This window comes from Mesorhizobium sp. Root554, assembly GCF_001427025.1.
Classification (GTDB): Bacteria; Pseudomonadota; Alphaproteobacteria; order Rhizobiales; family Rhizobiaceae; genus Mesorhizobium.
Genome location: NZ_LMGA01000001.1, coordinates 3338889 through 3387791 on the forward strand (window position 1 = coordinate 3338889; position 48903 = coordinate 3387791).

The following is a 48903-nucleotide window of genomic DNA, read 5'->3' on the forward strand; positions in this document are numbered from 1 at the left end:
ATGTCCACTCTCGTCCTGATCCCGGCCCGCATGGCCTCCAGCCGCCTGCCGGGCAAGCCGCTGGCAGACATCGCCGGCAAGCCGATGATCGTGCATGTGGCCAGCCGCGCCGTCGAAAGCGGTGTCGGCCGGGTGGTCGTGGCGACCGATACGGAAAGCGTCGCCGAAGCCGTTCGGGCGCATGGTTTCGAGGCGGTCATGACCCGCGCCGACCACGAATCGGGGTCGGATCGCATTCACGAGGCGCTTTCGATGCTGCAGGGCGGCGGCGAGGTGGACGTCGTGGTCAATGTGCAGGGCGATTTGCCGACGATAGAGCCGGGCATCATCGGTGCGGCGCTGCGGCCTCTCGACCAGGCCTCGGTGGATATCGCCACGCTCGGTGTCGAGATTGTCCGCGACGAGGAGAAGACCAACCCCAATGTGGTCAAGATCGTCGGATCACCTCTGTCGGGAACACGCTTGAGGGCGCTCTACTTCACCCGCGCCACCGCGCCCTGGGGCGATGGGCCGCTCTATCACCACATCGGCCTCTACGCCTATCGCCGCGCCGCGCTGGAACGTTTCGTCGGCCTCAAGCCTTCGCCGCTCGAACGCCGCGAGCGGCTGGAGCAGTTGCGCGCGCTCGAGGCCGGTATGCGTATCGATGCCGAAATCGTCCAGTCCGTTCCCCTTGGCGTCGACACGCCCGAGGATCTCGAACGGGCGCGCCAGATCCTTTCACGCTGAACCGAGCTACGAACATGCCCGAAAAGACCAACAGAATATCCTTCCAGGGCGAGCCCGGCGCGAACTCTGACACCGCCAGCCGCAATATGTTCCCGGCGATGGAGCCGTTGCCATGCCCCACCTTCGAGGATGCTTTCAACGCGGTTGAGACCGGCAAGGCCGATCTGGCGATGATCCCGATCGAAAACACTATCGCCGGGCGCGTCGCCGACATCCATCATCTCCTGCCGGAATCGAAGCTCAACATCATCGGCGAGTATTTCCTGCCGATCCATTTCCAGCTTATGGTCCTGCCGGGTGTGAAGCGCAGTGAGATCAAGACCGTCCACAGCCACATCCACGCGCTTGGCCAATGCAGAAAATACGTCCGCAAGAATGGCTGGAAGGCGGTCGTGGCCGGCGACACCGCCGGCGCGGCGAAGTTCGTTTCCGAGGAAAAGGACCGCACCATGGCAGCGCTAGCCCCGGCGCTGGCAGCCAAACTCTACGGCCTCGACATCATCGAGGAGAATGTCGAGGACACCGACAGCAACGTCACCCGCTTCGTCGTGCTGACGAAGAACAAGCAATGGGCCGACCGTCCGTCCGCAGGCACCAAGATGATGACCACCTTCATCTTCCGCGTCCGCAACGTGCCGGCGGCGCTCTACAAGGCCATGGGCGGCTTCGCCACCAACGGCATCAACATGACCAAGCTGGAAAGTTACCAGCTCGGCGCCTTCACCGCGACGCTGTTCTATGCCGACATCGAAGGCCATCCCGACGATGCCAACGTCAAGCTGGCGCTGGATGAACTGCGCTTCTTCTCCAAGGAGGTGCGCATTCTGGGCGTCTACCCGGCCAGCGCCTCGCGCGACGAATGGAATGCGCCCGACTGATCTCTGTGTCGGCGAGTCGGCCGGTTCGGCTACTCGTTGTCCAGCCACGCCAGGATCAGATGGTGCGCGATCGCACCCTTCTGCGGCGTCGACAGATTATCCGGATGCGCCCGCGCCATCATCAGCCGTACCTCATCGCGGCCGAACCAGCGGCAATCTTCCAGTTCGGTCAGGTCGGTCCTGATCTCGTCGTTGATGGGCTCGCCGAAGCAGCCGATCATCAGCGAATAGGGGAAGGGCCAAGGCTGGCTCGCATGATAGACGACGCGGCCAAGCCGGATGCCAGCCTCCTCGAAGGTTTCCCGACGCACCGCATTCTCGATTGTCTCTCCCGGCTCGACGAAGCCGGCAAGTGTTGAATACATGCCCGGCGCGAAGTGGCGGCTGCGGCCGAGCAGGCATTTGTCTTTCGTCGCCGTCAGCATGATCACCACCGGATCGGTGCGCGGAAAGTGGTCGGCGCCGCAGGCCGGGCAGTGCCGCCGATAGCCGCCGGCGCGCATGTCCGAGGCCGCGCCGCAGCGACTGCAGAAGCGATGGGTCGAATTCCAGGCCAGCAGCGCCGCCGCCTGCGCCAGCGCGCCGAGGGCTTCCTGGTCGATCAGGCCCTGCAAGAGAATGGAGCGGTGGTCGATGGCCTTGATGTCCTGCGGCAATTGCTCCGGATCGATGGTCGCGGGCACCGCAAGCACCGGACCTTCTTCCGACATGCCGAGCAGGATCGCGTCGTCCACCACCGGCATCAGTGTGCGGCTTTCCGCCGGCGTTAACCACGGCATGAAGGTCTCTCCGGCCTTCAGGTGCAGCCTGCCGTCGCGCAGGACGAGCAGCCGCGCGCGCGGGTCGGTCAGAGCCTTTTCCACGCAGTCGTCGGTGCGATTTTCGGATTGACGGTCTATCGTGTTGCCGGCAAAGCCGACGAACTGACTCGGCTCGCGCAAGGGCGCGTCAAAAAGGCTGAATGGCATGGACGGGACTCAAGCGATCGTTCGGATACAGTCGCTCTATAACGCCGCGCGGATCGTTTGGGCAAACCGGTGCAGGTCGTTTCCGGTGTAGGGCTCGCGCACCCCGTGGCTCCAGACCGGTCCGGGCCAGCCGGCGTCGCCCTCATTGCGTGCGATGACGTGGATATGCAACTGCCGCACGATATTGCCCAGCGCGCCCGAGTTGATCTTGGTGCAGCCTGTGGCCTTTTTCAGCGCTTCCGCAACCATATTGACCTCGAAGGTCAGCATGGCTTGATCGAGCGGGGTGAGGTCGTGGATTTCCTCGATGCCCGGCCGCTGCGGGATCAGCAGCAGCCACGGCCAGCGGCTGTCGTTCATCAGCCGCAGCTCGCACAGGCCGAGCCACATCACCTGCTCGCTGCTGGCTTCCAGCCGGGCGTCGAGCGTAAATCCGGCCTTGAGGCCCGGCAGCATTGGCGTTTCCCCTGAATCCCGTTGTCGGCGAAGGCTATTGCGCCGTACTGTCCGCTGCAAGCGAATCATGGGCCGCTTTCGTGAATAGCTGCAATCGCCGCGACGCCCTTGCATTTCGCTGACGAATTGCCGATATGGACAGCGGGAGGTTGGTGGTGGACGATCCACTCGCCAACCGGGTCAGGTCCGGAAGGAAGCAGCCCTAACGAGCCCGGAACGGGTCATTGTTCCAGCCTCCCACCTCAAGAACCGCTTGTGCAAGGCGTGCCGCGGATATTCGACGCGGATCGGCATCGCGCCGTTTGCGGGCCGGGATGCCTCCGATCGTGAAATGGCTCCCAAACGGTTCGCGCAAGGTTGACGATGGCCGCCCCGGCGCGTCAATGTTGACGGGACTGACCGCCCTGCCGCGGTCCGACGAGGAAATTATCGAGACCGATGAGCGAAGCCGGACAGTCAGGCAAGGACAAGGGCGGCGCCTATCGCGTTCTGGCGCGAAAGTACCGGCCGTCGAATTTTTCCGAATTGATCGGCCAGGAGCCGATGGTTCGCACGCTGACCAACGCCTTCGCCACCGGCCGCATCGCCCAAGCCTGGATGCTGACGGGCGTGCGTGGCGTCGGCAAGACAACGACCGCGCGTATTCTCGCTCGGGCTCTCAACTACAAGACTTCGGACAAGAATGAGCCATCGGTCGATTTGGCCGTGCTCGGCGAACATTGCCAGGCGATCATGGAAGGCCGCCATGTCGACGTGATCGAGATGGACGCCGCCTCCCACACCGGCATCGACGACATCCGCGACATCATCGAACGGGTGCGCTACGCGCCGGTTTCGGCGCGCTACAAGGTCTACATCATTGACGAGGTGCATATGCTTTCGACGCAGGCCTTCAATGGCCTGCTGAAAACGCTGGAAGAGCCGCCGCCGCACGTCAAGTTCATCTTCGCCACCACCGAAATCCGCAAGGTGCCGATCACGGTGCTGTCGCGTTGCCAGCGCTTCGACCTGCGCCGTATCGACGCCGGCGCTCTTGTCGGGCATCTGACTTCGATCGCCAGCCAGGAGGGCATTGATGTTGACCCGGCCGCTCTGGCGATGATCGCCCGCGCCGCCGAGGGATCGGCCCGCGATTCGCTTTCCATTTTCGACCAGGCCATCGCCCATGGCGGCGGCAAGGTGGATGCCATCGCGGTACAGGCTATGCTCGGCCTTGCCGACCGCGCCCGCATCGTTGACCTGTTCGAGCATGTGATGAAAGGCGACGTGGCCGCCGCGCTTGGCGAATTGCGCGCCCAGTACGAGACCGGCGCCGATCCGGCCGCGGTGCTGACCGATCTGGCGGAGTTCAACCATCTCGTCACCCGTCTGCGTTTCGTGCCGAGCGCCAGCGACGATGCTTCGTTGTCGCAGGATGAACGCAGCCGCGGCGCCGAATTCGCCGCCAGCCTGTCCGTCCGCATTCTGTCGCGCACCTGGCAGATGCTCCTGAAGGGCATTCCGGAAGTGCAGAGCTCGAACCGGCCGATGAGCGCGGCGGAAATGGTGCTGATCCGGCTTGCCCACGCCGCTGATCTGCCGACGCTCGATGAGGCGCTGAAATCGTTCGAAGCTGGCGATGCGGTTCCCGCTGCTCCCCGGTCCAATGGCGCCTCCGCCGCTCCCGGAAATGGCGGCGCGAACGGCGGAGCATCCGCGGGCGCGGTTTCGCATGCGCGTATGCCCACGACGGGCGGCGGCGCGCAGACCATGCGGCTGGTGGAAAGCACCCCCGAACCGGCAATGTTTGCGCCGCCACCAGAAGCCGTTACGGAAGCGCCGCCTGCGGTATCGGTCAAGACGCTGGCGGATATCGCCGCACTCGCCGACACCCATCGCGACATGACCTTCAAGGTGCTTTTGAAGCGCTGCGTGCGACCGGTGCGCATCGAGCCCGGCCGCATCGATGTCAGCCTGACCGCCGACGCGCCGAAGATGCTGCTGAACGACCTGACCGCCAAGCTGCGTGCCTGGACCGGCCGCAACTGGCTGGTTTCGCTGTCGAAGGACGAGGGCGGGCAGACGCTGGCCGAGATGGAATCGGCGAAGCGTGAGAACGCCTTTGTCGATGCGCGCAGCGACCCCGCCGTCGCCGCAATTCTCGCACGTTTCCCCGGCGCCAAAATCATCGACGTGCGTATTCCGGATGCGCCGGACATCGACGTTGACGCCGATATCTCGCCGACGGACCCTCCCGTCGAAGACGACGATCAAAACTAAGCGATCATCAACCGCAAAGGACCGCACGATGAAGGATCTTCTCGGCCTGATGGGCAAGGCGAAGGAAATGCAGGCCAAGTTTCAGGCCATGCAGGACGAAATCTCAGGACTGGAGGCAAGCGGCCAGGCCGGCGGCGGTCTCGTCAACGTTACGCTGACAGGCAAGTTCGAGATGAAGACGCTCAAGATCGACCCGTCGCTTTTCAAGGAGGACGATATCGAGGTGCTGGAGGATTTGATCCTTGCAGCCCACAACGACGCCAAGACAAAGGTCGAACAGGTGATGCAGGAAAAGACCAAGGCGCTGACCGCCGGTCTGCCGATGCCGCCCGGCATGAAGCTGCCTTTTTGAGGCTTAGAAGGACCGGCCTTTGTTTCGCCTCTATCACGCTATGTTGCCGAGTAGGGCGGATTGTTGATCAGTCATAGAGTCTTGTGCGGAACGGTTCACTTGCGTTCGTAAGCATTTGGCCATCTTTTTGCCGGAAAGATTCTCATTCTGGCCGTGACCTGGGGACAAGGCGGCAGCAAAATAATGAGGCTAGGCCATTGACTGCCGCGCGATGGAAGGTGCCGCTTGTACTCGGCATCGCATTATCTCCGCTCCTTCTGGCCGGTTGCAGCCAGACTTCTTCCCACGGCATGTCCGTCGCCAATCTGACTGACTCCCTCAAGCCGTCTTCCCGTGCGCGGCCCTACCGGTACACGTCCCGTGACAAGGAATGCCTTGAACGCGCAATGTTCTTCGAGTCCAATCGCTCCAGCCGTGATGGCATGGTGGCGGTCGGAACGGTGGTGATGAACCGTCTCAGGTCCGGCCAGTACAGCGATTCTATCTGCGGCGTAGTTGGACAAAAGCGGCAGTTCGCGCCCGGTGTGATGACCCGCCAGATGAATTCCAAGGCGATGCCTGACGTTCAGGAGGCGGCTGAGGCCGTTCTCAAGGGCGAGCGCGCGCCAAAGCTGAACAACGCCATGCACTTCCATACGGCTGGCCTGAAGTTCCCTTACAAGAACATGCATTACATCACCGTGGCCGGCGGCAACGCTTTTTACGAAAAGCGCGGCCGCAAATGGCAGCCACTGCCGCCGGATACCGGAACGGCGTTTGCATTTGCCGGCCCGACGACTGCGCCCGCAGCTGATGGCGTGCCGGGTGTCCAGACGCCGGCCCTTATGGTTGCCTCCGCCGAGCCGACTGCGACAACCACGGCCGCATCCTTTGCCGCTGCCCCTGCCGGCGCTGCATCTGCTGTTGAAAAACCGACTCTCGTCGCCTCGGCCGCCGCTGCCCCCCTGCCTGAAGCCAAGCCGTTCGGGGAGGCAAGACAGGCCAGGATCGCCTACGACCGCCAGCCTGACGCGGCCCGTTTCGGTGGCGCTTCGGCCGCGCCGCAGAGCACGCCCTTCATGACCGCATCCGCTTCGGCGAACGAGGCGCAGCCGGTCATGGGGTTCGAGTCCACTCCCGACGACACCAGCGCCATCGGCGCGTTGATCGTCAAGGAAGGGCGTCCTTTCGACGAATAGCGGACAATTCGCGGACGCCTCCTGCCGCCCAGACATCTGTTCGGCTTGGCGCATTCGCTCTATACGAATCGCATGTCCAAGCGAATCGCCGGCCCCGAGATCGAGCGCCTGATCCAGCTTCTGGCCAAGGTGCCGGGGCTGGGACCCCGTTCGGCGCGCCGCGCTGCCCTCCATCTCATCAAGAAGAAGGAGCAGCTTCTGCAACCGCTGGCCGACGCCATGGGCGAAGCTGTCGAGAAAGTGCGCATCTGCTCCGTTTGCGGAAATGTCGATACAGCCGATCCCTGCCTGGTCTGCACGGATCCGCGACGCGACGACGCCACGCTGATCGTCGTCGAGGATGTCGCCGACCTGTGGGCGCTGGAACGCGCCGTGGCGATGAATGTGCGCTACCATGTCCTCGGCGGTACGCTGTCGCCGCTGGACGGCATCGGTCCGGACCAGCTGAACATCAAGGCGCTGGTCGATCGCGTCGCCGGCGGGGCGGTGCGCGAGTTGATCATCGCCGTCAACGCCACGGTCGAGGGCCAGACTACCGCGCACTACCTCACCGACCAGCTTGCTGGCTTCGACATCAAGGTGACACGGCTGGCGCACGGCGTGCCGGTCGGCGGCGAGCTGGACTATCTGGACGAAGGCACGCTGGCGGCGGCGCTGAAATCGCGGACGGCGTTCTGATGTGGCCGCCGAGATCGACGAGGGAGCGATGCAGGATGCTGCGCTCCCAAACGGCCGCAATCTTCGCTGCCATTCTGGCGGCTATCTTTGTTTTCCCGGCCTCCGCCGCCAAAATCGACGATCAGTTCCAGACGTGGCTGCAAGCCGATCTCTGGCCGGAGGCCAAGGCAAAAGGTATTTCGCAAACGACCTTCGATGCCGCCTTCGACGGCATCAAGCCCAATCTCAAGCTTCCCGATCTCGTCCTGCCAGGCGAAAAGCCCAAGACGCCGAAACAGCAGCGGCAGGCCGAATTCGGCTCGCCGGGCAATTATTTCGCCGAAAAGGTCATCGGGGCGTTGACGAGCGGCGGCCGCGCCCGCTCCGGCAAGTATGCCAAAACACTAGCCGCCGTCGAAAAGCGCTATGGCGTGCCGGGCGAGGTGGTGCTCGCCATCTGGGGCCGCGAGTCCGGCTTCGGCGCGGCGAAAATGCCTTACGACGCTTTCGAGGTGCTGGGCACCAAGGCTTTCCTGTCGACCCGCAAGGACATGTTCCGAACCGAATTGCTGGCGGCGCTGGAGATCGTCCAGCGTGGCCTGGCGCCGGCCGGAGCCATGCGGTCGTCCTGGGCCGGCGCGCTCGGCCAGCCTCAATTCATGCCGACTTCGTTTCTCAAGCACGCCGTGGACTTCGATGGCGATGGCGCGGTCGATATCTGGAATTCTGTCCCCGATACGCTCGGCTCCATCGCCAACTATCTTGTCCACTACGGCTGGGCCTCTGGCCGCGACTGGGGTTTTGAGGTGACCGTGCCGGACAGCCTTTCCTGCGCGCTGGAAGGGCCGGACCGCGGCAAGCCGATTGCGCAATGGGCTTCGATGGGCGTGACGCGCGTCGGCGGCAAGCCGTTCCCGGCCCGGGAGGCGAAAGCCGAGGGTTTCCTGATGATGCCCGCGGGACGCGACGGGCCGGCCTTCCTCGTCACGCAGAATTTCTACGTGCTCAAGGAATACAATATGAGCGATCTCTATGCGCTGTTCATCGGCCACGGCGCCGACAGGATCGCCCATGGCGACAGGAAGTTTTCGGCTGCGTGGGGAGCTGTCGGCGGACTCCATCGCTCCGATGTGGCGGCCCTGCAGCGGGCTTTGCAGGCGAAGGGCTATGATGTCGGCGGCGCCGACGGGCTGCCCGGCTTCAAGCCCCGCCGCTCGATCGGCGATTGGCAGGCGAAGAACGGCCGCGCCGCGACCTGTTTTCCCGATGCGGAACTGGTGAAGGCGGTGAATTGATTTTCTTCGTCCCGTTTACGGGGCGCGGGAAAGGAACTACGCCGCCTGCGACAGCTCTCTTTGAACCTCCGCCAGAAGCTCGAACGACCGCACCCGCGCGGCGTGGTCGAAGATCTGCGCCGTTACCATCAGCTCGTCGGCCCCGGTGCGCTCGACGAAGGCCTCGATGCCGCGCCGCACCGTATCCGGCGAGCCGACCACGGCTTGCGACAGCGCATGGCCAAGCATGGCGCGCGCCTGCGGGTCGAGTTGCGTCTCGTAACCCTCTACCGGCGCCGGCAGCTTGCCCGGCCTGCCGCTGCGTAGATTGACGAAGGCCTGCTGCAGCGAGGTGAAATGCAGTTTCGCCTCCGCGTCCGTGGGTGCTGCGATGACATTGATGCCGAGCATCACATGAGGCTTTTCGAGATGTTCGGACGGCTGGAAGCGCGAGCGGTAGACCTCCAGCGCATTGTCCAGTTCCGCTGGTGCAAAATGCGAGGCGAAAGCGTAGGGCAGGCCAAGCATGGCGGCGAGCTGGGCGCCGTAGAGGCTCGAACCCAGTATCCACACCGGAACATTCTGGCCTTCGCCGGGCACGGCGCGCACGCGCTGCCCTTCCTCCGCCGGGCGGAAGTAATTCATCAGCTCGATCACGTCCTGCGGAAAGGTATCGACGCTGGCCTCGAGATTGCGGCGCAGCGCCCTGGCCGTGAGCATGTCGGTTCCCGGCGCCCGCCCGAGGCCGAGGTCGATACGGCCTGGAAACAATGCCGCCAGCGTGCCGAATTGCTCGGCGATGACCAGCGGCGAATGGTTCGGCAGCATGATGCCGCCGGCACCGACGCGGATGGTCTTGGTGCCGCCGGCGACATGGCCGATGACGACGGCCGTGGCCGCGCTGGCGATGCCAACCATATTGTGATGCTCGGCCAGCCAGTAGCGCTTGTAACCGAGCCGTTCGGCATGGCGTGCGAGATCGAGCGAATTGGCCAGCGATTGCGCTGCGTCGCCACCCTCCGGCACGGGGGCAAGATCGAGGACGGACAGTTCGGCCATGGCAACGGGTCTCCGGGATCCGCTGGATATGGAGGCCGGAGACCCGTTCTGCAAGCGGCCGAAAGTCCAATCCTCAGGCGGCAGTCTTCGTCTTGGCGCGGCTCGCCCTGGGCGGCGCTGTTTTCGGCGAAGTCGGCTTCGAGGGCGCCACACGGCGTTGCGGGCGCCGCTTCGGCAAATTCTTCAGCGGCTTGGCTGCATTGTCGGCAAAAGCGATGCGAACGGCCTCAGCAATGCTCGAAACGACGAAATCGGCATTGGTTTTTTCCTCGGTTATCGCGCTTGCGCGGCTGTCGTCGTCCGTCGCCATCGGTACGAGCAGTCCGACCCTCAGCTTGGAATCGCGCCGCTTCAGCCGCCTCACCGTATGCCGCGCCTGGGCTAGGGATGCTGCGTTGAGGTAGATCAGGATCACGGTGTCGACTTCCTTCACGGCGAGATCCTTGAACCGGTCAGGTTCGATCGCTTCGTATGAAGCGGCCGCTGCCGTCGCCCCCTGAACCTCGAGCACCTGGACGACCATCTCTGCTGCTGCGTCGTCGATTTCGCCGCGTCCGCCGATGCACAGCAGCGTGCGTCCCTCGCCATCCGGCAAGGTTTCGTCGGGTGTATCGTCCTCGTCCTTTTCCGTCTTGGCATCGTCGCCATTGTCGCCGTTTTCTTCTTCTTCCTCGTCTGCGGTTTCGCTTAGTTCCTGCACCAGTGTCTGGGCCGCCGAGGCAAAGCGTATCCGCTGCTCGTCGGTCATGACGCCGCGCTGGCGGTCCAGTTCCGCCAACGCCAGCGCCGGCAGTCCTACCTTGTCGTAGAAAGAGACGAGATATTCGTCCTCCAGGAAGTCCTCGGCATAATCGGCAGCCTCATAGGGGTCGCCGGCCAGCAGCCTCTGGTAGACGCGGGCATGCGGTTCCAGAACCGGCTCGTCACCAAGCAGCACATCGAGGAATTCGAACTGCGAAACATGCCGCCCCAGAACCACCAGGCAAACGGTCAGCGGTGTCGACAGCACCAGCCCAAGCGGCCCCCAGAGCCATGCCCAGAAGATGGCGGCGATGATGATGGCAAGCGGGGAAAGGCCGGTCTGCGAGCCGTAGAGCCATGGCTCAAGCACGTTGTTGGAGATGAGTTCCATGGCGATGAAGAGGCCCACCGTCCACAAAAGCGGCGCCCACCCTGGCGATACCGCGACGGTAAGAAGCATCGGCAGGATCATGCCGATCGCCGGACCGATATAGGGCACGAAGCGCAGAACCAGTGTGAGCAGGCCCCAGAGCATGGCGTTGGGAATATTCAGCAGCCATAGGCCGAGCGCGATCGGCACCGCATAGATCGTGTTGATCAGGAGCTGCATCAGAAGATAGCGTCCGACCCTCTTCCCGGCGTCCTGAAGGGCCTCGGTCGTCTTGTGCAGGTCGCCATAGCCGGCAAGCCGGATGAAGCGGTCACGCAATCCTTCCCGCTCAAGCAACATGAAAATGACCACGACCACGATCAGGCCCGCAGTGGCGAACGGACTGATCAGCGGCACGACGATGTTCCGCAGGATGTCGAGCGGGCTTTCACGGTAGATGATTTCGACCGGCAGCGGTTGCGGGCCTGGAATGGTCGTGGACTGCTGCGTGCCGGCCTGCAGTTCCTTGCCTACCCTTTCGACCATGTAGGTGAGCCGCTCGATAAGGCCGCCGCCTGCGCCCATCTCTTTGAGGGAGCGGACCTTTTCGACGATATTGGCCTGGTAGGTCGGTATGTTCTGGGCAAGGTTCGAAACCTGCGTGGCCACAAGGAAGGCAAACGCCGCAATGACCAGGAAAGTGATCATGACCGTCAGGATGACGGCCACTACTTTCGGCACCGACCACTTCCGCAGTCTCGACACGATGGGCGCGAGCGCAAAGGTGAGGAGAAGTGCAATGGCAAAGGGGAGCAGGACATCCTTGGCGAGGTAAAGGATCGCCGTCACGCCGATGATGGTGACGACCGGCGGCAGCGACAGCCGCGTATGCCGCGCCGCTCCGCCATCGGCTAGTGGGGCGGTCATCTGTGGAATTTCGGTATTCGTCGCCACCTTTCGCCCCTCCTGGTGGGCATCGCCCGGACTGCACCATGCGCGCACGGTTTTCGTCGGGAGGGAAGTCACATTCGTCGGTCAGCTTCGCGGTTTGTCCTGAAAAGAACCCTTATTCGCCCTCTTGCCCGCTCGCGGCGGTCAATACGGAACAGTAACAGCCGCGTCGGCACTCAAGACATCAGCGGTCCGGGCAGAAACGCAGGCCAGCAGACGAGGTTCCAGTGCGATGCCGGCCGCGCCGCCCTGGACAGGCCAACCCTGGCGCCGAACCTGTTTCGCCACGGCAACAGCTATGAATTTCATGGCTGCCATTCCGTTTTGGCGCTTGAACTCTCGGCTCGCGCGCGTATGTAAGCGACGCGAATTGAGTTCAGGGAAACAGATTTGGCTATCTACAGGGAAAAAGACTTCTCCGAGCGGCGCAATGCTGCAGACGAAGCAAGAAAGGCGCTCTTGGAGCGCTTCAAGGCGAAGCCGGCGGCAGATGACCCGGCGGTGTTGGCAAAGCGGGCGGAACGCAAGGCGATCCTGGAGGCCCGCGCGCTCCGTGAAGCTGAAAAGCTGAAGCAGAAGCAGGAGCGGCTGGCCCGTGAGGCTGCCGAAAAGGCGGCCCGCGAAGCCGCCGAAGAAGCCGCTCGGCTCGAAGCCGAGATCCAGGCTGCCGCCGACGCCAAGATTCGCGAAGCCGAGGAAAACGAGCGGATCGCTCGCCTTCTGGCTGACGAAGCGGAACGCAAGGCCAAGCGCGATGCGCGCTATGCAGCGCGCAAATCGCGTAGCGGTCGCGCTCCTCCCGGCTTCTCGGCGCGCTAGCTTCAAGAATCGGCTGAATTTTTTGAAGCAGGCTGCCCGCGAGGGCGGCCTGCTTATGCCGTTGCCTTATGCATGTCGCCCAAAGGTGGGCAGCGGTTTTGGGAAAACGACATGACTGAAATGCGTCGGTTGAATCCGTTTTGACGTGACGTGCTCTGTCACGATTCAGGCGGCGAGCTTGAGACCGACGATCCCGGCGACGATCAACCCGATGCAGGCCAGCCTTGTCACGGTGGCGGGTTCTCCCAGCAACCAGATGCCGAGCATGGCGGTGCCGACCGTGCCGATGCCGGTCCACACGGCGTAAGCGGTCCCGACCGGAAGCGTCTTCAGCGCCAGGCCGAGCAGGCCAAGGCTGACGATCATCGAGGCGATGGTGAGAAGAGTAGGCAGCGGCTTGGAAAAGCCATCGGTGTATTTGAGCCCTATGGCCCAACCGATTTCGAACAGCCCGGCAAAGAACAGAAAAATCCACGACATGACGTGCTCCGTTTCGTTGGCGGGCCGTCCAGCCGGGTTTCAATGGCGAGGTCGTCCTCGCCTCGGGAATATATGAATTTGTCGGCAGTCTTTCAACCGGATCACCGGCGGCTCGCGCCGCCGGTGCAGCCTTCCGCCGTCTATTTTTCCTTGATGCGCATCGCCTTCACCGGCGGCGCTTTCGGGGCCGCGGCGGCTGCCGGCTTCTTGGCATCCTTTTTCGGTTTGCGGGCTTCCTTGCCCGCCTTCATCGCACCTTTGGCCATGATTCGTTCCTCCAAATTGTTACGAGCGGAGTGAAGCAAGAGTCCTGCCCGACTGCAAGGGATGCTCGCAGATGGCTCAGGCCTCACGGTGAAAGGGTCTGGGCTTTGGCGGTTGAAACGCTATCTTCCGCTGACAGAGCAATGGAAGCAGGCATGGCGGCGCACGGCGGATCGAAGAAAGTCATCTACGCAGCGCTGGCCGGCAATCTGCTGATCGCGGTGACCAAGTTCGTCGCCGCCTTCTTCACCGGCAGTTCCGCGATGTTATCGGAAGGCGTCCATTCGCTGGTCGATACCGGGAATGGCGGGCTGCTTCTCTATGGATTGCACCGCGCCGCGCGTCCGCCCGACAAAACCCATCCCCTCGGCCATGGCCGCGAGCTTTATTTCTGGAGCTTCATCGTCGCGCTGCTGGTCTTCGCCCTCGGCGCCGGCGTCTCCTTCTATGAAGGCGTCATCCACATCATGGCGCCGGAGCCTGTGGAGAACCCCAGCGTCAACTATATCGTTCTTGCCTTGTCGATGCTTTTCGAAGGCAGCTCCTGGTGGGTGGCCCTTAGGGAATTCCGCCTTACCAAGGGCAAGCTCGGCTGGTTCGAAGCCGTGCGGCTGAGCAAGGACCCCAGCGTCTTTACGGTGCTGTTCGAAGACAGCGCGGCCTTGCTCGGCCTGCTGATCGCTTTCGCCGGCATACTGGCAGCCGACATCTTCGATATTCCGGAACTCGATGGCGTCGCCTCGATTGGCATCGCGGCCATCCTCGCCACGACGGCCATCTTCCTTGCGCGCGAAAGCAAGGGTCTGTTGATGGGCGAGCCGGCATCGCCGGAGGTGCAGGCCAAAGTGATGGACATCGTCCAGAATGATCCCGCCGTGCAGCGTGCCAACGGCGTCCTGACCGTCCATATCGGGCCGACCGAGATCGTCGCCGGTCTCAGTATCGAATTCGAAGACCATCTGACCGCGCCGGAGATCGAGGCGTGCGTCGAGCGGCTGGAGGAAGAGCTGCGGCGGGAGATGCCGGAAATCACAAATCTGTTCGTCAAGCCGCAGACCACAGGCACCTGGGAGCGGCGGCGCAAGCCGATTGTGGACGCATCGCCGCCGAGTGGTTAAATCGTCCACCTGCGGGTATGGCGAGGGGTCTTGTCTGGGGACCGTCGCCAATGCCCGGACCGAGAGGAGAGCTGGGATGAGAATTGACGGCGGCTGCCATTGCGGCGCGATCACTTACGAAGCCGAGGTGGATCCCGACAAGACCTCGATCTGCCACTGCACCGATTGCCAGCAACTCACCGGCACCGCTTTCCGCGTGACAGTGCTGGCCCCGGAAGACAAATACGAGGTCACCAAGGGCACGCCGAAGGTTTATATCAAGCTTGGTGAGAGTGGCGCCAAGCGGGCGCAGGCTTTCTGTCCGGAATGCGGTTCGCACCTCTACGCCACCTCGGTCGGCGACGGACCGAAAATTTACGGTATCCGGGTTGGTACGGCCAAACAGCGTGACAAGCTCGTGCCGAGAACGCAGAAGTGGCACCGCTCGGCGCTCCACTGGCTGCCGGAATTCGAGGACATGCCGGCGACTGAAAAACAGTAGCCGCGGGCCGGCGGACTTTACTCGCCGTCTTCGACGACACGCAGGCGCAACTGCCCGGTTTTCGAATCCACCCGCTTGGCGGGCTCCGCCTGCGGTTTTTTTTCGTCTAACGCATCGGCGCTGTCCGCTGTCTGCGTGGCGAACTCCATCGCTTCGATCTTCTGCCCGCGCTTGGTCACCTTCGAAGAAGACACGAGGATTTCGTCGATGTCCTTGGATGCCTGGCCGAAATGGCTTTGCAGCTTGCGCACACGGTCGTCCAGCCGGCCGACATCGTCCATCAGCCGGATGACCTCATGCTGGATCAGATGCGCCTGCTCGCGCATGCGGGCGTCCTTCAGGATCGCCTGCACCACCTGGATCGACAGCATCAGCAGCGATGGTGAGACGATGACGACGCGGGCGCGGTGGGCGCGCTGCACCAGCGCCTCGAAATTCTCGTGGATTTCGGCGAACACCGATTCCGACGGCACGAACATGAACGCCGTATCCTGCGTTTCGCCCCGGAGCAGGTATTTCTCGGCGATGTCACGGATGTGGACTTCGATATCGCGCCGGAACGCCTGCGACGCCACCTTCTGCAATTCAGGGCTCTCGGCGGCGCGAATGGCGTTCCATGCCTCCAGCGGGAACTTCGCATCGATGACGAGCGAAGCGGTGCCGTTCGGCATCTTCACCAGGCAATCGGGGCGGCTGCCGTTCGAAAGCGTCGCCTGGAACTCGTAAGCGCCCATCGGCAGCCCGTCCGCGACGATGGCCTCCATGCGCGATTGCCCGAAAGCGCCGCGCGTCTGCTTGTTCGACAGGATCGCCTGCAATTGCACGACCTGCCCGGCCAGCGACTGGATGTTGCCTTGCGCGGTGTCGATGACGGCCAGCCGTTCCTGCAGTTTGGCCAGGCTTTCATGCGTCGACTTCGTCTGCTCGGTCATGGTCTGGCCGAGCCGGCCGGTCATGGCATCGAGGCGTTGGCCGATGGATTGCGTCAGTTCGGCCTGCCGCGCGCCGAAAACTTCGGCGATGGCGCCCATGCGCCCCTGCATCTCGGCCTGCGACTGAAGGATGCCGGCCATCCGGGCCTCGGCGTCGCGGGCAATGTCGGCGGCTTCCGCCGCGGCCACGGCGCGCGCCTTGGCGGAGCGCCACAACGCAACGACAAGCGCCACCATGAGGACAACAAGCAGGATGACCAGAAAACCCAGCAACTGGCCGAGTGTGAACACGCTCGCGCCAAGCCGCACGATCGGTTCCGAAAGAATGCTGTCGAATTCGTTCATCGCCGCAGCATAGATGATTCGCGATCGGCTAACAGATCAAAACGGGAACGTGCGTTCCAGTTGACGCTTTTCGTGCAACGTCTTAGGTGAGCATCATGCCGATCAAGCCGCTCATCATTCTTCCTGACCCCATTCTGCGCCTGGTGTCCAAGCCCATCGAGCGCGTCGATGCGCCGCTGCGCAAGCTGGCCGATGACATGCTGGCCACGATGTACGATGCTCCGGGCATTGGTCTTGCCGCGATCCAGATCGGCGAACCGCTGCGGATGCTGGTGATCGATCTCGCCAAGGAGGACGAGGAGCCGGCTCCGCATGTTGTCATCAACCCGGAAATTCTCGAAAACGGCGAGCAGCGCTCGGTCTATGAGGAGGGCTGTCTGTCGATCCCGGATTATTATGCTGAAGTCGAGCGCCCGGCTTCGGTGCGGGTGAAATATCTCGACCGCGACGGCAAGGAGCAGGAAATGCTCGCCGAGGGCCTGATGGCGACCTGCCTGCAGCACGAGATCGACCACCTCAACGGCGTTCTCTTCATCGACCACATCTCCAAGCTGAAGCGCGACATGGTCGTGAAGAAGTTCAAGAAGCTGGCCAAGGACAAGGCTCCAGGCCGGCTGGTGGGGTAGGCCCGACCTCACACCAGGCCTGCCACCAGCCAGGCGAGGCCCGCCCGCACCAGGCCGCCGATCAACGACCAGACGCCGGGCGCCAGCGACAGCGCGACGATGATCCAGAGGCCGAGCGGCCGTACCCTCAGCGCCAGAGTCTTGCGGCGTGTCTGCTGCGGCTTGCCGTCCTGATATTGTGTTTCACATGCTTCCACTTCCGCAAGCGCGGAAGCAAGGGGAGTCCCAGATACGCGGTGTGTCATCGCACTCTCTCGAAATTTGTCTGATGTCCGAGGCTAAGCGCGTGGGGATTGGGGTGGATAAGTCGCCCTCTTCGTTCCTGCCAGTTCTCGCCAGCATGGCGAAGCCTTGACGTTGCGTGCGGAAACCCGTTGAACGAGCCGTCTTGGAACGGAACGGCTGCATGCTTCGCGTCGTCTTCATGGGAACGCCGGATTTCTCGGTGCCGACGCTGCGTGCTCTGGCGCAGGCCGGGCACGAGATCGCCGCCGTCTATACACAGCCGCCGCGTGCCGGCGGCCGGCGCGGGCTGGAGGAAGTGCCCTCGCCGGTGCAACGCGAGGCTGAGAGCCTCGGCCTTGAGGTTCGCACGCCGGTCTCCTTGAAGGGCGAAGCCGAGCAGGAAGCGTTCCGCGCGCTCGGAGCCGACGTCGCCGTCGTCGTCGCCTATGGCCTGCTGCTGCCGAAACCCGTGCTGGAGGCGCCGCGTCTGGGCTGCCTCAACGGTCACGCCTCATTGTTGCCGCGCTGGCGCGGCGCGGCGCCCATCCAGCGCGCCATCATGGCTGGCGATCACGAAACCGGTATGATGATCATGAAGATGGAGCGGGGGCTGGATACCGGTCCCGTCGCGCTGCTTGAAAAAACCGCAATCGAACCCGACATGACCGCCGGCGACCTGCATGACCGGCTGGTGGCGATGAGTGCATCGCTGATGATGCGGGCGCTCGAGTTGCTCGAAGAGGACAGGCTGGTCTATACGCCGCAGTCGGCTGAAGGGGTGACCTACGCGTCCAAGATAGATAAGGCTGAAGCTCGGATAGACTGGACGCTTCCGGCGAGCGAAGTACACAACCGCATCCGTGGCCTTTCCCCTTTTCCAGGGGCGTGGTGCGAGGCGGAAATCGGCGGCCGGGTGGAGCGGCTGAAACTGCTGCGGTCGACCTTGCCGGCACAGGCCGAGGACCGGTCCGGCGAACCGGGAGGAATTCTCGACGACCGGCTGACGATTGCGTGCGGAGCGGGCGCGGTCAGGCTGGTCGAACTCCAACGGGCGGGCGGAAAGCCCGTCAGCGCGCTACAGTTTTTGCATGGCGCGAAGATCGAAGAAGGAATGAAACTGTCATGAGCATGATGTCGATACGCGCGGCGACGCCGGGCGACCGCGATGCCATACGTCAGGTCGAGGAACATGCATTCGGCCAGGCCGCCGAAGCCGGCCTTGTCGATGCGCTGATCGGCGAAGGCGATGCGGTGGTCGAACTGGTTGCCGTCGAAGAAGGTCAGGTGGTCGGCCACATCCTGTTTTCGCGGCTGTTCGTCCAGACGGTCGGCGGGAAGGTGCCTGCCGTGGCGCTGGCGCCGCTGGCGGTGGAACCTTCGTTCCACGGCACCGGCATTGGCGGCGCTTTGATCAGCGAGGGCCATATCCGTCTCAAGCAGGCTGGCGAGACGCTGTCTGTGGTTCTGGGCGATCCTGCCTATTACGGCCGCTTTGGCTATACGCATTATCGCGCGGCAAGGTTTGAAAGCGTCTATCAGGGCGAAGCTTTGCAGGCACTGGCCTGGGGCGATGCGCCGGAAGCCGGCCTGCTGGTTTATCCTTCGGCCTTCGGTTCGGCGCTGGCCGCCTGATCGGAGCCTGATGCCGCGCTTTCGCCTCGACATCGAATATGATGGCGGCCCCTATGCCGGCTGGCAGCGGCAGGCCGACCATCACACGGTGCAGGCGGCAATCGAGCAGGCGTTGGAAAGGTTCTGCGGCGAGGCGATCACGTTGCGCGCCGCCGGCCGCACCGACGCGGGCGTTCACGCTGCCGGACAGGTGGCTCACCTGGACCTGGCGAAGGCGTGGTCGACCGACAAGGTACGCGACGCGGTCAACGCACATCTCCAGCAGGCCGGCGAGCGTGTGACAGTCTTGAAAGTTGCTGCCGTCCCGGACGATTTCGACGCGCGGTTTTCCGCCACGGGCCGGCATTATCTCTACCGCATCTCCAACCGAAGAGCGCCGCCTGCACTGGACCGCGGCAAGGTCTGGTGGGTTCCCAAGCGGCTCGACGCCGCCGCCATGGACGAGGCGGCGAAGGTGCTGCTCGGCAGGCACGACTTCACCACCTTCCGCTCCACCCAATGCCAGGCGAACAGCCCGCTGCGCACCCTTGAGCGGCTGGACGTGGTTCGCGATGGCGACGCGATCGATATCCGCGCCTCCGCCCGCTCGTTCCTGCACAATCAGGTTCGCTCGATGGTCGGCTCGCTGAAGCGAGTAGGCGACGGCGGCTGGTCGGCGAACGATCTGAAGGCGGCGCTGGAAGCCCGGGACCGCGCTGCCTGTGGGCAAGTCGCTCCGCCCGACGGCCTATTCCTCGTCAAGGTAGACTATCCTGACGAAGGCTAGAATCGGGCTGTGCTAGTTCGCCGGCGCGTTAATGCCCAGCAAGGCTTGCAGCAGGAAAAGCACGGCAAGCGACGTCACGAACATGCCGGTGAACACGGCGGTACCGACTGCCGGTCCCTTGCCGATCGTCGCGGTGGTCATGCGCCAGGTCAGCGCCATCGAGACCAGGAGCAGGACAAGCGACACCAGAACCGCGAACTGGTTCGTCGAGGGCAGGAAAAGCCGGATAAGCGCCGCTGGCAGCATCATCCAGGCGATGATGGCCGAAGCCCAGTTGGACGCCACGACGTAGTGGACGAAGCGGTTACCGATGCCGGTCCTGGGAGCGATTGCTGCGAAGGCGACCAGCGGCAGGATCCAGGCGCCGAGGTCGATCGTAGCGAGGCGCATGACGAGACTGAAGCGGCTGGAAAACGCTTCCGGGTCTCCGATCTCATTGGCGATGCCGACCCAGCCGACGATCAGCGCCGGCGCAGCGACCAGAATCGCGAAGAAGGAATTCCAGAAACCATCGACCGAAAGGTCGAGCAGCCGCAGGCCATCGGCCTTGCCCAGCATCAGCCGCCAGGCGCCGTTCAGCGAAGCGTGGGTTTCATCGGCGGAAAGCATCGATTTACGGGTCCACCATGTGGCCGAACCAGTCCTCGATGAAACGCAGATAGATCCGCGTCAGCGTCTCCAGTTCCGAGACCGGAACGCGCTCGTCCACCATATGCATGGTCTTGCCGACGAGGCCGAACTCGACCACCGGGCAGTAATCCTTGATGAAACGCGCATCCGATGTGCCGCCGGAGGTGGAAAGGGCTGGTTCGCGGCCGACAACCGCCGCGACCGACCGTCCGAGTGCCGCGACCAGCCGGTCGTCGCGGGTGAGAAAAACCTGGCTCGGCCTGTCTTTCCACGTGAGTTCGTAGTCGATCGGCTCATTTCGGCCCTGCCGGTACTTCTTGCGCCGGCTTGCCTTGTCCAGCCGGTTGTGGATCTCCGCCTGCAGCGTCTCAGGCGTCCATGTGTCGTTGAAGCGGATGTTGAAGGCGGCGGTCGCTCTGGCCGGGATGACGTTGGTCGCCGGATTGCCGACATCGACCGACGTCACCTCCAGATTGCTCGGCTGGAAATCCACGGTTCCTGCATCGAATACGGGATCGAGCAGGGCGTCCACCAGCGTCAGCAGCCCGCGCACTGGGTTGTCGGCTAGCTGCGGATAGGCGGCGTGCCCCTGCCGGCCATTGACTGTTACGAGACCGGAGATCGACCCGCGCCGACCGATCTTGATCATGTCGCCAAGCGCATTCGGATTGGTCGGCTCGCCGACCAGTGCCGCATCCCATTTCTCGCCTTTCGCGGCAGCCCACTCCAGCAGTTTTACCGTGCCGTTGATGGCAGGGCCTTCCTCGTCGCCCGTGATGAGCAATGAAACGGAGCCCTTCGGTCCGCCGTGCTTTTCGACATGGCGTGCCACCGCCGCGATGAAGCAGGCGATGCCGCCCTTCATGTCCACCGCGCCGCGTCCGTACATCTCGCCATTGGCAATGGCTGCGGAGAAGGGTGGATGCGTCCACGCCGCCGGGTCGCCGACAGGCACGACATCGGTATGGCCCGCGAACATCAGATGCGGGCCGTTGCCGGAACGCCGTGCGTAGAGGTTCTCGATATCGGGCGTGCCGTCTTCCGAAAACACCGGGCGGTCGATTGCAAAGCCGAGCGGTTCAAGCATCGCCGCCAGCGCGGTCAGCGCCCCGCCTTCCTCGGGCGTCACGGAGGCACAGCGGATCAGGGCGGCGAGATTGGATGCGGGATCGGTCGGCAGCGTCATGCGCAAAGCGATAGTCGAAAGCGGATTGCCTGTCACGAGCAACGATGACGCGACGCTTTTTATGGTTTCGCGATCTGGCCAGCCGGCAATATGGTGCAGATTATATCGTGCTGAGCTCTGCGACAGGATGCTGGATAAAAACGCCTCAATTGCCATAGCCGGCGCAGGCAACATCGGCTGTTATGTCGGCGGCTGTTTGGCGCTGGGCGGCAGGACGGTAACCTTGCTGGCGCGGCCCGGCGTCGCCGCCGGCATCCGGAACCACGGCTTCCAGGTGACGGACCTTGACGGCAGGGATCGACACCTCGCCGCGGCGCAAGCCATGGTAACGGGAGACCCGGCGGTTGCGTTCGCTGCCGCCGACGTGATTCTCGTGACGGTGAAAAGCGGGGCGACCGCAGGGATGGCCGCCCTCATTGCCGAACACGCAAGAAAGAATGCCGTCGTCGTCAGCCTTCAGAACGGCGTCGGCAATATCGACGTCTTGCGGTCCCATGCCGGCGACCGCCGGTTCCTGCCCGGCATGGTGCCGTTCAATGTCGTCCGGTTCGAAGGACCGCCTTTGCGTTTCCACCGCGCCACCGAAGGCACGGTGTTGATTGGCGAAGGCATGGCGGGTCTGGCGGAACTGCTTTCAGTGGAAGGCTGTATGGTGAAAACCCATGCCGACATGAAGGCGGTGGCGTGGGGCAAGCTGCTGCTCAATCTCAACAATGCGCTGGTGGCGCTATCCGACCTTCCGCTTGCAACAGAACTGTCTGACCGGCGCTGGCGGCGCGTGCTCGCCACGCAGATCGCCGAAGGGCTTGCGGTCCTGAAGGCGGCGGGTATCCGCCCGGCAGGCGGGGTCGGCGCGCCGCCTTCGCTGCTGCCGACGATCCTGCGGCTTCCCGACTGGATCTACACGCGTCTGGCGCGGCGCATGCTGGAGATCGATCCGCAGGCGCGCTCCTCCATGTGGGATGATCTGCAACGCGGACGCTTGACGGAGATCGACGAATTGCAGGGCGCCATCGTCGCTCTCGCGCACGGGACGAATGTGGCGACGCCTTTGTCCAATCGCATCATCGCGCTAGTTCACGCGGCCGAGACAGCCCGGCGCGGCTCGCCGGGCCTGCCGCCCGAGCACATTGTGCCGGATGCCTAGGCCGGGACGTCCGGCTGCTGGCCGTACTGGTTCGCTCCGGCCTGTCCTGGCATCAGGCACAGCGCCAGGAAGGCGATCAGCGAAATAACCGGGATGAAAAGGCCGATGACGAAGAAGCCCGGTCGGCCCAGATCATGCAGGCGTTTCACGCTTGTGGCGATGTGTACCCAGAAGAAAACCGCGGCCGAAACCAGAAAGAACTTCGACCAGAGCTGCGCCTCCGAGCTTTCTTCCGGCACCCGCAGATACTGGTAAAGCGGGAACGACATCACCACCGAAAAAAGCAGGAACGCCAGTATGTACGGGACACGGCTTATCCGGCCCGTCAGCTTGAAGAAAAGCCACGGCATTTTCGATTGTGAGTTCAAGACCGCTCGATCCAGCGCATAGAGTTAGGGACTGCGTTTCCGCCAGAGGTGGGAACCTGCGGGATAAAAATCAATCTCTGAGCAGTTCGTTGATGGAGGTTTTGGACCGCGTCCTGGCATCGACGCGCTTGACGATCACTGCGCAATAAAGGTTTGGCCCCGGTTCTCCGTTCGGCAACGGCTTGCCGGGCATCGTGCCCGCTACCACGACCGAATTGGACGGAACCTCGCCGTAGAAGACCTCGCCCGTGGCGCGGTCCACGATCTTGGTCGACTGGCCGATGAACACGCCCATGCCGAGCACCGAACCTTCGCGCACGATGCAGCCTTCGACCACCTCCGAGCGCGCGCCGATGAAGCAATTGTCCTCGATGATGGTCGGGCCGGCCTGCAGTGGCTCCAGCACGCCGCCAATGCCGACGCCCCCGGAAAGGTGCACATTGGCGCCGATCTGGGCGCAGGAGCCGACGGTCGCCCATGTATCGACCATGGTGCCGGCGCCGACATGAGCTCCGACGTTGACAAAGGACGGCATCAGAACCGCCCCCGGCGCGATATAGGCTGATCGGCGCACAACGACCGACGGGACGGCGCGGAAGCCCGCCTTCTCGAAATCCATTGCGCCCCAGCCGTCGAATTTCGACGCCACCTTGTCCCACCACACCGACTGGCCGGGGCCGCCGCCGATGATCTCCATCGGGTTGAGCCGGAACGAAAGCAGCACCGCCTTCTTCAGCCACTGGTTGACCTGCCAGTTGCCGTCGTCGCCGCGCTGGGCGACACGGGCCGTGCCACGGTCGAGCAGGTCGAGCGACGTCGTGATCGCCTCGCGTACTTCGCCGCGCGTCGAGGGGGAGATGCCTTCGCGTTCCTCGAATGCCTTGTCGATTGTCTTTTCAAGGCTCGCCAGATCAGGCTTAGACATCTAAATGCTCCATTATACGCGCTGTTAAGGGCGGGCGCTTAACCTGTTTTCAAGTCGCGCGGACCCTATTTGAACGCCTGTTGAGGGTCAATCACGACCGCGTCACGGGACGGCGCGCAAGAACTGTATCTGGGGATTTCGCCATGGATCCGATGGAAAACACAGGGTGGGCTCCTTTGCCGCACTCGGACGAGGATCTGGAGCGGGCAAAGAGCGCGCCGGATACGCCGCAGACGCGCGCCGCCACATATCGCCTCGCCTGGAACGACGAGGATTTCATGACTCGGCGCGAATTGAGGCCGGTGCGGCTGCAGCTCGAACTGCTGAAGCCGGAGATGATCCTGGCCGAGCGGGGCATCCAGTCGACGGTCATCCTGTTCGGCGGCGCCCGCATCCCCGAACCCGGTGGCGATGCATGGGCGGCCAAGAACGAGACGCAGAAGAAGAACCTCGAAGCGAACAGCAAATATTACGAGGAAGCCCGCAAGTTCGCCCGTCTCTGCTCACAGCAGTCGGCGGCGTCCTACTATCGGGAATTCGTCGTCGTCACCGGCGGCGGTCCGGGCGTCATGGAAGCCGGCAACCGCGGCGCCGACGATGTAGGCGCCCCCTCCATCGGCCTCAACATCGTGCTACCGCACGAACAGGCTCCCAACGCCTATGTGACGCCCGAACTCTGTTTCAATTTCCACTACTTCGCCATCCGCAAGATGCATTTTGTCATGCGGGCAAAGGCGGTGGCGGTGTTTCCCGGCGGCTTCGGCACCATGGACGAGCTGTTCGAAACGCTGACGTTGATCCAGACGGGGCGCATGGAGCGGGTGCCGATCGTGTTGTTCGGCAAGGCGTTCTGGGAGAAGGCCATGAACCTGGATTTTCTCGCCGAGCAGGGCACCATTACCCCGGGCGACCAGGACATCATCGACTTCGTCGACACTGCCGACGAGGCCTGGGACATCATCCGGCGGTTCTATAAGCTCTAGAAATCGTTTGTCTGTGGCAGTTTTCAGCCGCCACGCGCCCCCGCAAGGGTTTCATCTGGGCTCTCGAGCGGCCGCGGACGATGCGTCAGCGTCACCAGCACGAAAGATATGATCATCAGGAGATACCAGGAGCCGAGCTTTTCGATGGAAACCGGCGTCCAGCCGCCGCTCTGGTTGGGATAAATCCAGGCGCGCGACCAGGTGCCGATATTCTCGGCGAACCAGATGAACAGCGCCACCAGCAGGAAGCCGAGCAGCAGCGGCATCCTGTGCCGGAACCGGAACACGCGATAATGCACCGTGGTCCGCCAATAAAGGACCGCCGTCGCCGCGAAGAGGCCGTAGCGGATGTCGATGGTGAAATGATGGGCGAAAAAATTCACATAGATCGCTACGCACAGCAGGGCGGTAGCCCAAAGCGGCGGATAGCGGGTGTAGCGCATGTCGAAGATGCGGCTGATTCGCGCCAGATAGGAACCGACCGCCGCATACATGAAGCCTGAAAACAGCGGCACTGCGCCGATCCTGAACAGGCTGTCTTCCGGATAGATCCATGACCCGGCCGAGGTCTTGAACAGCTCCATCGCCGTGCCGACGATGTGGAAGACAAGGATCACCTTGGCTTCGTCCCGTGTTTCCAGCTTCAGCCCCAGCATGGCGATCTGGATCGATAGCGCCGCCAGAAACAGAAAGTCGTAGCGGGCCAAGGGTGCGTGTTCCGGCCAGAGGAATTTCGTCGCCAGGATGAGGAACAGCATCGCCCCGCCGAACAGGCAGGCCCAGCCCTGCTTCAGCCCGAATACCAGAAACTCGACCGCGGCACCCGAAAGCCCGCGGCCCGGCAGCCGGTCGAGCAGCCGGTGCGCGGCGGTATCGATGACGGCTTCTAGCGACGTGAAGCGGTTCACGCGTCGGCGTCGACGATGGCCGTGAGGAAGCCGCCGAGATCGTCGGTGACGAAATCGACATGATCTTCCTGGCCGGGGTCGCGTTCCCAGATTTCGGAGAAGGTGGGCTCGAAGTTGCGCGGCACCACCAGAACTGTGGTCATCCCCAGCGCCTTGGGCACCGTGAGATTGCGAGCCAGATCTTCGAACATCACCGTCTTGTGGCCTGTCACGGCATGCAGCGCGGCGAATTTCTCATAGCCCTGCCGCATCGGCTTGGGGGTGAGGCCGGCAGCCACGATGTCGAAGATGTCGTCGAAATGATCCAGGATTCCGAGCTGCCGCGCGGCGCGCTCGGCGTGCTTGCGATCGCCATTGGTGAAGATGAACTTCCGGCCTGGTAGCTGCCGGATCGCCGTGCCCAGAACCAGGTCTGGCACCAGCCAGGAATAGTCGATGTCGTGTACCTTCTCGAGGAAGTCATCGGCATCGACCTTGTAGCGCTGCATCAGACCGTTCAGGGTCGTTCCATATTCTTTGTAGAGCTCTTTCTGAAGTTTACGGGCGTCGTCGCGCGGCAGGGTCAGGAGCTCTGAAATGTACCCCGTCATCTTGGCGTCGATCTGCGAAAACAGGTTCGAATGATGCGGGTAGAGCGTATTGTCGAGGTCGAACACCCAATCGGTGACATGGGCGAAGGCTGCGGTATTCGGAGCTTGAGTCATATGGCTCTTATGACACGAAGTGGTCGGTTCGCGGGGGGATTCTTATCCACAACCTATGCGGGTCGGATGAGACCAAAGCAGCGCAGCGATTCAAATTTTAGCTTTTCCGGAAAGGTCCTGTTTAGAGCCGTTTGCGAAGCAGGAGCTTGACTTGGGAGAACGCAATGAATCGCATTCTGACACGATCGGCAATAGTTGCGCTTGTATCTGTCCTCGCTTCTCTCCTCGCTACCCGCTCTCTTGTTCCCGCTCTCGGCGGCGCGCTGGATGCCGGAACCTTGCTCCTGTGCACCATATGCCCTCTGGCCATCGCCTGGCCGACCAGCGCCTACGCCTTCTGGCAGGGAGAAAAGCTAAAGAAAGCCCACCGCGAACTCGCCCGCACCCATGCTCAGCTTGCCGCCGCCCACCGCAGGCTGGAGGAGAAGGCCAGCCGCGACGACATGACCGGCCTGCTCAACCGCGAAAGTTTCTTCGCGGTGCTGGAATGCTCGCGGCGCAAGTCGGATCGCGGCGCGCTGCTGATCATCGACGCCGATCATTTCAAGACAATCAACGACCGCTTCGGCCATCTTGCCGGTGACGACGCCCTGCGTCTGATTTCGAGCGCGATCCAGCGAGGACTTCGCTCCGGCGACGTTCTTGGCCGCATTGGCGGCGAGGAATTCGGCGCGCTTCTGGTCGGGACGACCGCCCAGGAAGCACGGCACATTGCCGAGCGCGTGCGCCGTGAAGTGGAATCGATCGGGTTCAGTCCGGAAGGAACGCCGGTTCCGCTGACTGTTTCCATCGGAGGAACGATCTGCGGGCAAAGCGCGACCTTGGCGGAAATCATGCGCGGCGCCGACCTGCGTCTTTACGAGGCCAAGCACGGCGGCCGAAATCTGGTGGTTGTCGAGCCGCCAACGATTTCACAGGCGGCCTGATCCGCGGATTGCCGTCCGGCGAATGTCGGCTCGGCCCGGACAGCTTGCCGGTCGGCTGTTACGGGACGATCAGCGTGCCTGCGCCATGTTCGGTGAACAGTTCGAGCAAAACGGCGTGCGGCGTCTTGCCGTTCAGGATGACGACGCCCTCAACGCCCCGCTCGATGGCCTCGATACAGGTTTCCACCTTGGGGATCATGCCGCCGGAAATGGTGCCGTCGTGGATCAGCGCCTTGGCCTGTGCGACCGAAAGCTCGTCGATCAGTTTCTTGTCCTTGTCGAGCACGCCGGGAACGTCTGTCAGGAACAGAAGGCGCGTTGCCCCCAGCGCGCCAGCGATCGCGCCGGCAAAGGTGTCGGCGTTGATGTTGTAGGTGTGGCCATCGCGGCCGGGCGCTACCGGCGCCAAAACAGGGATCATCTCGGAGCGGGCGAGCAGGTCGAGCAGCGTCCGGTCGACTTCGACAGGCTCGCCGACAAAGCCGAGATCGAGCACTCGCTCGATGTTGGAGTCCGGATCGATCATGGTCTTGTTGGCTTTTTCGGCGAAGACCATGTTGCCGTCCTTGCCGCACAGGCCAATCGCCCATTCGCCTTCGGCATTGATGAGCGCGACGATCTCCTTGTTGATCGATCCCGCCAGCACCATCTCGACGATCTCGACCGTCTTGGCGTCGGTGACGCGCAAGCCGCCCTCGAACTTGGATTCAATACCCATCTTGTTCAGCATGGCGCCGATCTGCGGTCCGCCGCCATGGACGACGATCGGATTAACGCCCGACTGCTTCAAGAGCGCGATGTCGCGGGCGAAGGCTTTGCCGAGATCGATGTTGCCCATGGCGTGGCCGCCATACTTCACCACGACCGTCTTGTTCTCGTAGCGCTGCATATAGGGCAGGGCCCTGGACAGCAGAGCGGCCTGCATTTCGGCGGTGGCGGCGATGTCCGTCATCGGCTTTTCCCGTCAAAGGATAGGATTGTCGCGGCGTCTTATCGCGATTTCCCGCCAGGGGCAACGCACTGCGACAACGTCGCCCCGCGATGCGGCCCGATGTCGAATGATTTGCAAATCGGTCGCCTGGGTCGTTGCAAAAGCCGGATGATTGCCTAATTTGGCTGCAATGACGCCACAGGATATCACCAAGCTGATCGTCCGGACCTCGATGAAGGATCGGGCCGCGTTTGATCTGCTCTATCGGCAGACGAGCGCGAAACTTTTCGGCGTATGCCTTCGTGTATTGAACGACCGGGGAGATGCCGAAGAGGCTCTGCAGGAGGTCTTCGTCAAGATTTGGACGAAGGCCGACCGCTTTGCCGTCTCCGACCTTAGCCCGATCTCCTGGCTGGTGGCGATTGCGCGCAATCATGCGATCGATCGTATCCGGGCGCGCCGCAGGCCTGCATCGGATATTGATGCTGCGCTGGATGTGGCCGATCCCGCGCCAGGACCTGAGGCGGCGGCGGTAGCGGGCGGCGAAGCCGAGCGCGTCTACCACTGTCTCGACGAATTGGAAGAAGACCGGGCGGCGGCCGTCCGGGGCGCCTATCTCAAGGGCGAAAGCTATGCCGAACTGGCGGAACGTCACAAGGTGCCGCTGAACACGATGCGAACCTGGCTGCGCCGCAGCCTGATGAAACTTAGGGAATGCCTCGAGCGATGACGCTGGCACAGGACAACGGACCGGAACGGGGAGGCGACGACATGCTCGCCGCCGAATACGTTCTTGGCGTTCTGCCCGCCGAGGAACGGCAGACGGCGGGCCGCCGCGCTGACGCCGAAACCGAATTCGCGCGTCTTGTCGATGCATGGGAGGTGCGGCTGGCGCCGCTGGCCTCCGCCTATCCCGAGATCGAACCTCCGGCGTCGGTCAAGCCGGCCATTGAGCGGCGTCTTTTCGCTGCAGGCAGCACTGCCTCGGCACAACCGGGACTCTGGTCCAGCCTGGCGTTCTGGCGTGGGCTTGCGGCGGCGGCGGTTGCCGCGCTGGCCATCTATGTCGCGGTTCCCTACGTCAATCCGCCAGTTGAACAGGAGCCTGTGCGTCTCGTCGCCTCGCTGGCCGCCGAAGGCAGCGACGTCAAATATCTTGCTGTTTATGATGCCGCGCATCACGAAGTTGGTCTCTCCCACGTCGCGGGTGAGCGGGCCTCCGGCCGCGACTTCGAATTGTGGATGATCGAAGGTCAGAAGCCGCCGGTGTCCATGGGCGTCATTCCGTCAGGCTCGTCGGTCCACATCGCCCTGAGCGCGGAGGTGCAAGAGAAGCTGTCGTCCGGCGCCGTGCTGGCGATCAGCCTCGAACCGTCCGGCGGGTCGCCGACCGGTCAGCCGACGGGTCCTGTCGTGGCCGCCGGTGACTTGAAGAGCATATGACGGGAGCTCCTCATCAGCGGATAAAAGACTTTTGAGATATAAAAGGGTCGAATAAGAAACAAAAAGGCGAACTTTCGGGTTCGCCTTTTTGTTTAAAATAGTCTTGTTGGAAAAATAAATTTTCCTCGTTCGAAACTAGCGCTTTTTCGATCCGTATCTCCATCTGCCCAGAGAAATGGGAAGAAAAAACCCCGAGGAGATTCAAACAATGCGTAAATTCGCCACCCTTTTGTTCGCCGGTACTGTTGCGATGTCCGCTCTGGCAACGGTTGCCTACGCCGAAAACCCGAAGGTCGGAGGCGCCGCGATGTTCGCCGACAAGAACATCGTCGAAAACGCCGTCAACTCGAAAGACCATACCACGCTGGTCGCCGCCGTGAAGGCTGCCGGCCTGGTCGAGACGCTGCAGGGCAAGGGTCCCTTCACCGTCTTCGCGCCGACCAACGAGGCCTTTGACGCTTTGCCGAAGGGCACGGTCGAGACGCTGGTCAAGCCTGAGAACAAGGAAAAGCTGACCAAGATCCTGACCTGTCACGTCGTCGGCGCCAAGGCGATGTCCGCTGACGTGATGAAGATGGTCAAGGACGATGGCGGCGCGCACAAGGTCAAGACCGTGGGCGGCTGCGAACTGACCCTCAAGGCAGATGGCGGCAAGGTCACCGTGACCGATGAGAACGGCAATGTCGCCAACGTGACCATTGCCGATGTCGAGCAATCGAACGGCGTCATCCACGTCGTAGACAAGGTTCTTCTGCCGAAGATGTAACACCGGACCGTCTCCAGGCGAACAACAGAAGCATCCTGCGCCCGCAAACGGCGCGGGATGCTCACTCGATTTTGAGTTCCTGGAATGCGCAGGATTTGGCATAGAGACGCCAGGAGGACCAGCATCATGAACCGTCGCGATTTTCTCTTGAGCAGCACCGGCGCGATCACCTGCGCGGCAGGCGCCGGCGTTCTTTGGCGCCTGGGCATGTCTTCACCGGCGCTGGCCGAAACTTTCGAGGTGGTCAAGACCGATGCGGAATGGAAGGCGCAGTTGTCCGAGGCTGCCTACCAGGTGCTTCGTTATGAAGATACCGAATATCCCGGAACAAGCCCTTTGCTCAACGAGCACCGCAAGGGCACTTTCGCCTGCGCCGGCTGCGACCTGCCGGTTTATCCGTCTGAGACGAAGTTCGAGTCCGGCACCGGCTGGCCGAGCTTCTGGCAGGAAATTTCCGGCGCTATCGGCAAGAACGAGGATACCACCCTCGGCATGACCCGCACGGAGGTTCATTGCCGGCGCTGCGGGGGCCATCTCGGCCACGTCTTTGACGATGGCCCCAAGCCGACCGGCCTGCGCCATTGCATCAACGGCGTGGCGCTGACATTCAAGCCCGCCACCGCCGCCTGAGCGCAAAGTCCGCGGTTCACAAAGGATCGGAGTTGAAGGGGTGGAGGCCGCAATTTGCCTCCACCCCTTCTGGATCGCGTATGGGAAGCGCAATCCATCCGATGGGCGTGGGGAAGGGACCCATCGGCATCTGCATAATCAATGCGTATCGGTCATCGAGGCGCCGTATATCTAATGGCCGCCGCCACCGCCTGCCGATTCCGGTGGCTTGCGGATGAACATCGTGAACACCGCCAACAGGGTGAACAACACGGTGATGAGATAGAAGACATCCATGAATGACAGCAGCGCCGCCTGCTGGTGAACCATGCCCGAAAGCTTCGACATTGCCGCGGTGGCGGCATCGACGCCACCATGGGTCTCGAAGTTCCGCGTCATGTTCTGAAACTGCGTCTGTGCCTCGGCGCTGCCCCACTGCACGCTTTCGGCCAGCCGCGCATAGTGGAAGGCGTTTCGGTCGGTCAGCACGGTGTTGATCACCGCCAGCCCCACCGCGCCGCCGAGATTGCGCGTCAGGTTGAACAGGCCGGACGCGTTCTTCAGCCGTTCCGGCGGCAGCGTACCAAGCGCGATGTTGTTGATCGGCACCATGCACAGCATCATCGAGACGCCGCGCAGGATCTGCGGCACCAGCAACTCCCAGAAATCCCAGTCCGCGGTCAGGTAAGTCATGCGCCATGTGCCGGCGGCGAAGCCGAGGAAACCAATCGCCATCATGATCCGTGGGTCGAGCTTGCGCGAAAGGATGCCGGAGATCGGCGCCGTCAGGAACATCGCGAGGCCGGAAACAAACAGCGCCTCACCGATCATCATCGAATCGTAGCCGCGGATGCGTCCGAGGAAGATCGGATAGAGATAGGTCAGGCCGTAGAGGCCGATGCCCATGACGAACGAAAACAGCGAGCCGAAGGCGAAATTGACGTTGGCGAATGCCTTGAGATCGACAATGGGCTCCTCGGCCTTGAAGGCGCGCCAGAAGAACAGCACCGCGCCGATCGACATGACGATGGCGAACAGGAACACCACCTGGTCCTGCAGCCAGTCATGCGCCGGGCCTTCCTCAAGCACATATTCCAGCGAGCCGAGGAACGCCGCCATGCCGGCAAGGCCCCACCAGTCGAATTTCCTCAGCAAGGAGCGGTCCGGTTTGTCGAAATCGACAAGCGTCCACACCGCCGTGGCGACCAGGATGCCGGGCACGACATTGATGAGGAACAGCCAGTGCCACGACATGGCGTGAGAGATATATCCGCCGACGGTGGGACCGATGGTGGGGGCCAGCGTTGCCACCAGGCCGATCATCGGCGAGATCACTGCGCGGCGCGACGGCGGAAAGATGGTGTAGGCAGCGGCGAACACGCTGGGGATCATGCCGCCGCCGATAAAGCCCTGGATGGCGCGGTAGACGATCATCTGGTCGATGTTCGTGGCGGTGGCGGCGAGCGCGCTGGCGGCGGTGAAGCCGGCGGCCGAAATGGTGAAGAGCACGCGCGTCGACAGCATTCGCGACAGGAAGCCCGACAGCGGGATCATGATGACCTCCGCGATCAGATAGGCAGTCTGCACCCACGGGATTTCGTCCGAGCTGGCGCTGAGGCCGGCCTGGATTTCGGCCAGCGATGCCGAGACGATCTGGATGTCGAGGATGGCCATGAACATGCCGAAGACCATGGCCATGAAGCCGATGACCTTGCGCATGTCGAGTTCGTCGCCCCGCACCGCGGGCGGGGCCGCCGATGGCGTCATCGTCGTTGCGGTGGACATCTCCGCGCTCCGCCTTCGCGCCTAGTTGGCCGCTGTCTGCGGCGCCGTCCGGCTGTCAACGTCGACCACGACGCTGAGGCCGGCTCGCAGCCGTCCGGATTCCAGCACATCCTGCGGCACGTCGATGCGGACGGGAACGCGCTGCACCACCTTGGTGAAGTTGCCGGTGGCGTTCTCGGGCGGCAGCATCGAGAACACCGAGCCCGAGGCCGGCGCCAGCGACGAGACGGTGCCTTCGATTTCGTCGCCGGACATGGCATCGACCGACAGGCGCACCTTCTCGCCGGGCACGAGCCGGGCCAGTTGCGTTTCCTTGAAATTGGCGACGATATAGAGCTTGTCCATCGGCACGATGACGGCGAGCTTCTGGCCCGGGCTGACGAGATCGCCCTGTTCCACCGACAGATTGCCGACGACGCCGTCATACGGCGCGCGCAAGGTGGTGAAGGAGAAGTCGCGCTCGGCCTTTTCCTTGCCGAGCGTCAGGGTTGCGAGGGTACTGGCGGCTTCGGCGCGTTGCGCCCGCAGCACGCCGATATTGGCCTCGGCGGCGGCGATCTGGGCATCGGCGCCCACCAATGCCGCATTTGCCTGCTCGACAGCGGTGCTGGCGTCATCCAACTGGGCCTGCGTCGCCACCCGCGTCTTCAGCAACTGGGCCGCCCGCTGCTGCGCGCGCGCGGCGTTGTCGGCCCCGGCCTTGGCGGACGTCTTCTGCGCCTCGGCCTGCTTGAGCGAAGCCTGCGCCGCTTCGATCTGCGCGTCGTAGCGCTCCAGCGTCTTGCCCTGCGTTGCGATCTGAGCGTCGGTTTGCGCCACCGCGATGCGATAGTCGCCCGGATCGATGGCGACCAGCGGATCCCCGGCCTTCACCGTCTGGTTTTCGGTGACGAGAACCTTGTCGACATAGCCCGAAATCTTTGGCGACACGAAAGCCATGTCGGCCTGCACATAGGCGTCGTCGGTCGAGATCATGAAGCGGCCGTCGGTCCAGTAGCCATGGCCGTACCAAGCGCCGGTGCCGAGCAACGCGACCAGTATGGTCGGCAAAAACAGCGAACGCACCGAGCGCTTCTTTTTCGCAGGTGCTGCCGCCACAGCCGGCTGCGCGATTTCCGTCGGGGCTTCGATGGTCGGGGCCTTGGCGATGGGGAATGCGTGGACTTCGGCACTGGGGGAGGCGGTGGAAGACATGAGCTCTCTCTGATATAATCATACCGAACCGTTCGGTTCGACGTTGACATAACCCGGTGCCAAGGCCATATCAAGAGTGAATCGAACCGATCGGTTCGAATTATTTTCGGAAAGTCTGACATGGACGGTGACAAGGACCTGACAGGGAAAGAGGGCCATGAGCTGTTGGACAGCCTGCGCCGCGGCGGCCGGCCGGCGGCCGGTCAGGACCCGGTCAAGCGTAAGCAGATCATAGACGGCGCCCGCCGGGTTTTCATCAATATGGGTTTCGACGCGGCCTCGATGAACGACATAACTCGCGAAGCAGGTGTGTCGAAGGGGACGATCTACGTCTATTTCCAGAATAAGGAAGAGCTGTTTGAGGCGCTGATCGAGGAAGAGCGCGGCGAGATATTCAGGAACATGTACGAGGCGCTGGAAAATCGCGACGATTTGCGCGTTACTTTGGTGCGGTTCGGCATCGCTCTGGCTACCAAAATCACCTCGGCCAAAGTCATCCTGGCGCAGCGCACCGTCATCGGCGTTTCGGATCGCATCCCCGAACTGGGCGCCCGCTTCTATGAACGAGGACCCCGGCGTGGACATGCGCGGCTTGTGGAATTTCTCGAAGCGGCCATCGGAAAGGGTTTGTTGACCGTGGCCGATGTCGACTTGGCGGCTTACCAGTTTACCGATCTGTGCATGTCGAAATTCTTTCGCCAGTGCCTCTTCGCCTATCGAACCGAAGTGCCGAGTAACGACGAGATCGGCTATGTGGTGCGATCTGGCGTCGATGTCTTCCTGAAGGCATACGGCACCGAAAAGCTTGCCGCTCTGGAACAACAAAACAAGGCGTCCGGCAAGGAAGCCTGAAGGCCTTATCCGCCCGACGCGGCCAGCGCGATGGCCGCGCGCAACTCATCCAGTCCTTCGCTCTTTTCCGACGAGGTGGCGAGAACGATCGGGAAGGCTGCCGCCCGCCGCTTGATTTTCGCGAGCGTGTCCTCGATCAGTTTGGGCACGCCGACGGCCTTGATCTTGTCGGTCTTCGTCAACACGATCTGGTAAGACACGGCTGCCTTGTCGAGCAGCGAAAGCACGTCCTCGTCGTTCTTCTTGATCCCGTGGCGCGCATCGATCAGCACATAGACGCGCTTCAGCGTCACGCGGCCTTTCAGATAATCGAAAACCAGCTTCGTCCACTGGTCGACCTGTTCCTTGGGCGCCTGCGCATAGCCGTAGCCTGGCATGTCGACCAGCGCCATCGGCGGCATGTCGCCGGCCTCGCCCGAGTGGCCGTCCGGCACGAAGTAGTTCAGCTCCTGCGTGCGTCCCGGCGTGTTCGAGGTGCGCGCCAGTCCCTTCTGGTTCACCAATGCATTGATCAGCGACGATTTGCCGACATTGGAGCGACCGGCGAAGGCGATTTCCGGCGGTCCTTCCGGCGGCAGGAATTTCATCGACGGCACGCCGCGGATGAACGTCCAGGGCCGTGTGAAAAGGTCGGCGTCCAGTACCGTCTTCGCGGGCGCGTTCAAGACGCCGCCTCCAGCGCCGAAATGTTCGCGCCGCGGATCGCATTGAGGTTGCGGCTGATCTTGTCGACGGGCCAGTCCCACCAGGCCGCCTTGAGCAGCTTGCGCACGGTGAGGTCGTCGAAACGTGTCTTGACCACCTTCGCCGCATTGCCGGCGACGATGGCGTAGGGCGGCACGTCATGCGTCACCACGGACTTCGCGGCGACGATGGCGCCATGGCCGATCGTGACGCCGGGCATGATGATGGCTTCCATGCCGATCCACACATCGTTGCCGATCACCGTGTCGCCACGGTTTTCCTTTTCCCAGGTTTTGATGTCGAATCCCTCTTCCCAGCCATGGCCGAAAATATTGAACGGATAGGTCGAGAAGCCCGACATGGCATGATTGGCGCCGTTCATGATGAACCGCGCGCCCTCGGCGATGGCGCAGAACTTGCCGATGATCAGCTTGTCGCCAATGAAGGGGTAATGGTGCAGCACGCATTTCTCGACGAACTTGTCCGGCCCGTCCGGGTCGTCGAAATAGGTAAAGTCGCCGATCTCGATATTCGGGGCATTGGCCAGCGCCTTGAGGAACCCGACGCGTGGATGCATCGGTATCGGGTGCTTGATGTGCGGGTTGGGTCCGGTCATGGCAGGCTCCGTCCGGTGGATTGGCGGGAACGAAAAGGATAGCGCAAGCAACCGTTCGCACCAATGGCTGCTTGCAGGGTTTCCCGGCCAGGCCGGTCTTTGCGTTCTCGAAATAGCAGCCGCGCTTGTTGTTTGCGTCACCTGAAAAGAAAAGCCCCGGCTGATCCGGGGCTTTTCATGCCGCAGCGCTATTCCGCTGGAGATGGTTTTTTTCGGAACAGTCCCGCCAGATTATCCCAGAGCTCGATCTTGACGCCCTGGCGCTTCATGATGATGCCCTGTTGGGTAATGGAAAGCAGGTTGTTCCAAGCCCAGTAAATCACCAGGCCGGCCGGGAAGCCTGCCATCATGAAGGTGAAGATGACGGGCATCCAGGTGAAAACCATCGCCTGCGTCGGGTCCGGCGGCGTCGGGTTCATGCGCATCTGCAGGAACATCGTCACACCCATGATGAGCGGCCAGATGCCGATATGCAGGAAGGCCGGCACAGCCCACGGCATAAGACCGAACAGGTTGAACAGCGATGTCGGATCGGGCGCGGCAAGATCGTGGATCCAGCCGAAGAACGGCGCGTGCCGCATCTCGATGGTGATGTAGAGCACCTTGTAGAGCGCGAAGAAGACCGGGATCTGCACCAGAACCGGCCAGCAGCCGGCGATCGGGTTTATCTTCTCCGTCTTGTAGAGCTCCATCATGGCCTTTTGCTGCGCCATCTTGTCGTCCGCGTATTTCTCGCGGATTTCCAGCATCTTCGGCTGCACCTTTTTCATGTTCGCCATCGACTTGTAGGACTTGTTGGCGAGCGGGAAGAAGATGGCCTTGACGATGACGGTGGTGGCGATGATAGCCAGGCCGAAATTGCCGAGCAGCTTGTAGAGATTGTCGATGAGCCAGAACATCGGCTTGGTGATGAAGTGGAACCAGCCCCAGTCAATCAAGAGGTCGAAGCGGCGGATTTTCCTGTCCTGTTCATAAGCGTTGATCTTGCCGACTTCCTTGGCGCCGGCAAAGACCTCGGTCTCCACGGTTGCCGATTGGCCGGCGGCAACGGTGATCTGGTCGGTCAGGAAGTCGGACTGGTAGCGATGGCGGCCGTCCTCGAAGAAGGCGAAGCGCGGCTGGAACGGCTGCTTTTCCGTCGGCACCAGCGTCACCGCCCAGTATTTATCGGTGATGCCCAGCCAGCCGTCAGTCGATTTGGAGGGAACGTACTGCTTGTTCTCTTCGACCTTGGCGTATTTGTATTCCTGCAGTCCTTCCTCGCCGGTGACACCGATCAGGCCTTCGTGAAGGACGTAGGTCGAGGCGACGGCCGGCTTGTCGAAGCGGGTGACGCGGCCATAGTTGGAAAGGGTAACCTGTTCCGCGCCGGCATTCTGAACCGTGTCGGAAATGGTGAACATATAGTCATTGTCCACCGCGATATTGCGCTTGAAGGCAAGACCCTTCTCATTGGTATAGGTGAGGGTGACGGGCGTCGCCGGCGTCAGGGTCTGGTTGCCTTCTACCGACCACACGGTCTGTGGCCCGGGAACAGTTCCCGTCGCTTCATTGCCGACGAAACCGATCTCGGCATAGTAGCCATTGGGCAGTTCCGCCGGGTTCAGCAGCTCGATCTCCGGCGAGGTATCGTCGACCGTCAGCCGGTAGTGCTTGAGCTTCAGATCGTCGAGACGCGCGCCGGTCAGGCTGATCGAACCTTCGACGCTCGGCGTGTCGATGCGGACGCGCTGTGTCTTGGCCAGCGCCTGGTCGCGGCCGGCCTCGGTGGTGCCGTCCGTGCCGGGAATTGTGTTGGGTACCGCGCCCAGCGAAGGCGCCTGCGCGCCCGGCGTGGCGCTTTCGGCCGGTTTGTTTGCGGCCTGACGCTCCGCCTCGATCCGCGTCGCCTCGCGCTGCGACTCGATGCGCGGGTTCATGTAGAACACCTGCCACAATGTCAGGATCAGCACCGACAGCGCGATGGTGATGAAGAAGTTGCGGTTGTTTTGCATCGAGGGTCTCGGTTCCTGGACCTACCTGGTCCCGCGTATACGGCGGGAGAGTTCGGCCTTCAATTGGTCGAATGGAATGGACAGCACATCGTCGCGTCCGACGATTACATAGTCATTGCCGGTGGCCATATCATGGGCTGCATGCGTGCGCACGGCTTCCTTGAGCCGTCGGCGGACACGATTGCGAACGACCGCATGGCCCACCTTCTTGGTCACGGTGAAGCCGACGCGCGGCGCATTGCCGTCGCCGCGGTTTAGAACTTCAACGAGAAAAAGCCGCCCGCGGCGCTTTTCACCACGCCGGACAGCCAGGAATTCCGCGCGTTTCAGAAGCCGTCCGGGTTCTTGTCCCATAGGCCCGCTCGCGGGCAACAATCTCGTCTTTCGCTTAGGCGCTGAGGCGCTTGCGGCCACGGTTGCGGCGCGCAGCGACGACGCCACGGCCACCCTTGGTGGCCATGCGCGCGCGAAAACCGTGCCGGCGCTTGCGGACGAGCTTGGAAGGTTGGTAGGTGCGCTTCATTTGTTTTAATACCGCGGCGTGCGGCCCTTCTTGTTTCTGTCACACTGTAACAGGAGCTTTGCCGGGCAGCGTTGGCGCGACCGAAACCGCGCCGGATTGCATGGCCCGAGCGTGTGCGGGCTTATATTTAGAAGGATTTTGGAAGTCAATCGGCTTGCCGCCCGCCCGGCCGAGGCCCGAAATCCCGGCGCATCCTCAAAGCCAAAATCCGGACAGCCAAAAGGCCAAATTGGCAATCGCACCGCAATCACCTACTCTTGTTTTGACAGGCATATATTCGCCGGAGCCCATGAGCGACAATCTTTCCCCCGACCAGGACGCCGCCGCGCCGCAAGCCGCGCATACGGGTTCGCAGGCGGTGCCGCTGGCGCGCGGCCTGTCGACCAAGCTATTGCTGCTCACCATTGTCTTCGTGCTTCTGGCGGAAATCCTCATCTTCCTGCCATCCATCGCCAGCTATCGCATGAGCTGGCTGAACGAGCGCCTCGGCACCGCCGCCGCCGTCTCCGTCGTGCTCGTACAGGGCGACCCCGCCTCGCTTTCACCGGCCGCGCAGAACGATGTGCTGATGGCCATAGGCGCCAAGGCCATCGCCGTGCGCGATGGCGGCGTGTCGCGTCTTCTTGTGGTTGCGAGCATGCCGCCGCAGGTTGACGAGCATATCGCCGTCAACGAGACCGGCATGATCGAGGAAATGAAAGGCGCGCTGGACACACTGTTCTTCGGCGGCAACCGCATGCTGCGCGTTTACGGCCCGGTCGGCGACAGCGACAAGGAGTTTGAGCTGATCATGCCGGACTACCGGCTGCGCAGCGCCATGCTGGTCTATTCGCGCAACATCGCATTCGTATCCCTGCTCATCTCGCTGATCACGGCGGTGCTGGTCTACGCCACCATCGACCGCATCATGATCCGGCCGATCCGCTCCATGACGCGTTCCATCCTGTCCTTCTCGCAGGCGCCGGACGATCCAGGCCGTATTATCCGGCAGACCACGCGCACCGACGAGATCGGCGTGGCCGAGCGGGAGCTTTCCCAGATGCAGGAGCGGCTGCAGAGAATGCTGGCCGAGCGCAAGCATCTCGCCGATCTGGGGCTCGCCGTGTCGAAGATCAACCATGATATGCGCAACATCCTGGCGTCGGCGCAATTGATGTCGGATCGTCTGCGGCAGGTGAAGGACCCGACGGTGCAATCCTTCGCGCCCAAGCTGCTGCGCGCCCTCGACCGCGCCGTCGCCTATTCGGAAGGTGTGCTCGCCTACGGCCGGACGCAAGAGCCGCCGCCGGCGCGCCGGCGCCTGCGGCTGCATCAGCTTGTCGAGGACGTACACGGCCTGCTCGACATGGAAAACGGCATAGAGTTCGTCAACGTCGTCGATCCGACGCTGGAGGTAGATGCCGATTCCGACCAGCTGTTCCGCGTGCTGACCAACCTCAGCCGCAATGCCGTGCAGGCTATGGCTGCGGATTCCGGTCCCGAGGTGGTGCGCCGGTTGACCGTGTCGGCTGAGCGCGAAGGCAGCGTCAGCCGCATCCTGGTGGCCGATACCGGCCCCGGTCTGCCGCCCAAGGCGCGGGAAAACCTGTTCGCCGCTTTCCGCGGCTCGGCCCGCAGCGGCGGCACCGGACTGGGACTGGCGATTGCGCAGGAGCTGGTGCGCGCCCATGGCGGCACGATCGAGTTGATTGAAAGCCGGGGCGGTCGCACCGTCTTCGCCATCACCATTCCAGACCAGCCAGTGCATATCGAACAGGCCCGCTCAGGCTTGCGCGGCCGTCGCGAGCGCGCCGGATGACGCCGATCCTGAAGCCGGCGAGCGAAGGGCATCCATTCGAAAGCCGGCGGCAAAACTTTTGACGGGATCGCTTGCTTTTCGCCCGTTCAGTCGCTAGGTAGCTGCTCACGTCGCGAGCCGGTTGGCGAAACCGGTTGGCGGGGTTGTGCCGGACATTGTCTTACGACACGTCCAGACATGACCCATTGCGCGCCCGTAGCTCAGCTGGATAGAGCACCAGACTACGAATCTGGGGGTCAGGAGTTCGAATCTCTTCGGGCGCGCCATTCCATTTCCACGACTTGGCATCTTTTTCGGCCAGCTGCGGCGCCTTGGTTTGCAGACGGTTTGCAAAATCCGTGCTCGATGCGTTCTCGAACCAGGCGACTGCTTTGCTCGCCAGGACGCGGGTTCGGGCCAGATAGCGATCGAGAATTGACGACACAGTCTTCAACGAGTGTCCGGTGATAGCGGCAATCTGGGGCGTGGTGCAGCCTGCCTCCGCCAGCATGGTAACGGCGGTTCCCCGCAGATCATGGAAGTGCAGGTCCTCGATCCCGTCCTTCTTGTCGCCGCCTCCTACTGCGCCTTGAAGTAGCGCGCCTTCCAGGGCAGTCCGCTCTTCGTCGCCAGGACCACCGTCGACTTCTTCTCCAGGGGATCAAGCATCCGCTTCAACGCCGCGGTGCAGGGATATCGACCCGGCGGTTCGTCTTTCCCTGCCGCAGTGAGATCAGATGTCCGTCGTAGTTCGTCCACGCAAGTCGCAGCAGGTCACCCTGCCTTTGGCCGGTGTGCAGCGCCAGGATCAGTGCCCGCTGCAGCTCCACCAGGGCGCTCGATGTCCTGCGGAAGCCAGATCTTCTCTGAGCGATCGGACTTGTGAAAACGACGGAAGCCGGCAACGTGGCTGGCTGTCATGCGACCACTGTCTCTCGCCCAGGAAAGCATGGCCGAGATATCGCTGAGGCGATTGTCGGCCTCGCGATCTCCGGAAGACCTCGCGACCTCGGCACGCCATGACATGAAATCCTGCCGCACTCGCGGATCATCAAGCGCCGGGATGGGCAGCGTGCCGAACTTTGCCTCGACTTTCGTGAGCATGCGCCAGATCGCCATGATGAGGGCGTCGGTGACGAACTGAGCTGTCATCTCGGCCTTCATCGCCCGGCCGACCGGCATCCAACGGCGCGCCGCGAGATCCCGGTCAGCACGCGGAATACCCAAAAGGCCCTGCGGGACGATCCGCATCCCGCAGGAAAATGTTCGTCAGGCCGCGTTCGGCGTTTCCTGGCGCTGCTTCTTCTTGCGCCAGGGCGCGTTCACTTCCCAGTCGCCGGCCATGATGCAACCGTAGGGCAGAACTTCATCTACGATCTCGGCGAGATCGTAGTGCTCGATCTGCTGCCGCACGGCGGATGCGTTCTTGTAGGCGCTCGGCAGTTCAGAGATGTCGGTGATCCCGCAGAAGAAGCGCGCGTCGATGCCCTTGGTCTCCTCGGCGAAAATCTCCTCGTTTGTCCGCCCTGCCTTCAGCCTTCGATGTTGCGTGCGCGAGAAATTGCGCCCGGCGCCATGCGGCGAGAAGCCCAGGCCATTCGGAGCGTTCTTGCCGCGGGCGATTAGCACCGGCTCTGCCATGTTGAGCGGAATCAGGGTCAGATCCGTGGCATCGTCGGCCCAGTTGTCGAAGGCCGGCGTCGCGCCCTTGCCGTGGTAGAACAAGCCGTCAGAACGCCTGAAGACGAAGTTGTGTTCGTTCCAGAAACGGTCCGCGACCTTGGCCGACACACGTTGTGCGGCCAAGTCATGGATGAGCTCATGGTTGGCCTTCGTCCACGCGCGGATGGTCTGCAGCGCATCCCAATAGTCATCGCCTTCCCGGCTATCGGCGGGAATCCAGGCATTCTGCGGCAAGGTTTCGGGAGAGAGCTGCTTGCGGTAACCCTCGGCGATCTTCATTCCCTTGCTGTAGAGCCTGGCGCCGGGCGATCGCGATCCATGATGCGTTACCAACGCGGTTTCGCCAGTCGACTTCAACGTGCCGACATAGGCGAAATGATTGCCATCGCCCTGTGTACCAAGATGTTCGATCGCAGCGCTCATAATATCCTTCAGGAGAGGATTGCGGTCGAAACGATCCGCAATTGCCTGCGAGGGCCGGAACTGCTGTCCACGTGGACGCCCACCGGGTCCGAAATGCGTTACGGCTTGGGCAGCGTCGAGCAGTGCCGCTGGCGCTACCCCCGGAAAGGTCGAGATCGCCATCGAGCAGCAGATATCGGCTGAGTGCATACCGGGGTGGATGGCTTCGGAGACCGCGACACCGCCTACCGGAATCGTGCCGGAAGGCCCGGCCGGACAGGCGTCCGGCATGATGGCGCCAGCACGGATGACGGGCGTGCGCATCAGCTCGACCATGCTCTTCGTCACCGCCTCGACATTGGCCGCTTCTTCGGCATTGTCAGCCCGGATGTTCATGTAAAAGGGCACAGAACCGGCATCATGAAGTGCGATCGTTGGCGGGGGAGCGAAGCCCTGCGCCACCTGCAGCGCCTGATCCATCGTGCCGCCACGCTCCAGCACGGCATTCGCCTCGGCGAGCGCCTTGCCGAACCAGCGGCCTTGCGCCAGTCCGGCGTCGATCAGATCCTGTCCGCTCAAAACTTCAACCATGACTTTCTTCCACTTCAATCAATGTTGATAGCCGAATGACGGCTAGAGTTGGCAAGACTTTGTTTCCGCCACTTCACGGACAACCGCGAAGGAAGGACATGAACCTTCACGCCTTTCGGCACCAGCATATGCGGGCTGCGTCTGCCTGTAGTCCCACCTGCATCCGTCATCTAGCCGGAGGCGGACGACAACACTTTGCGAAACAGTTCGGCGAAAATCGCCGGGCGGACTCGAACCGCCAATACCCCATGTAGTTTCGCAGTCATTCGTCCTGCCTGTGTGTGAAGCGACAAGTGGCGGTGAGACATTTCTGAGCTACTGCCTGCTCATGCAGACGGAGTGCCTCGAACACTCGACCTCCCGTTTCCGAAGAGACGGACGCTCTATCCATGTAGTCCCACCTGCATTCGCTCCGTGAACCGGTGGCAAAAATTGACAAGACGCTTACTGCATTAGCCTTGATCTTTGCCGGCATTTACCTTGGAAATAATCAGGTCGTGACGGCTAGTAATGGTGAAACGTTTCCTGCCTGACCACTCGGCCACATGCTCGGTAAGAGCACGGCAGGAATCGAACCTGCGTATGGAGCACCTTAAGCTGTAGTTTCACCGGCATCCGTCACGTCCAAATCTTTCCTCCATTTTCTCCAATCCAACCCATGACGACAAGAATGATGAAACATCGCCGATCTTTCGGATCGGCACCTGCTCTATCCACTGAGCTACGGGACCATATGGCGGTCCCGGCGGGATTCGAACCCGCGACACGGAGGGTTACAGCCTGTAGTTCCATCGGCATTCGTCATGCCTGTTTGAATTTCTTCCCTGCGGTCCCGGCAGGCGCACCCGCCGGGACACTTCTTACAAATCGACCGCCTCGATGGTGCGGACCCAATGGTCCGGGTCGCCCTTCGAGGAGAGCATGGTTACCACCACGTCGAAGACGCGATCGGAGAACCCGCCGACATTGAGCACGTCGGCCTCCGGCTTGGCCTGAGCCGTGTCGTAGGGCTGGATGTCGATGCAGACCAGCTTCGCCCCGGGGTTCAATCCCTTGAGCTTGCGCCATTCCTGCATCGTCGCGGTGCCCTGATGCGGATGCGACGTTCCATCGACCCAGGACTGGTTGTCCGACACGAACACGACGAGATCGACCTTGGCGCGCTCCTTGACGAGGCGGGCGAGCGGAGCCGAGCAGTTGGTTCCGCCGCCACCGATCGCGGCAAGTTTCTGCGCATTGGTCATCACCGTGTCGCGCGCGTTGAGATGGATATCCACCACATCATTCTCGAACGGCATTATCCTCGCCGTCGGATTACGTCGCAGCAGGGCGGCAGCCACCAGGGCAGCCACATCGATGCAGCGCACGGCCGAAGTCGCGCCTTTCCGGCGTCCGGTCACGGATGAACCCATCGAGCCCGACACGTCGGGCGCAACCACCACGCAGCCGTCCACCATTGGCACGTTGCTCAGCGCGATTTCCATCGCATCCTGCAACGCGTTCCGAACGACGCCTGGCACTTCCTCCACAAGGCTCGTGAAGGTCACCATCAGCTGGTAGGGGAAGACGCGGGCGCGCTTCACCTCCGTCGGATCGCTTAGCCGTGCGGCCAGCTTCTCGGCAAACCCCTCCACCTCGAACACGCCATTGCGCGCGAAGGTGTTCAGGTTCTGCCGCAGCATCTGCCATCCGGCTGTCTCGGCGATCTGCACCCAATGCGGTTTCGTCAGCGGCATCGTGGTCAACATCTGGAAAGGCACCTCGGGCACCGGCAGTGACGGATCGCGCTTGAAGGCCTCGAAGGCCTTCACGAGATCCGGCAGGGCCAGAACATTGTGCGGCTTGCCGATGAGATAGCCGTAAAGCGCCGCACGGGAAGCCGAAGCCGGCTTCGGGTGCACCATCTTCACGACATCGGCCAGCGACGGGTCGTTACCGACCGCCGCCCGCATGATCTCGAGATCCGAGGCACGCTCGAGCCATTTGAGCACAAGCCGCTTCGGCCGCGTTCCGAGCGACTTTCGCCCAACCGCCCCGGACCGCATGACCTGCACGAAGTTGCGCAGCATCTTGCCGTTTTTCACGATCCGGACGAAAGCGCGCTCGAACGCATCGCCCTGCATCATGGACAGCGCCGACAGCAGCACAGCCGGCATGTCTTTCATGTAGCCGGTCTCATAGGCATGCACGGCAGTCTTGGCCAGGAATTCCGGCTCAACCTGCCAGGCAAGCTTCAGGACCTCATCCATCTGCTCCCGCGCCTCGGCATAGAAGGTCGCGTTGAACGTTCCCGTCGACGCCAACTGCGCCAGAGCCTGGTGCGGCGTCAGGCGGTAGGCCTGTGCGCCTTCATGGTTCATGGCGTCAGCGCGCGGGAGCAGCTTTCCCTTTATCGTCGCAAACACGGATTTGTTTGCCATCTCTCTCATCCTTCTGTTGACGCCCTCTACATTCCAAGTTGCGTGCCAACTTGGCCCGGCATCAGACAAACTTCGGGAAGAAAAGCTGTAAACCAATGTTTTTATTGCTATAAAAAATTCCGGAGCGAAGTTGGCGAAAAATTGCCTGGTTGAGATTGCGAAGAATCTATGATATGAAAGGATAATGTTTTAGATTTTTGGATAATCTATGCGTCGCCGTGTCGCCATCGGATTTCTCGGAACCACTCTCGACATGGGGCGAGGTGGACGGCAGCGCTGGCGGCCCACGGTTGCGCTATGTCAGCAGCCTGGTCTTTTCATCGATCGGCTGGACCTGATCCACGGCTCCGGCTCGGCGGCGGGCCTGGCCACGCAGGTGATCACCGAGATTGCCGAGGTTTCACCCGCAACCGAGGTGCGCCCGCATGTGATCGACTTCAAGGATCCGTGGGATTTCAGCGAGGTCTACACCAAGCTGCACGAATTCGCGCGCGGCTACGTCTTCGATAGCGACCGCGAGGATTATCTCGTCAACATCACCACCGGCACGCATGTCGCGCAAATCTGCTGGTTTCTGCTCACCGAAGCGCATTTCATCCCCGCACGGCTGTTGCAGTTGTCTCCGCCGAAGGATCGCGGTGAGGGTGGCAATTTCGCCGGCAGCCATTCGATCATCGATCTGGACCTGTCGCGCTACGACGCAATCGCAACGCGCTTTGCCGCCGAGCGCGAGGAAGCCAAATCCTTCCTGAAATCGGGCATTGCCACGCGCAACGCGTCGTTCAACGCCATGATCGACCAGATCGAGAAGGTCACCATCCGCTCTCGTGCGCCGGTATTGTTGACCGGTCCGACAGGAGCGGGCAAGTCGCAGCTTGCCAAGCGCATCTTCGAATTGAAGAAGGCCCAGCACCAGGTCACCGGCGCCTTCGTCGAGGTGAACTGCGCGACGCTGCGCGGCGACCAGGCGATGTCGACGCTGTTTGGCCATGTCAAAGGCGCCTTCACCGGCGCGCAGACCGCCCGCGGCGGGCTGATGAAATCGGCCGACAAGGGCGTCTTGTTCCTCGACGAGATCGGCGAGCTTGGATCTGACGAGCAGGCGATGTGCCTGAGGGCAATCGAGGAGAAGCGCTTCCTGCCGGTTGGGTCTGATCAGGATGTCGCATCGGACTTCCAGTTGCTGGCTGGAACGAACACCGATCTCTCGATCGCTGTTGCCGAAGGCCGTTTTCGAGAAGACCTGTTCGCGCGATTGAACCTCTGGACCTTCAGACTGCCGGCCTTGAAGGACCGCCGCGAAGATATCGAGCCGAACCTGGAATTCGAGCTCAAGCGCTTCTCCGAGCGGGAAGGGCAGAACGTGACTTTCAACAAGGAAGCGCGCGATCGTTATCTCGCTTTCGCGATGGCGTCGGATGCGACCTGGCGCGCAAACTTCCGTGACCTGTCCGCATCGGTGACGCGCATGGCGACACTGGCGCCGCAGGGCCGCATCAACGAGGAAACCGTGCGAGACGAGATCGAGCGCCTCCGGTTGCTCTGGGCGTCGGCCGGAGAGGACGTTTCCACGGATAGTTTACTGCGGGCTATCCTTGGCGTGGACCGCGTCGAAGAGATCGACCTCTTCGATCGTGCTCAACTGGCGACTGTGATCGACGTCTGTCGCGAAAGCACCACTGTCAGTGCCGCGGGTCGCAAGCTCTTCGCTGTCTCCCGCCTTCAAAAGGCCAGCGGCAACGATGCCGACCGCCTACGCAAATACCTTTTGCGGTTCGGGCTGGATTTCGATGCGGTAAGGTAAGCTTAATTAGGCAGGTGATCTGGTTGAGGACGTCCCAAATAGTTTGCACTCACTACCTTTTTGGGCGCGGAAGTCCCTCTCGCTTTCGGTGCCCGAGTTCCAAATATCCATCGACGGCACGTTTGTAATGTCGCCACCGAACTGTTCGAGCGCCAACCTGAGGGGCTTCCAATGGCGGTAGGGCATATTGGAGACAAGCCGGTCGCCGCGCGCCTTACGGTTGGGCCGCGCCGCGATCCCTGCTAGAACGGTGGCCCTCGCATCCCTCTCTCCAGCCAAGTTGCGATTGGGCCGCGCCGCGATCCCTGCTAGAACCAAAATCGTATCCTTCTGCGGATGACTATCGTTGCGATTGGGCCGCGCCGCGATCCCTGCTAGAACAACCTCCGCTGGGTCAAGAACATCCAGCAGGTTGCGATTGGGCCGCGCCGCGATCCCTGCTAGAACCCATGGTTGCACCTATACAAAACAGCACGTGTTGCGATTGGGCCGCGCCGCGATCCCTGCTAGAACCTCCAGCTCCTTTTTCTCATCGGCCATAGGGGTTGCGATTGGGCCGCGCCGCGATCCCTGCTAGAACGCGGCCGGTGCGCGCCGCCTTGTTGATCACGTTGCGATTGGGCCGCGCCGCGATCCCTGCTAGAACCAGAACCGGCTTCGTTGCGCCGTCATAGTTGTTGCGATTGGGCCGCGCCGCGATCCCTGCTAGAACTTTGCGTCCCCGTGTTGCAACACAGCAAAAGTTGCGATTGGGCCGCGCCGCGATCCCTGCTAGAACAGAGCAGGCTATCCTCCGCAACATCCTCAAGTTGCGATTGGGCCGCGCCGCGATCCCTGCTAGAACTCAATAGCGGGATATATGAAGTCGATTTTAGTTGCGATTGGGCCGCGCCGCGATCCCTGCTAGAACGGCCTGCTTGGCAGATCATTGCGGCTACCCGTTGCGATTGGGCCGCGCCGCGATCCCTGCTAGAACCCGTCATTCGCGACCCAGATCAGCGGGCCGGTTGCGATTGGGCCGCGCCGCGATCCCTGCTAGAACTCATCCAAGCAATTGCTGCGCGGCGGGATCGTTGCGATTGGGCCGCGCCGCGATCCCTGCTAGAACGGAAGCGAACATGGTCCAGCGAGTAGTNAAGCTCGCCGCGCAGCATGAAGCCGACTGGTTGCGATTGGGCCGCGCCGCGATCCCTGCTAGAACCGCGCTGGTCGACGCTGTCGACTTCGCATGGTTGCGATTGGGCCGCGCCGCGATCCCTGCTAGAACTCTTTGCCACGGCCCTGTTTCGGAGGCATGGTTGCGATTGGGCCGCGCCGCGATCCCTGCTAGAACCGTCACCGGCATATTATAGCAGGTGTACTGGTTGCGATTGGGCCGCGCCGCGATCCCTGCTAGAACTTTTCCACTTTTTTCCAACTTACCCGTTGAGTTGCGATTGGGCCGCGCCGCGATCCCTGCTAGAACGGAAGCGAACATGGTCCAGCGAGTAGT

General features: G+C 62.4%; 49 protein-coding genes, 3 tRNA genes, 1 other RNA gene and 2 CRISPR repeat arrays. Of the genes, 26 read left to right on the plus strand and 27 right to left on the minus strand.

Going from position 1 to position 48903, the window contains the following annotated elements; all coding sequences use genetic code 11:
- Both ASD44_RS16190 and ASD44_RS16195 read left to right on the plus strand, forming a co-directional pair.
- Complete coding sequence (locus ASD44_RS16190) at positions 1-729, plus strand: 3-deoxy-manno-octulosonate cytidylyltransferase (protein ID WP_056114233.1); 729 nt, start codon at positions 1-3, stop codon at positions 727-729.
- Positions 730-743: 14 nt separating this feature from the next.
- The gene (locus ASD44_RS16195) at positions 744-1607 is read left to right on the plus strand and encodes a prephenate dehydratase (protein ID WP_056114236.1); all 864 of its coding nucleotides are present in this window, start codon (positions 744-746) and stop codon (positions 1605-1607) included.
- Between the two features lie 29 nt (positions 1608-1636).
- Here the strand turns inward: ASD44_RS16195 and nudC are convergent, their stop codons facing one another.
- Complete coding sequence (nudC, locus tag ASD44_RS16200) at positions 1637-2575, minus strand: NAD(+) diphosphatase (protein WP_056114239.1); 939 nt, start codon at positions 2573-2575, stop codon at positions 1637-1639.
- A gap of 36 nt (positions 2576-2611) precedes the next feature.
- Positions 2612-3031: an HIT family protein gene (locus tag ASD44_RS16205; RefSeq protein WP_056114241.1), complete on the minus strand. Its 420-nt coding sequence runs from the start codon at positions 3029-3031 to the stop codon at positions 2612-2614.
- 144 nt (positions 3032-3175) lie between these two features.
- On the opposite strand from ASD44_RS16205, the gene ffs reads away from it, so the two are divergent.
- The 6 genes from ffs to ASD44_RS16230 all read left to right on the plus strand — a co-directional run bounded on the left by ffs (position 3176) and on the right by ASD44_RS16230 (position 8772).
- Positions 3176-3272: signal recognition particle sRNA small type (ffs, locus tag ASD44_RS18245), an RNA gene on the plus strand.
- Positions 3273-3469: 197 nt separating this feature from the next.
- Positions 3470-5290, plus strand: a complete 1821-nt coding sequence (locus tag ASD44_RS16210) for a DNA polymerase III subunit gamma/tau (RefSeq protein ID WP_056114244.1) — start codon at positions 3470-3472, stop codon at positions 5288-5290.
- A 28-nt stretch (positions 5291-5318) separates the two neighbouring features.
- A complete protein-coding gene (locus ASD44_RS16215) occupies positions 5319-5642 on the plus strand; it encodes a YbaB/EbfC family nucleoid-associated protein (RefSeq protein ID WP_056114246.1) in 324 nt (107 codons plus the stop codon).
- A gap of 197 nt (positions 5643-5839) precedes the next feature.
- The gene (locus ASD44_RS16220) at positions 5840-6820 is read left to right on the plus strand and encodes a cell wall hydrolase (RefSeq protein ID WP_056114251.1); all 981 of its coding nucleotides are present in this window, start codon (positions 5840-5842) and stop codon (positions 6818-6820) included.
- Between the two features lie 72 nt (positions 6821-6892).
- Positions 6893-7498: a recombination mediator RecR gene (gene recR, locus ASD44_RS16225; protein WP_056116380.1), complete on the plus strand. Its 606-nt coding sequence runs from the start codon at positions 6893-6895 to the stop codon at positions 7496-7498.
- Positions 7499-7533: 35 nt separating this feature from the next.
- Positions 7534-8772, plus strand: a complete 1239-nt coding sequence (locus ASD44_RS16230; RefSeq protein ID WP_056114254.1) for a lytic murein transglycosylase — start codon at positions 7534-7536, stop codon at positions 8770-8772.
- 36 nt (positions 8773-8808) lie between these two features.
- Here the strand turns inward: ASD44_RS16230 and ASD44_RS16235 are convergent, their stop codons facing one another.
- Both ASD44_RS16235 and ASD44_RS16240 read right to left on the minus strand, forming a co-directional pair.
- The gene (locus ASD44_RS16235) at positions 8809-9810 is read right to left on the minus strand and encodes an LLM class flavin-dependent oxidoreductase (RefSeq protein WP_056114256.1); all 1002 of its coding nucleotides are present in this window, start codon (positions 9808-9810) and stop codon (positions 8809-8811) included.
- 73 nt (positions 9811-9883) lie between these two features.
- A complete protein-coding gene (locus tag ASD44_RS16240) occupies positions 9884-11875 on the minus strand; it encodes an AI-2E family transporter (RefSeq protein ID WP_244478786.1) in 1992 nt (663 codons plus the stop codon).
- Between the two features lie 387 nt (positions 11876-12262).
- Between ASD44_RS16240 and ASD44_RS16245 the strand changes: the two genes are divergently transcribed.
- Positions 12263-12691, plus strand: a complete 429-nt coding sequence (locus ASD44_RS16245) for a DUF6481 family protein (protein ID WP_056114260.1) — start codon at positions 12263-12265, stop codon at positions 12689-12691.
- 165 nt (positions 12692-12856) lie between these two features.
- Here the strand turns inward: ASD44_RS16245 and sugE are convergent, their stop codons facing one another.
- Together sugE and ASD44_RS18885 are read right to left on the minus strand one after the other, a co-directional pair.
- A complete protein-coding gene (gene sugE / locus ASD44_RS16250) occupies positions 12857-13171 on the minus strand; it encodes a quaternary ammonium compound efflux SMR transporter SugE (protein ID WP_056114263.1) in 315 nt (104 codons plus the stop codon).
- A 140-nt stretch (positions 13172-13311) separates the two neighbouring features.
- Positions 13312-13437: a hypothetical protein gene (locus ASD44_RS18885; RefSeq protein WP_156459866.1), complete on the minus strand. Its 126-nt coding sequence runs from the start codon at positions 13435-13437 to the stop codon at positions 13312-13314.
- 153 nt (positions 13438-13590) lie between these two features.
- Here ASD44_RS18885 and ASD44_RS16255 point away from each other — a divergent pair, with 153 nt between their 5' ends.
- Positions 13591-14553 (plus strand): cation diffusion facilitator family transporter, encoded by a 963-nt coding sequence (locus ASD44_RS16255; RefSeq protein WP_056116384.1) that lies wholly within the window; start codon positions 13591-13593, stop codon positions 14551-14553.
- Positions 14554-14629: 76 nt separating this feature from the next.
- Positions 14630-15034 (plus strand): GFA family protein, encoded by a 405-nt coding sequence (locus ASD44_RS16260; RefSeq protein ID WP_056114266.1) that lies wholly within the window; start codon positions 14630-14632, stop codon positions 15032-15034.
- A gap of 17 nt (positions 15035-15051) precedes the next feature.
- On the opposite strand, the gene ASD44_RS16265 is transcribed toward ASD44_RS16260, so the two are convergent.
- Positions 15052-16311 (minus strand): DNA recombination protein RmuC, encoded by a 1260-nt coding sequence (locus ASD44_RS16265; protein WP_056114269.1) that lies wholly within the window; start codon positions 16309-16311, stop codon positions 15052-15054.
- Positions 16312-16406: 95 nt separating this feature from the next.
- Here ASD44_RS16265 and def point away from each other — a divergent pair, with 95 nt between their 5' ends.
- Positions 16407-16937, plus strand: coding sequence for a peptide deformylase (def, locus tag ASD44_RS16270; RefSeq protein WP_056114272.1), 531 nt, complete (start codon positions 16407-16409; stop codon positions 16935-16937).
- A gap of 8 nt (positions 16938-16945) precedes the next feature.
- On the opposite strand, the gene ASD44_RS16275 is transcribed toward def, so the two are convergent.
- A complete protein-coding gene (locus ASD44_RS16275; protein WP_156459867.1) occupies positions 16946-17182 on the minus strand; it encodes a hypothetical protein in 237 nt (78 codons plus the stop codon).
- Between the two features lie 161 nt (positions 17183-17343).
- Between ASD44_RS16275 and fmt the strand changes: the two genes are divergently transcribed.
- The 3 genes from fmt to truA are packed head-to-tail and all read left to right on the plus strand — an operon-like array spanning position 17344 to position 19560.
- On the plus strand, positions 17344-18288 hold the full coding sequence (gene fmt / locus ASD44_RS16280) for a methionyl-tRNA formyltransferase (protein WP_056114277.1): 945 nt from the start codon (positions 17344-17346) through the stop codon (positions 18286-18288).
- Positions 18285-18794, plus strand: a complete 510-nt coding sequence (locus ASD44_RS16285) for an N-acetyltransferase (RefSeq protein ID WP_056114280.1) — start codon at positions 18285-18287, stop codon at positions 18792-18794. The genes fmt and ASD44_RS16285 overlap by 4 nt, the downstream gene beginning before the upstream one ends.
- 10 nt (positions 18795-18804) lie before the next feature.
- On the plus strand, positions 18805-19560 hold the full coding sequence (gene truA, locus ASD44_RS16290; RefSeq protein WP_056114283.1) for a tRNA pseudouridine(38-40) synthase TruA: 756 nt from the start codon (positions 18805-18807) through the stop codon (positions 19558-19560).
- Between the two features lie 12 nt (positions 19561-19572).
- On the opposite strand, the gene ASD44_RS16295 is transcribed toward truA, so the two are convergent.
- Positions 19573-20169 carry a hypothetical protein gene (locus tag ASD44_RS16295; protein ID WP_056114284.1) on the minus strand — a complete coding sequence of 199 codons (597 nt, stop codon included), beginning with the start codon at positions 20167-20169 and terminating at the stop codon, positions 19573-19575.
- 4 nt (positions 20170-20173) lie between these two features.
- Entirely contained in the window at positions 20174-21376 is a 1203-nt protein-coding gene (dapE, locus tag ASD44_RS16300) for a succinyl-diaminopimelate desuccinylase (RefSeq protein ID WP_056116387.1), read from the minus strand.
- A gap of 127 nt (positions 21377-21503) precedes the next feature.
- Between dapE and ASD44_RS16305 the strand changes: the two genes are divergently transcribed.
- A complete protein-coding gene (locus ASD44_RS16305; RefSeq protein ID WP_056114288.1) occupies positions 21504-22523 on the plus strand; it encodes a 2-dehydropantoate 2-reductase in 1020 nt (339 codons plus the stop codon).
- On the opposite strand, the gene ASD44_RS16310 is transcribed toward ASD44_RS16305, so the two are convergent.
- Together ASD44_RS16310 and dapD are read right to left on the minus strand one after the other, a co-directional pair.
- Positions 22520-22891 (minus strand): DUF805 domain-containing protein, encoded by a 372-nt coding sequence (locus tag ASD44_RS16310; protein WP_244478787.1) that lies wholly within the window; start codon positions 22889-22891, stop codon positions 22520-22522. The genes ASD44_RS16305 and ASD44_RS16310 overlap by 4 nt on opposite strands.
- A gap of 70 nt (positions 22892-22961) precedes the next feature.
- Entirely contained in the window at positions 22962-23816 is an 855-nt protein-coding gene (dapD, locus tag ASD44_RS16315; protein WP_056114295.1) for a 2,3,4,5-tetrahydropyridine-2,6-dicarboxylate N-succinyltransferase, read from the minus strand.
- A gap of 143 nt (positions 23817-23959) precedes the next feature.
- Here dapD and ASD44_RS16320 point away from each other — a divergent pair, with 143 nt between their 5' ends.
- Positions 23960-24799 (plus strand): LOG family protein, encoded by an 840-nt coding sequence (locus tag ASD44_RS16320; RefSeq protein WP_156459868.1) that lies wholly within the window; start codon positions 23960-23962, stop codon positions 24797-24799.
- 23 nt (positions 24800-24822) lie between these two features.
- Here ASD44_RS16320 and ASD44_RS16325 read toward each other — a convergent pair whose 3' ends face one another.
- Positions 24823-25707, minus strand: a complete 885-nt coding sequence (locus ASD44_RS16325; RefSeq protein ID WP_056114299.1) for a DUF817 domain-containing protein — start codon at positions 25705-25707, stop codon at positions 24823-24825.
- Positions 25704-26411, minus strand: a complete 708-nt coding sequence (locus ASD44_RS16330; RefSeq protein ID WP_056114304.1) for a pyrimidine 5'-nucleotidase — start codon at positions 26409-26411, stop codon at positions 25704-25706. The genes ASD44_RS16325 and ASD44_RS16330 overlap by 4 nt, the downstream gene beginning before the upstream one ends.
- Before the next feature lie 164 nt (positions 26412-26575).
- Here ASD44_RS16330 and ASD44_RS16335 point away from each other — a divergent pair, with 164 nt between their 5' ends.
- The gene (locus ASD44_RS16335) at positions 26576-27337 is read left to right on the plus strand and encodes a GGDEF domain-containing protein (protein WP_056114307.1); all 762 of its coding nucleotides are present in this window, start codon (positions 26576-26578) and stop codon (positions 27335-27337) included.
- Between the two features lie 58 nt (positions 27338-27395).
- Here ASD44_RS16335 and argB read toward each other — a convergent pair whose 3' ends face one another.
- Positions 27396-28289, minus strand: a complete 894-nt coding sequence (argB, locus tag ASD44_RS16340; RefSeq protein ID WP_056114311.1) for an acetylglutamate kinase — start codon at positions 28287-28289, stop codon at positions 27396-27398.
- Positions 28290-28458: 169 nt separating this feature from the next.
- On the opposite strand from argB, the gene ASD44_RS16345 reads away from it, so the two are divergent.
- From ASD44_RS16345 to msrB, 4 genes are all read left to right on the plus strand, one after another.
- Positions 28459-28998, plus strand: a complete 540-nt coding sequence (locus ASD44_RS16345) for a sigma-70 family RNA polymerase sigma factor (protein ID WP_056114314.1) — start codon at positions 28459-28461, stop codon at positions 28996-28998.
- Positions 28995-29711 carry an anti-sigma factor gene (locus tag ASD44_RS16350; RefSeq protein WP_156459869.1) on the plus strand — a complete coding sequence of 239 codons (717 nt, stop codon included), beginning with the start codon at positions 28995-28997 and terminating at the stop codon, positions 29709-29711. The genes ASD44_RS16345 and ASD44_RS16350 overlap by 4 nt, the downstream gene beginning before the upstream one ends.
- 208 nt (positions 29712-29919) lie before the next feature.
- On the plus strand, positions 29920-30477 hold the full coding sequence (locus ASD44_RS16355; RefSeq protein WP_056114320.1) for a fasciclin domain-containing protein: 558 nt from the start codon (positions 29920-29922) through the stop codon (positions 30475-30477).
- A 126-nt stretch (positions 30478-30603) separates the two neighbouring features.
- Positions 30604-31107: a peptide-methionine (R)-S-oxide reductase MsrB gene (gene msrB / locus ASD44_RS16360; protein WP_056114323.1), complete on the plus strand. Its 504-nt coding sequence runs from the start codon at positions 30604-30606 to the stop codon at positions 31105-31107.
- 171 nt (positions 31108-31278) lie between these two features.
- Here the strand turns inward: msrB and ASD44_RS16365 are convergent, their stop codons facing one another.
- A complete protein-coding gene (locus tag ASD44_RS16365; protein ID WP_056114326.1) occupies positions 31279-32871 on the minus strand; it encodes a DHA2 family efflux MFS transporter permease subunit in 1593 nt (530 codons plus the stop codon).
- Between the two features lie 21 nt (positions 32872-32892).
- Positions 32893-34065 (minus strand): HlyD family secretion protein, encoded by a 1173-nt coding sequence (locus ASD44_RS16370; protein ID WP_056114328.1) that lies wholly within the window; start codon positions 34063-34065, stop codon positions 32893-32895.
- Positions 34066-34185: 120 nt separating this feature from the next.
- Here ASD44_RS16370 and ASD44_RS16375 point away from each other — a divergent pair, with 120 nt between their 5' ends.
- Positions 34186-34917 carry a TetR/AcrR family transcriptional regulator gene (locus ASD44_RS16375; protein WP_056114331.1) on the plus strand — a complete coding sequence of 244 codons (732 nt, stop codon included), beginning with the start codon at positions 34186-34188 and terminating at the stop codon, positions 34915-34917.
- Positions 34918-34922: 5 nt separating this feature from the next.
- On the opposite strand, the gene yihA is transcribed toward ASD44_RS16375, so the two are convergent.
- The 5 genes from yihA to rpmH form a co-directional block, all read right to left on the minus strand.
- Entirely contained in the window at positions 34923-35582 is a 660-nt protein-coding gene (gene yihA, locus ASD44_RS16380; RefSeq protein WP_056114335.1) for a ribosome biogenesis GTP-binding protein YihA/YsxC, read from the minus strand.
- On the minus strand, positions 35579-36217 hold the full coding sequence (locus ASD44_RS16385) for a CatB-related O-acetyltransferase (protein ID WP_056114338.1): 639 nt from the start codon (positions 36215-36217) through the stop codon (positions 35579-35581). Before ASD44_RS16385 ends, yihA begins: the two co-directional genes overlap by 4 nt.
- 188 nt (positions 36218-36405) lie before the next feature.
- Positions 36406-38211 (minus strand): membrane protein insertase YidC, encoded by a 1806-nt coding sequence (yidC, locus tag ASD44_RS16390; RefSeq protein ID WP_056114341.1) that lies wholly within the window; start codon positions 38209-38211, stop codon positions 36406-36408.
- A gap of 21 nt (positions 38212-38232) precedes the next feature.
- Positions 38233-38565, minus strand: coding sequence for a ribonuclease P protein component (gene rnpA / locus ASD44_RS16395; RefSeq protein WP_200946424.1), 333 nt, complete (start codon positions 38563-38565; stop codon positions 38233-38235).
- A 34-nt stretch (positions 38566-38599) separates the two neighbouring features.
- Positions 38600-38734 (minus strand): 50S ribosomal protein L34, encoded by a 135-nt coding sequence (rpmH, locus tag ASD44_RS16400; protein WP_008833937.1) that lies wholly within the window; start codon positions 38732-38734, stop codon positions 38600-38602.
- 289 nt (positions 38735-39023) lie between these two features.
- Here rpmH and ASD44_RS16405 point away from each other — a divergent pair, with 289 nt between their 5' ends.
- Both ASD44_RS16405 and ASD44_RS16410 read left to right on the plus strand, forming a co-directional pair.
- Complete coding sequence (locus ASD44_RS16405; RefSeq protein WP_056114346.1) at positions 39024-40532, plus strand: HAMP domain-containing sensor histidine kinase; 1509 nt, start codon at positions 39024-39026, stop codon at positions 40530-40532.
- A gap of 189 nt (positions 40533-40721) precedes the next feature.
- Positions 40722-40798, plus strand: a tRNA-Arg gene (locus tag ASD44_RS16410).
- Positions 40799-41285: 487 nt separating this feature from the next.
- Here ASD44_RS16410 and ASD44_RS16415 read toward each other — a convergent pair.
- From ASD44_RS16415 to ASD44_RS16425, 5 genes are all read right to left on the minus strand, one after another.
- Positions 41286-41738: a hypothetical protein gene (locus ASD44_RS16415; protein ID WP_156459870.1), complete on the minus strand. Its 453-nt coding sequence runs from the start codon at positions 41736-41738 to the stop codon at positions 41286-41288.
- A gap of 42 nt (positions 41739-41780) precedes the next feature.
- The gene (locus tag ASD44_RS16420; RefSeq protein ID WP_200946425.1) at positions 41781-43187 is read right to left on the minus strand and encodes an RtcB family protein; all 1407 of its coding nucleotides are present in this window, start codon (positions 43185-43187) and stop codon (positions 41781-41783) included.
- A 329-nt stretch (positions 43188-43516) separates the two neighbouring features.
- A tRNA-OTHER gene (locus tag ASD44_RS18450) sits at positions 43517-43592 on the minus strand.
- 329 nt (positions 43593-43921) lie between these two features.
- Positions 43922-44005: transfer RNA gene (locus ASD44_RS18455), tRNA-Tyr, on the minus strand.
- A gap of 42 nt (positions 44006-44047) precedes the next feature.
- A complete protein-coding gene (locus ASD44_RS16425) occupies positions 44048-45607 on the minus strand; it encodes an RNA-binding protein (protein WP_056114352.1) in 1560 nt (519 codons plus the stop codon).
- Positions 45608-45815: 208 nt separating this feature from the next.
- Here ASD44_RS16425 and rtcR point away from each other — a divergent pair, with 208 nt between their 5' ends.
- The gene (gene rtcR, locus ASD44_RS16430; protein ID WP_056114354.1) at positions 45816-47411 is read left to right on the plus strand and encodes an RNA repair transcriptional activator RtcR; all 1596 of its coding nucleotides are present in this window, start codon (positions 45816-45818) and stop codon (positions 47409-47411) included.
- Between the two features lie 213 nt (positions 47412-47624).
- A CRISPR array of direct repeats spans positions 47625-48519; the repeat unit is 36 nt; unit sequence GTTGCGATTGGGCCGCGCCGCGATCCCTGCTAGAAC.
- A 55-nt stretch (positions 48520-48574) separates the two neighbouring features.
- A CRISPR array of direct repeats spans positions 48575-48876; the repeat unit is 38 nt; unit sequence TGGTTGCGATTGGGCCGCGCCGCGATCCCTGCTAGAAC.
- The last annotated feature ends 27 nt before the right edge of the window (positions 48877-48903 follow it).

Excerpts from the sequence above, each read along its gene's own strand:
- ASD44_RS16190 (WP_056114233.1), top strand. The coding sequence starts at position 1 with ATGTCCACTCTCGTCCTGATCCCGGCCCGCATGGCCTCCAGCCGCCTG.
- ASD44_RS16195 (WP_056114236.1), top strand. The coding sequence starts at position 744 with ATGCCCGAAAAGACCAACAGAATATCCTTCCAGGGCGAGCCCGGCGCG.
- nudC (WP_056114239.1), bottom strand. The coding sequence starts at position 2,575 with ATGCCATTCAGCCTTTTTGACGCGCCCTTGCGCGAGCCGAGTCAGTTC.
- ASD44_RS16205 (WP_056114241.1), bottom strand. The coding sequence starts at position 3,031 with ATGCTGCCGGGCCTCAAGGCCGGATTTACGCTCGACGCCCGGCTGGAA.
- ASD44_RS16210 (WP_056114244.1), top strand. The coding sequence starts at position 3,470 with ATGAGCGAAGCCGGACAGTCAGGCAAGGACAAGGGCGGCGCCTATCGC.
- ASD44_RS16215 (WP_056114246.1), top strand. The coding sequence starts at position 5,319 with ATGAAGGATCTTCTCGGCCTGATGGGCAAGGCGAAGGAAATGCAGGCC.
- recR (WP_056116380.1), top strand. The coding sequence starts at position 6,893 with ATGTCCAAGCGAATCGCCGGCCCCGAGATCGAGCGCCTGATCCAGCTT.
- ASD44_RS16230 (WP_056114254.1), top strand. The coding sequence starts at position 7,534 with ATGCTGCGCTCCCAAACGGCCGCAATCTTCGCTGCCATTCTGGCGGCT.
- ASD44_RS16235 (WP_056114256.1), bottom strand. The coding sequence starts at position 9,810 with ATGGCCGAACTGTCCGTCCTCGATCTTGCCCCCGTGCCGGAGGGTGGC.
- sugE (WP_056114263.1), bottom strand. The coding sequence starts at position 13,171 with ATGTCGTGGATTTTTCTGTTCTTTGCCGGGCTGTTCGAAATCGGTTGG.
- ASD44_RS18885 (WP_156459866.1), bottom strand. The coding sequence starts at position 13,437 with ATGGCCAAAGGTGCGATGAAGGCGGGCAAGGAAGCCCGCAAACCGAAA.
- ASD44_RS16255 (WP_056116384.1), top strand. The coding sequence starts at position 13,591 with ATGGCGGCGCACGGCGGATCGAAGAAAGTCATCTACGCAGCGCTGGCC.
- ASD44_RS16260 (WP_056114266.1), top strand. The coding sequence starts at position 14,630 with ATGAGAATTGACGGCGGCTGCCATTGCGGCGCGATCACTTACGAAGCC.
- ASD44_RS16265 (WP_056114269.1), bottom strand. The coding sequence starts at position 16,311 with ATGAACGAATTCGACAGCATTCTTTCGGAACCGATCGTGCGGCTTGGC.
- def (WP_056114272.1), top strand. The coding sequence starts at position 16,407 with ATGCCGATCAAGCCGCTCATCATTCTTCCTGACCCCATTCTGCGCCTG.
- ASD44_RS16275 (WP_156459867.1), bottom strand. The coding sequence starts at position 17,182 with ATGACACACCGCGTATCTGGGACTCCCCTTGCTTCCGCGCTTGCGGAA.
- fmt (WP_056114277.1), top strand. The coding sequence starts at position 17,344 with ATGCTTCGCGTCGTCTTCATGGGAACGCCGGATTTCTCGGTGCCGACG.
- ASD44_RS16285 (WP_056114280.1), top strand. The coding sequence starts at position 18,285 with ATGAGCATGATGTCGATACGCGCGGCGACGCCGGGCGACCGCGATGCC.
- truA (WP_056114283.1), top strand. The coding sequence starts at position 18,805 with ATGCCGCGCTTTCGCCTCGACATCGAATATGATGGCGGCCCCTATGCC.
- ASD44_RS16295 (WP_056114284.1), bottom strand. The coding sequence starts at position 20,169 with ATGCTTTCCGCCGATGAAACCCACGCTTCGCTGAACGGCGCCTGGCGG.
- dapE (WP_056116387.1), bottom strand. The coding sequence starts at position 21,376 with ATGACGCTGCCGACCGATCCCGCATCCAATCTCGCCGCCCTGATCCGC.
- ASD44_RS16305 (WP_056114288.1), top strand. The coding sequence starts at position 21,504 with ATGCTGGATAAAAACGCCTCAATTGCCATAGCCGGCGCAGGCAACATC.
- dapD (WP_056114295.1), bottom strand. The coding sequence starts at position 23,816 with ATGTCTAAGCCTGATCTGGCGAGCCTTGAAAAGACAATCGACAAGGCA.
- ASD44_RS16320 (WP_156459868.1), top strand. The coding sequence starts at position 23,960 with ATGGATCCGATGGAAAACACAGGGTGGGCTCCTTTGCCGCACTCGGAC.
- ASD44_RS16330 (WP_056114304.1), bottom strand. The coding sequence starts at position 26,411 with ATGACTCAAGCTCCGAATACCGCAGCCTTCGCCCATGTCACCGATTGG.
- ASD44_RS16335 (WP_056114307.1), top strand. The coding sequence starts at position 26,576 with ATGAATCGCATTCTGACACGATCGGCAATAGTTGCGCTTGTATCTGTC.
- argB (WP_056114311.1), bottom strand. The coding sequence starts at position 28,289 with ATGACGGACATCGCCGCCACCGCCGAAATGCAGGCCGCTCTGCTGTCC.
- ASD44_RS16345 (WP_056114314.1), top strand. The coding sequence starts at position 28,459 with ATGACGCCACAGGATATCACCAAGCTGATCGTCCGGACCTCGATGAAG.
- ASD44_RS16350 (WP_156459869.1), top strand. The coding sequence starts at position 28,995 with ATGACGCTGGCACAGGACAACGGACCGGAACGGGGAGGCGACGACATG.
- ASD44_RS16355 (WP_056114320.1), top strand. The coding sequence starts at position 29,920 with ATGCGTAAATTCGCCACCCTTTTGTTCGCCGGTACTGTTGCGATGTCC.
- msrB (WP_056114323.1), top strand. The coding sequence starts at position 30,604 with ATGAACCGTCGCGATTTTCTCTTGAGCAGCACCGGCGCGATCACCTGC.
- ASD44_RS16365 (WP_056114326.1), bottom strand. The coding sequence starts at position 32,871 with ATGTCCACCGCAACGACGATGACGCCATCGGCGGCCCCGCCCGCGGTG.
- ASD44_RS16370 (WP_056114328.1), bottom strand. The coding sequence starts at position 34,065 with ATGTCTTCCACCGCCTCCCCCAGTGCCGAAGTCCACGCATTCCCCATC.
- ASD44_RS16375 (WP_056114331.1), top strand. The coding sequence starts at position 34,186 with ATGGACGGTGACAAGGACCTGACAGGGAAAGAGGGCCATGAGCTGTTG.
- ASD44_RS16385 (WP_056114338.1), bottom strand. The coding sequence starts at position 36,217 with ATGACCGGACCCAACCCGCACATCAAGCACCCGATACCGATGCATCCA.
- yidC (WP_056114341.1), bottom strand. The coding sequence starts at position 38,211 with ATGCAAAACAACCGCAACTTCTTCATCACCATCGCGCTGTCGGTGCTG.
- rnpA (WP_200946424.1), bottom strand. The coding sequence starts at position 38,565 with ATGGGACAAGAACCCGGACGGCTTCTGAAACGCGCGGAATTCCTGGCT.
- rpmH (WP_008833937.1), bottom strand. The coding sequence starts at position 38,734 with ATGAAGCGCACCTACCAACCTTCCAAGCTCGTCCGCAAGCGCCGGCAC.
- ASD44_RS16405 (WP_056114346.1), top strand. The coding sequence starts at position 39,024 with ATGAGCGACAATCTTTCCCCCGACCAGGACGCCGCCGCGCCGCAAGCC.
- ASD44_RS16420 (WP_200946425.1), bottom strand. The coding sequence starts at position 43,187 with ATGGTTGAAGTTTTGAGCGGACAGGATCTGATCGACGCCGGACTGGCG.
- ASD44_RS16425 (WP_056114352.1), bottom strand. The coding sequence starts at position 45,607 with ATGGCAAACAAATCCGTGTTTGCGACGATAAAGGGAAAGCTGCTCCCG.
- rtcR (WP_056114354.1), top strand. The coding sequence starts at position 45,816 with ATGCGTCGCCGTGTCGCCATCGGATTTCTCGGAACCACTCTCGACATG.